The organism is Gluconobacter aidae, assembly GCF_009547075.1.
Classification (GTDB): domain Bacteria; phylum Pseudomonadota; class Alphaproteobacteria; order Acetobacterales; family Acetobacteraceae; genus Gluconobacter; species Gluconobacter aidae.
On the sequence record NZ_WIPH01000009.1, the window covers coordinates 1 to 56739 of the forward strand.

The 56739-nt window shown below is 56.9% G+C and carries 55 protein-coding genes (1 of these 55 only partly in view); 19 read left to right on the top strand and 36 right to left on the bottom strand.

Annotated elements, in window-relative coordinates:
- Positions 1–166: 166 nt before the first annotated feature.
- Together GFJ39_RS05810 and GFJ39_RS14040 are read right to left on the bottom strand one after the other, a co-directional pair.
- A complete protein-coding gene (locus tag GFJ39_RS05810) occupies positions 167–1642 on the bottom strand; it encodes a Fic/DOC family protein (RefSeq protein WP_153430464.1) in 1476 nt (491 codons plus the stop codon).
- A gap of 7 nt (positions 1643–1649) precedes the next feature.
- Entirely contained in the window at positions 1650–1865 is a 216-nt protein-coding gene (locus tag GFJ39_RS14040; protein WP_061489988.1) for an antitoxin VbhA family protein, read from the bottom strand.
- Positions 1866–1991: 126 nt separating this feature from the next.
- Between GFJ39_RS14040 and GFJ39_RS14045 the strand changes: the two genes are divergently transcribed.
- Positions 1992–2270 carry a hypothetical protein gene (locus GFJ39_RS14045; RefSeq protein WP_029495893.1) on the top strand — a complete coding sequence of 93 codons (279 nt, stop codon included), beginning with the start codon at positions 1992–1994 and terminating at the stop codon, positions 2268–2270.
- Between the two features lie 83 nt (positions 2271–2353).
- On the opposite strand, the gene GFJ39_RS05820 is transcribed toward GFJ39_RS14045, so the two are convergent.
- The 5 genes from GFJ39_RS05820 to GFJ39_RS05840 all read right to left on the bottom strand — a co-directional run bounded on the left by GFJ39_RS05820 (position 2354) and on the right by GFJ39_RS05840 (position 5774).
- Positions 2354–2749: a hypothetical protein gene (locus GFJ39_RS05820; protein ID WP_153430465.1), complete on the bottom strand. Its 396-nt coding sequence runs from the start codon at positions 2747–2749 to the stop codon at positions 2354–2356.
- 35 nt (positions 2750–2784) lie between these two features.
- On the bottom strand, positions 2785–3588 hold the full coding sequence (locus tag GFJ39_RS05825; protein WP_153430466.1) for a hypothetical protein: 804 nt from the start codon (positions 3586–3588) through the stop codon (positions 2785–2787).
- A gap of 108 nt (positions 3589–3696) precedes the next feature.
- Positions 3697–4263, bottom strand: a complete 567-nt coding sequence (locus GFJ39_RS05830; RefSeq protein ID WP_153430467.1) for a hypothetical protein — start codon at positions 4261–4263, stop codon at positions 3697–3699.
- The gene (locus tag GFJ39_RS05835; RefSeq protein ID WP_062501821.1) at positions 4263–5105 is read right to left on the bottom strand and encodes a DEAD/DEAH box helicase family protein; all 843 of its coding nucleotides are present in this window, start codon (positions 5103–5105) and stop codon (positions 4263–4265) included. The genes GFJ39_RS05830 and GFJ39_RS05835 overlap by 1 nt, the downstream gene beginning before the upstream one ends.
- A 114-nt stretch (positions 5106–5219) precedes the next feature.
- Entirely contained in the window at positions 5220–5774 is a 555-nt protein-coding gene (locus GFJ39_RS05840) for a hypothetical protein (RefSeq protein WP_061490892.1), read from the bottom strand.
- Between the two features lie 448 nt (positions 5775–6222).
- Between GFJ39_RS05840 and GFJ39_RS05845 the strand changes: the two genes are divergently transcribed.
- Genes GFJ39_RS05845 through mobF form a run of 3 tightly spaced genes read left to right on the top strand, consistent with a single transcriptional unit; the run spans position 6223 to position 10527 of the window.
- A complete protein-coding gene (locus tag GFJ39_RS05845; RefSeq protein WP_153430468.1) occupies positions 6223–6981 on the top strand; it encodes a BRO-N domain-containing protein in 759 nt (252 codons plus the stop codon).
- A gap of 10 nt (positions 6982–6991) precedes the next feature.
- The gene (locus tag GFJ39_RS05850; RefSeq protein WP_153430469.1) at positions 6992–7342 is read left to right on the top strand and encodes a hypothetical protein; all 351 of its coding nucleotides are present in this window, start codon (positions 6992–6994) and stop codon (positions 7340–7342) included.
- Positions 7339–10527, top strand: a complete 3189-nt coding sequence (gene mobF / locus GFJ39_RS05855; protein WP_228391821.1) for a MobF family relaxase — start codon at positions 7339–7341, stop codon at positions 10525–10527. Before GFJ39_RS05850 ends, mobF begins: the two co-directional genes overlap by 4 nt.
- A gap of 10 nt (positions 10528–10537) precedes the next feature.
- Here the strand turns inward: mobF and GFJ39_RS05860 are convergent, their stop codons facing one another.
- Genes GFJ39_RS05860 through GFJ39_RS05905 form a run of 10 tightly spaced genes read right to left on the bottom strand, consistent with a single transcriptional unit; the run spans position 10538 to position 19138 of the window.
- A complete protein-coding gene (locus tag GFJ39_RS05860) occupies positions 10538–11419 on the bottom strand; it encodes a DNA/RNA non-specific endonuclease (RefSeq protein WP_153430470.1) in 882 nt (293 codons plus the stop codon).
- A 37-nt stretch (positions 11420–11456) separates the two neighbouring features.
- Positions 11457–13772 (bottom strand): type IV secretory system conjugative DNA transfer family protein, encoded by a 2316-nt coding sequence (locus GFJ39_RS05865; protein ID WP_153430471.1) that lies wholly within the window; start codon positions 13770–13772, stop codon positions 11457–11459.
- A gap of 4 nt (positions 13773–13776) precedes the next feature.
- Entirely contained in the window at positions 13777–14217 is a 441-nt protein-coding gene (locus GFJ39_RS05870) for a hypothetical protein (protein ID WP_153430472.1), read from the bottom strand.
- Positions 14218–14228: 11 nt separating this feature from the next.
- Positions 14229–15377, bottom strand: a complete 1149-nt coding sequence (locus tag GFJ39_RS05875; protein ID WP_153430473.1) for a secretion/conjugation apparatus DotM-related subunit — start codon at positions 15375–15377, stop codon at positions 14229–14231.
- Positions 15374–15871, bottom strand: coding sequence for a lytic transglycosylase domain-containing protein (locus tag GFJ39_RS05880; protein WP_061500976.1), 498 nt, complete (start codon positions 15869–15871; stop codon positions 15374–15376). The genes GFJ39_RS05875 and GFJ39_RS05880 overlap by 4 nt, the downstream gene beginning before the upstream one ends.
- Entirely contained in the window at positions 15868–16287 is a 420-nt protein-coding gene (locus tag GFJ39_RS05885) for a hypothetical protein (protein WP_153430474.1), read from the bottom strand. The genes GFJ39_RS05880 and GFJ39_RS05885 overlap by 4 nt, the downstream gene beginning before the upstream one ends.
- On the bottom strand, positions 16284–16532 hold the full coding sequence (gene icmT / locus GFJ39_RS05890; RefSeq protein ID WP_153430475.1) for an IcmT/TraK family protein: 249 nt from the start codon (positions 16530–16532) through the stop codon (positions 16284–16286). Before icmT ends, GFJ39_RS05885 begins: the two co-directional genes overlap by 4 nt.
- Positions 16532–17698 (bottom strand): type IV pilus twitching motility protein PilT, encoded by a 1167-nt coding sequence (locus tag GFJ39_RS05895; RefSeq protein ID WP_153430476.1) that lies wholly within the window; start codon positions 17696–17698, stop codon positions 16532–16534. The genes icmT and GFJ39_RS05895 overlap by 1 nt, the downstream gene beginning before the upstream one ends.
- Positions 17695–18693 carry a type IV secretory system conjugative DNA transfer family protein gene (locus GFJ39_RS05900; protein ID WP_153430477.1) on the bottom strand — a complete coding sequence of 333 codons (999 nt, stop codon included), beginning with the start codon at positions 18691–18693 and terminating at the stop codon, positions 17695–17697. Before GFJ39_RS05900 ends, GFJ39_RS05895 begins: the two co-directional genes overlap by 4 nt.
- Positions 18686–19138: a DotD/TraH family lipoprotein gene (locus GFJ39_RS05905; protein ID WP_061500982.1), complete on the bottom strand. Its 453-nt coding sequence runs from the start codon at positions 19136–19138 to the stop codon at positions 18686–18688. The genes GFJ39_RS05900 and GFJ39_RS05905 overlap by 8 nt, the downstream gene beginning before the upstream one ends.
- Here GFJ39_RS05905 and GFJ39_RS14185 point away from each other — a divergent pair.
- Both GFJ39_RS14185 and GFJ39_RS05915 read left to right on the top strand, forming a co-directional pair.
- Positions 19137–19661, top strand: a complete 525-nt coding sequence (locus tag GFJ39_RS14185; RefSeq protein ID WP_228391822.1) for a type II toxin-antitoxin system RelB/DinJ family antitoxin — start codon at positions 19137–19139, stop codon at positions 19659–19661. The two genes, GFJ39_RS05905 and GFJ39_RS14185, sit on opposite strands and share 2 nt — an antisense overlap.
- A complete protein-coding gene (locus tag GFJ39_RS05915) occupies positions 19618–19905 on the top strand; it encodes a type II toxin-antitoxin system RelE family toxin (RefSeq protein WP_015074959.1) in 288 nt (95 codons plus the stop codon). Before GFJ39_RS14185 ends, GFJ39_RS05915 begins: the two co-directional genes overlap by 44 nt.
- A gap of 42 nt (positions 19906–19947) precedes the next feature.
- Here the strand turns inward: GFJ39_RS05915 and GFJ39_RS05920 are convergent, their stop codons facing one another.
- From GFJ39_RS05920 to GFJ39_RS05965, 10 genes are all read right to left on the bottom strand, one after another.
- Positions 19948–23052: an ATP-binding protein gene (locus GFJ39_RS05920; protein WP_153430478.1), complete on the bottom strand. Its 3105-nt coding sequence runs from the start codon at positions 23050–23052 to the stop codon at positions 19948–19950.
- Positions 23053–23065: 13 nt separating this feature from the next.
- Positions 23066–23545, bottom strand: coding sequence for a hypothetical protein (locus GFJ39_RS05925; protein WP_225198646.1), 480 nt, complete (start codon positions 23543–23545; stop codon positions 23066–23068).
- A 174-nt stretch (positions 23546–23719) separates the two neighbouring features.
- Complete coding sequence (locus GFJ39_RS05930) at positions 23720–24151, bottom strand: hypothetical protein (RefSeq protein ID WP_153430480.1); 432 nt, start codon at positions 24149–24151, stop codon at positions 23720–23722.
- A 103-nt stretch (positions 24152–24254) separates the two neighbouring features.
- Positions 24255–24788 carry a hypothetical protein gene (locus GFJ39_RS05935; protein ID WP_062028327.1) on the bottom strand — a complete coding sequence of 178 codons (534 nt, stop codon included), beginning with the start codon at positions 24786–24788 and terminating at the stop codon, positions 24255–24257.
- A gap of 10 nt (positions 24789–24798) precedes the next feature.
- Positions 24799–25992, bottom strand: coding sequence for a hypothetical protein (locus tag GFJ39_RS05940; RefSeq protein ID WP_153430481.1), 1194 nt, complete (start codon positions 25990–25992; stop codon positions 24799–24801).
- Positions 25993–26059: 67 nt separating this feature from the next.
- Positions 26060–27346 (bottom strand): DotG/IcmE/VirB10 family protein, encoded by a 1287-nt coding sequence (locus GFJ39_RS05945; protein WP_153430482.1) that lies wholly within the window; start codon positions 27344–27346, stop codon positions 26060–26062.
- Positions 27343–28320 carry a DotH/IcmK family type IV secretion protein gene (locus GFJ39_RS05950; protein ID WP_061500999.1) on the bottom strand — a complete coding sequence of 326 codons (978 nt, stop codon included), beginning with the start codon at positions 28318–28320 and terminating at the stop codon, positions 27343–27345. Before GFJ39_RS05950 ends, GFJ39_RS05945 begins: the two co-directional genes overlap by 4 nt.
- Before the next feature lie 11 nt (positions 28321–28331).
- The gene (locus tag GFJ39_RS05955) at positions 28332–28961 is read right to left on the bottom strand and encodes a DotI/IcmL/TraM family protein (protein WP_062028298.1); all 630 of its coding nucleotides are present in this window, start codon (positions 28959–28961) and stop codon (positions 28332–28334) included.
- Between the two features lie 127 nt (positions 28962–29088).
- Complete coding sequence (locus GFJ39_RS05960) at positions 29089–30132, bottom strand: hypothetical protein (RefSeq protein ID WP_153430483.1); 1044 nt, start codon at positions 30130–30132, stop codon at positions 29089–29091.
- A 98-nt stretch (positions 30133–30230) separates the two neighbouring features.
- Positions 30231–31007 (bottom strand): helix-turn-helix domain-containing protein, encoded by a 777-nt coding sequence (locus tag GFJ39_RS05965; protein WP_153430484.1) that lies wholly within the window; start codon positions 31005–31007, stop codon positions 30231–30233.
- Between the two features lie 220 nt (positions 31008–31227).
- Between GFJ39_RS05965 and GFJ39_RS14190 the strand changes: the two genes are divergently transcribed.
- From GFJ39_RS14190 to GFJ39_RS06010, 9 genes are read left to right on the top strand one after another with little or no spacing between them, the layout of a single operon-like run.
- Positions 31228–31587 carry a hypothetical protein gene (locus GFJ39_RS14190; RefSeq protein ID WP_228391823.1) on the top strand — a complete coding sequence of 120 codons (360 nt, stop codon included), beginning with the start codon at positions 31228–31230 and terminating at the stop codon, positions 31585–31587.
- Between the two features lie 54 nt (positions 31588–31641).
- On the top strand, positions 31642–32028 hold the full coding sequence (locus GFJ39_RS05975) for a hypothetical protein (RefSeq protein WP_099213446.1): 387 nt from the start codon (positions 31642–31644) through the stop codon (positions 32026–32028).
- Entirely contained in the window at positions 32025–32567 is a 543-nt protein-coding gene (locus tag GFJ39_RS05980) for a hypothetical protein (RefSeq protein ID WP_153430485.1), read from the top strand. The genes GFJ39_RS05975 and GFJ39_RS05980 overlap by 4 nt, the downstream gene beginning before the upstream one ends.
- Positions 32567–33760 (top strand): hypothetical protein, encoded by a 1194-nt coding sequence (locus GFJ39_RS05985; RefSeq protein WP_153430486.1) that lies wholly within the window; start codon positions 32567–32569, stop codon positions 33758–33760. Before GFJ39_RS05980 ends, GFJ39_RS05985 begins: the two co-directional genes overlap by 1 nt.
- A gap of 1 nt (position 33761) precedes the next feature.
- Positions 33762–35306, top strand: a complete 1545-nt coding sequence (locus GFJ39_RS05990; RefSeq protein WP_153430487.1) for a chromosomal replication initiator protein DnaA — start codon at positions 33762–33764, stop codon at positions 35304–35306.
- A gap of 3 nt (positions 35307–35309) precedes the next feature.
- Entirely contained in the window at positions 35310–37646 is a 2337-nt protein-coding gene (locus GFJ39_RS05995) for a DotA/TraY family protein (RefSeq protein ID WP_062028279.1), read from the top strand.
- 8 nt (positions 37647–37654) lie between these two features.
- Positions 37655–38077 carry an HlyD family secretion protein gene (locus GFJ39_RS06000; protein WP_153430488.1) on the top strand — a complete coding sequence of 141 codons (423 nt, stop codon included), beginning with the start codon at positions 37655–37657 and terminating at the stop codon, positions 38075–38077.
- A 48-nt stretch (positions 38078–38125) separates the two neighbouring features.
- Positions 38126–39139, top strand: coding sequence for a thiol:disulfide interchange protein (locus GFJ39_RS06005; RefSeq protein ID WP_153430489.1), 1014 nt, complete (start codon positions 38126–38128; stop codon positions 39137–39139).
- Complete coding sequence (locus GFJ39_RS06010; RefSeq protein WP_211512950.1) at positions 39136–39663, top strand: hypothetical protein; 528 nt, start codon at positions 39136–39138, stop codon at positions 39661–39663. The genes GFJ39_RS06005 and GFJ39_RS06010 overlap by 4 nt, the downstream gene beginning before the upstream one ends.
- A gap of 33 nt (positions 39664–39696) precedes the next feature.
- Here the strand turns inward: GFJ39_RS06010 and GFJ39_RS06015 are convergent, their stop codons facing one another.
- Positions 39697–39996, bottom strand: a complete 300-nt coding sequence (locus GFJ39_RS06015; protein WP_153430490.1) for a hypothetical protein — start codon at positions 39994–39996, stop codon at positions 39697–39699.
- Positions 39997–40985: 989 nt separating this feature from the next.
- Between GFJ39_RS06015 and repC the strand changes: the two genes are divergently transcribed.
- The gene (gene repC, locus GFJ39_RS06020) at positions 40986–42230 is read left to right on the top strand and encodes a plasmid replication protein RepC (protein WP_153430491.1); all 1245 of its coding nucleotides are present in this window, start codon (positions 40986–40988) and stop codon (positions 42228–42230) included.
- A 52-nt stretch (positions 42231–42282) separates the two neighbouring features.
- Positions 42283–42567: a DUF2312 domain-containing protein gene (locus GFJ39_RS06025; RefSeq protein WP_061490889.1), complete on the top strand. Its 285-nt coding sequence runs from the start codon at positions 42283–42285 to the stop codon at positions 42565–42567.
- A 168-nt stretch (positions 42568–42735) separates the two neighbouring features.
- Here the strand turns inward: GFJ39_RS06025 and GFJ39_RS06030 are convergent, their stop codons facing one another.
- The 4 genes from GFJ39_RS06030 to GFJ39_RS06045 all read right to left on the bottom strand — a co-directional run bounded on the left by GFJ39_RS06030 (position 42736) and on the right by GFJ39_RS06045 (position 48064).
- A complete protein-coding gene (locus GFJ39_RS06030; RefSeq protein WP_457851930.1) occupies positions 42736–43434 on the bottom strand; it encodes a recombinase family protein in 699 nt (232 codons plus the stop codon).
- A 276-nt stretch (positions 43435–43710) separates the two neighbouring features.
- Positions 43711–47091: a glycosyltransferase gene (locus GFJ39_RS06035; RefSeq protein ID WP_153430492.1), complete on the bottom strand. Its 3381-nt coding sequence runs from the start codon at positions 47089–47091 to the stop codon at positions 43711–43713.
- Between the two features lie 317 nt (positions 47092–47408).
- Entirely contained in the window at positions 47409–47798 is a 390-nt protein-coding gene (locus GFJ39_RS06040) for a PIN domain-containing protein (protein WP_148620579.1), read from the bottom strand.
- Positions 47798–48064 carry an AbrB/MazE/SpoVT family DNA-binding domain-containing protein gene (locus GFJ39_RS06045; RefSeq protein WP_153430493.1) on the bottom strand — a complete coding sequence of 89 codons (267 nt, stop codon included), beginning with the start codon at positions 48062–48064 and terminating at the stop codon, positions 47798–47800. The genes GFJ39_RS06040 and GFJ39_RS06045 overlap by 1 nt, the downstream gene beginning before the upstream one ends.
- A 207-nt stretch (positions 48065–48271) precedes the next feature.
- Between GFJ39_RS06045 and GFJ39_RS06050 the strand changes: the two genes are divergently transcribed.
- Complete coding sequence (locus GFJ39_RS06050; protein ID WP_153430494.1) at positions 48272–48859, top strand: recombinase family protein; 588 nt, start codon at positions 48272–48274, stop codon at positions 48857–48859.
- A 148-nt stretch (positions 48860–49007) separates the two neighbouring features.
- Here GFJ39_RS06050 and GFJ39_RS06055 read toward each other — a convergent pair whose 3' ends face one another.
- Complete coding sequence (locus GFJ39_RS06055; RefSeq protein WP_153430495.1) at positions 49008–50240, bottom strand: hypothetical protein; 1233 nt, start codon at positions 50238–50240, stop codon at positions 49008–49010.
- A 268-nt stretch (positions 50241–50508) separates the two neighbouring features.
- Between GFJ39_RS06055 and GFJ39_RS06060 the strand changes: the two genes are divergently transcribed.
- A complete protein-coding gene (locus tag GFJ39_RS06060) occupies positions 50509–51414 on the top strand; it encodes a hypothetical protein (protein ID WP_153430496.1) in 906 nt (301 codons plus the stop codon).
- Positions 51415–51795: 381 nt separating this feature from the next.
- On the opposite strand, the gene GFJ39_RS06065 is transcribed toward GFJ39_RS06060, so the two are convergent.
- The 3 genes in view from GFJ39_RS06065 to GFJ39_RS06075 are tightly spaced (at most 3 nt apart) and all read right to left on the bottom strand, a layout consistent with a single transcriptional unit that may run on beyond the window.
- On the bottom strand, positions 51796–53001 hold the full coding sequence (locus tag GFJ39_RS06065) for a GIY-YIG nuclease family protein (RefSeq protein WP_153430497.1): 1206 nt from the start codon (positions 52999–53001) through the stop codon (positions 51796–51798).
- Positions 53001–55094, bottom strand: coding sequence for a DEAD/DEAH box helicase (locus GFJ39_RS06070; protein WP_153430498.1), 2094 nt, complete (start codon positions 55092–55094; stop codon positions 53001–53003). Before GFJ39_RS06070 ends, GFJ39_RS06065 begins: the two co-directional genes overlap by 1 nt.
- 3 nt (positions 55095–55097) lie before the next feature.
- On the bottom strand, positions 55098–56739 hold the 3' portion of the coding sequence (locus GFJ39_RS06075; protein ID WP_153430499.1) for a class I SAM-dependent DNA methyltransferase. Its footprint extends 1067 nt past the window's final position; 1642 of the gene's 2709 nt are visible here — the last part of the coding sequence; its start codon lies off the right edge, out of view; it ends in the stop codon at positions 55098–55100.

A 56739-nucleotide genomic window follows, 5' to 3' on the forward strand; every position in this document is an offset into this window, starting at 1 on the left:
AGCCTGCCCCCCCTTGCTCAGGACGCTCCGGGCTTGACGGCCTGTCCCGTCGCCCGTCTTGGCCGGTGGCAGGATGGGCTCAGGAAAACGCCACCGTCGTTCCACTCTCGTCGCCGTCAGTGTGCTCGCCGCACGGGCAGGATGAGTCTAGGAAAACAGGGGGCGATCAGCCGGGGCCGGGTGTCCGGGCAGACGAAAGAGACGGGCGGTCTGTCGGGTCTGCCGTGGCGGTTAGGGCGGGCTGGCCGGTCAGGGTCTGGATCAGGGCGCGACCCGGTTCAGAGGTGGGAGTCCGGCTGGCATGGCGGGCGATCTCCCGATCCGTCCCGGCCAGGTCTGTCAGGATTTCTGTTTCCCGGCCGTGAGCGGCCCCAAACGCAAAGGCTTTTTCTCGACTGTCGCCATAGGCTGCCATGTCTTTCTGCACCTTGCCCAGCTCGCGGGCGAAGGTGGGATTGTGGCGCAGTTCTTTTTCGATCTCTTTCCCGAGCGCCGCATGACGGCCTCCGGCCTTCATGCCGGTGAAGGCCTGTGCTGCATCGCCGCCCTCCTGGCGGATCGCGGCCTCGATGTCGCGGCAGACGAGGGAAGGCGGGGCCGACCAGAACGCATGAAGAGAGGCAGCGGCCTTGCGGCCTTCCTCTTTTGCCTGTGCCAGGAGCGCGCGTTCGCGCTTCTCTTCCGCAGGCCCGAAGACAGCCGGAATGACCGGACGGGGCACGGGCCGAAGCGTTGGAGCAGCAGAGGCCGTCACAAAATCGGATCGCACGGAAACGGTGTATCCGCCATCCTGTCGGACGGCATTTCGAAGATCCGCGACGGGGACCGCCACGATCCCGTCAGGCGTTTCGAACGCACCGGAAAGGCTGGTCCGGCTTTTGAAGATCCCGGAGACAGTCTCCCCAGGTGCGGCCGTGCGAATGACGAGGTCATCCAGCGGCCTTGCGTCAGGACCGGAGCCCATGTCCTGCATCAGTTCCTTCAGGGCACGCGCGCGGGCGGGATCGGTGGCATCTTTCAGCAAGGCCGCCATAGCAGGGTGATCCGGATCCTGCGTGCCGGCAATGGACGCGGACACCATGCGGGCTCTTGTGATGACGGAAAGGTCCACGTTATGCCCGTAGTGACGGCCGAGTTCTGAAAGAAAGGCCTCCTGCGTTCTGCCGTTTCCTTCGCGGAACGGGTGGACATAATTGAGTTCGTTTAGAACATTTCCGGCGACGGCCGCGAACTGCTCCGGCGTGGAGTTCTTCAGCACATCCGGGTTGCGGATGGGCTTGAAGGCCTCGTTTAGCCCCATGTCGATATGGGAGCCGGGGAGGAAGGTTGTTGACCCTTTCCGCATGGAGCCAATCGGTTCGACCCGTGCTCCGTCCACGACCGGCCTTTCGTGGCGCATGTGACCAGCCCACTCATAGACGTCCTGGAAGATATGCCGATGGATGGCCTTCAGGTGGTCGGCATCGAAATGGCCGGACGGCCCCAGACCCATCCGGATTTCCAGAATCCTGTGGCTGGTGCGGCGGTATTCTTCAGGGTGAAGCTCGGAATGGCGGCGCAGGCCGAGACGGTTTCGCAGAACGTCCGTTTGGTCAGGATCATCCGAGACGTTCGGGTAGGTGTAACCGTGGGCGGGAGGCATCGACGCGTCAGAGGGCGGGATTCAGTCTCCGCCCCAGTTCAGCAAGGTCGATCTGTCCGGCGACGAACGACTGGCACGCAGCCTCGATAAGAGGATCATGCGTGTAGCCCTGCCGTCTCTGGGCCGCGAGGGTCCATTCGACCGCGTCCTGACGGCGCGCGCGCTCTTCATCCGAAAGGGCGGAAAAAGGCGTCGGCGCGAAAAGGGTCTTGGCTGAACTCATAAGAAGAAAGTAGCGGTTTTAGGCCGGAATGGCAAGGTTTTCCGGGCCTTGCGGCCTATCTGAAGGCGGGTTTTTGAGGCGCGATTTTTCGCGTTCAGTCGCAGAACGAGGCGGCAGGATGCTCTTATGACAAAGAGCCTTTCCCCTCTCGATAGCCGCCCGAAGCACCTGACCGGGCCGCGCCTGTCTCTTGCCCTGTTCCGGATCGGATGGTCCGAGCGCCAGGCCGCCGAAAAATGTGACATGCACCGCAACCAGTTCCGGCGCTGCCTGGAGGGCACGTCCTCTCTTCCGGCTGACTTATCCGCATGGTTGCTGGATCTGGAAGCGGCCCATGTGGCCCATCCCTGTCCCCGGCAGAGAAAGGCCGATCCCATTCTCGCCGAGATCCGCAAAGCCGGGTGACATTGCCCGCGACGTGGTGGGTTCCGGTGTCTCCACGTCCAGGCTCAGGGGATACGAAAAAGGCAGCCCGGAGGCTGCCTTTTTTATTTGTTTGCGAAGACGAAGCCAACGCTTCCGTTGGTCATGACGTATGGCGTGCAAGTCCGGCCAGGATGAACATTAGAATAGGGCTGCAACCACTTGGCCGAGATCCACATGGTCTTCCGCGCTAGGTTCACCGTCTGATAGTAACCGTTAACAGGCTCGACGGCTGTGTTCACAGGAACGAGCGTGGTTGCCGGGGCCACTACAGGTGACTGGTCGGACGGGTTTTGGCGGAATGGGATGGAGAAGTTCGGATCCATCATCTGCGCATCTGTCGCGTTGAGAGTCAGGCACTTATAGCCGGATAGGGGGCTGACAGGCTTGTTCGGCGATGCGGAAGCGCTGAAGGAATAAGACGCCGCCAAGACTGCCAGAGCGAAAAGTTTATGTTTCATAGTGATTGGGTATCCAGTTCTCTGTCTTCTGTCACTTAACTCTGGAGTACGGGAGCACTTGCCCCGGTCCCCATCTTGTTCGCCGTGCTCTGCCGCCACTCGCCGACGGTGGTTCCTGACGAGATGTTGTTGTTGCTCATGGCGGTCGAGGAAATGAAATCTGACATCATCGCGCTATCATCGGCTTGTGCGACTTGAGCCCCAGCATGACTTCCAAAATTATACATCGCTCTCGTATCCAGCGCGGTCGGATTGCTAATTCCTTGCGCCTGCAAGGTCATAGCTTCCTCTTTCATATACTGAGCTGCTGCGACCGCCTGTGTGGCTGGGTCCTGCTGCCCTGCCGTTCCTGATGTAATGGTACTCGCGAGGCCCGGGTTCGATGCCAGAGCCTTGCTCATTTCCTCGCTGTAAGTGCCATTTGCCATCTGAAATGCGCCCGTGATGGTGTGGCCTGATCCGGTGGCCGTATAGACATTCTGGCAGCCTGATTCGACCTGACACGTTGCTGCCAAGGCAGCAGGGTTCACGCCAATGGAGGACGCATTGTCAGCGGCCTGATAGCCCCATGCGCGGCTATAGAGCGTTTGCAGTGAGTCCGAGCCGGTAGAAACGGGCTGCGTGGTCTGAATCACTTTCCCGTCCCCGCCGATCTGCTGGACAGTCCCGGCTGGTACCGTGAAGTTCGGCAGGCCGACTTCCGGATAGACGACATGCGGGACTTCCGGCAGGCCGTTCGGCACTTCAATCGACTGCGCCTGGCACGAACCGCTGAGGCCAAGTCCGGCCGAGAAAGCCAGACCTGTAATCAAAAAGGATTGTTTGAAGGGCGGCGGCATTGAGCACTCCTGTGTTGGGGTGGTCAGTATCCGCCCGTAGTCTGCGACTTTGAGTATTGTCTGAACAGCGCTTATTGGCCCGAGGTGGTGTGTCCGTTTTGGACACACCTAAATCAGGTGATCGAGGATAATTCCGAAGACGGTTCCGCCCACGATCATGGTGGCGAACCATCCGGCCCGCTTGCTGATTTCGTCCCGTCGAACACGAGTGCCCGCCATCACGATCTGCGCTTTCATGCTTTCGGCGATTTCGCCTTTGACGGTTCCAAGGACTTCCGCGACCTTTGCCTTGACGGTCCTTTCGTCGATCTTCTGGAGCTGGCGAGAGGCTGCCACGCCTTCATGAAGAGCCCGCCTGACCTCAATAACCTCCTCTGTTGCCGAGCGCGTGCATTGATCCAGCAGGCTCTCGCACTTGGCAACGCACTGCTCCATTCGTGTCTCGGCCTCTTGAAACAGCGCCCTATGCGCGGCCTCCGAGTGTTCACGATCCTTAATAAGGAGGGCCTGATGAAGATTGTTCATCTCCATCAGGATCATGAGACCATCCAGAACCTTGGCCTCAGGTGAACGCGGCCGGAGCGTCCAACGATGCGTCTGCTCGCGCAGCGCATCCAGTGAGCTTTCAAACCTGGCCTGACAGTCAGAAATCCTCTGGGTAAGGCCGTCAGACATCACACGTCACTTTCGGCCGGAACAGGGAGGCCTTTAGGCATGTCTGGCAGGCGAGGCGCGCCTAGCTCTCGCAGGAAGACAGGGAAATCGCGGCGGTACCAGCGGTCAATCGCGAGACGGTCGAAGATCGAGCTGGTTGGGAAGCCTTCCTTTTGCTCGCCCTCGGCATACGCACGGAACGTGAGCGTTCGGTCACAGACGTCCTTCATGGGTTCGGCAGCCGGATAGAGGACGAGCTTAGCGCCGTTGTCCATGGCCTCGACAACTGCGGGGTGAATGGCCACCTCTTCGAAAACATCGTCCACGTCCAGGGAAGGAGGAATGAGGCCTTCGTTGAGAATGACTGCGGCATTCCGGGGAGAGAACTTCTTGTTCGTCTGGAGATCTTCCAGATAATCGAGATCTGCGCGTTCATGGCCGATGAGGAAAGCCACTGAGAGCGTGATACCCATCATATCGAGGGCGCGTGTCAGTGATTCCGTGCTGATCAACTCATGCAGCGCTGTCCATCCGCCGCCGATGTCGAGAATGGCGTCATGGCGACTCTCCATGAGAGACTGGATCTTCTCTTCCAGCCATTTCCGCTGACGTTTCGTGTCGCCGCCTGTGGGGCTTTTCGCATCATGGAAACTGGAAATGGAGTGCGACCGGTTCAGCAGATCGGTGTTCCAGATCTCGGGGGTGCCGCCCTGCTCATGGATCGTCTGGGCCAAAGCATTCAGCAGGGTCGTCTTCCCAACCCGCTGACGGCCAATGATCGTAAAAATAACCGGCTTGCGCTTGGGGGCTGCCTTCTGGTCGGCAGCGCTCGTAGCGGCTTTAGCGGCAATATCCTTGGTCATGGATGGTCGGCTCCTGATGAGGCAGCCCCCTCACTGTGAGGTGGGCTTCTCTTCCTCTTTCGGACGCCATAGTGCGGAGCCATTCTGCGACTTAACCCTGCCGCGCAAAAAAAATCAGTCTGGCGTGAGCCTTCTCTTCTCTTCCCTACGTGCCCGAAGCTTTGCCCTGATGTGCTCCAGAGACTGGCGCCCCTCAGCAGAAATGTTCGTATGCGGGTCGGCGTCGTTGGAGGACATTGACGTTGCAACGGTCGAAGTCGTGGGAACGAGTGGCGGTGAGGCGGGTATTGGCGCAGAGGGTCTCTCCTCGCGTTCCTGGTAATACTCTTCCACAGCGGCAGGCCGCCAGTCTGCCGGGGTTCGGCTCGGCGGTTCTGGCTTCTGATCGGGTGTGTCATTTGCCGGTTTTCCGGCTGTGATTCCCTCTCGCTCGCTCTTGAGGCGGGACCACATTTTTCTGATGGCCCCAAGTCCAACCGGAGAGAGTTCGACGTCCACGCCGTCTTTTCTCGCGGCTTTGGCGATCATCTCCCAGGTGGCGATCTTCGCCTCGCGAAGTTCAGACACGATGTCCTGATTTTTTCTCAGCCACTGATAGACAGCTTTTGAGTGCGGCTGAGCGGGGCGTGTTTTGTGTGCCTCCTGGATCTCTCTCAGTGCCTTGGACATGCTCACTTTCGCTCCCGCTTTGTGTCCATTTCGGACACACCTCTCACGCTGAGCTGTTTTCACGGCCTCTGGTGTGTCGAACCTCTTTCGCAGGCGAGGCATCTTCGTGTCAAGTTCGAGGCATCATAGAGGCAACTACGAGGCATCTACGAAGCGATTCCGAGGCTTGTACGAGGCTACTACGAGGCGAGAGCGAGAAAGAGCGAGGCAAGTATGAGGCAAAGAAAAGAGCTTCTTCATAGACCATTGCACCGTTGGTGCGGACGGCTCCGCCGTGCGGGCTTGGAAGGGCGTCGGAACTAACGACGCCCTTTGCTGTCTCCAAAGCGTGCCAGGCCATTTCTTTCAGGCATCTTAGTCGCAGACTGGCCCGGCACCATGGCAGCCGAAAGAGGAAGAGAAGCCCACCTCACAGTGAGGGGCCTGCCTCATCAGGAGCCGACCATCCATGACTAAGGACACGGATACCGAAGCGGGATTTGTCGCCGCAGAGCCAGTTCATGATGCTGCCCGTACCACCGAGTTTATGTTTCAAAACCACTGTTTGGAGGGCGTGGTTCACGAAGGTAAACTCTGGCTCCGGGCGAGCCAGGTTTGCATGGTGCTGGGGCTCTCGAATTCACGCGATGCAATGCTGCGGCTGGATGATGACGAGCACACTTCAATGAAGATGATGACCCATGGAGGTTTGCAGACAGTCAACGCGGTCAGCAGAAGTGGTGCCCTTCACCTCACCTTTGTTTCTCGCTGTCCTCACGCAAAGGCCTTCCGTCGATGGGTTACCGATGCGGTCTTGCCGGAAGTTTTCGAGACAGGCTCCTACCTCGGCAAAGACCGTGCTCGGGCCGGTGTTGAGGGAGCCGAGATGATGCGGCTTCGAGAGAGGCTCCGACTGCCAGGCCGGTATATGGTTCTGAACCTGCCGGGTCGGCCTCTTCACATCGAAGCGCGAGATCTGGAAGAAATCCTTGTCGAGGTTGATCAGGCCGATGTGCAGGCGTTGGTGAGTTCTGCCCAACTCGTCGGCTCCTTGTGGCGGAACTTCCGAACAGAGGACGTCATCCTGAACAAGGCCGTGACAGAAAATTCCTGCGGCCAACAGCTTGATCAGGCCATCTCTCTGAGCACTCGACTGGCGCAATGGGTCATGCAGGCGGCCAGCACTGCGCAGAAGGAGAGAGAACGGCCTGACGCCCTGACGAAATGATCTCAGTCGCATGAGCGCTTTCTATCCTGCCCTCATGACAGATCAGACCCAGACCCCCGACCGCGCTCCCGAGACCGATGTTTCGGATCGGGAGCTTCTTCAGCACCTTCTCACCCGCTCTGACGAACAGGGCGAGGAGATCCGGTTCATCAGCGAAAAGCTGAGTATCCTGATTGAGCTTCTGACCCCCTCGGAGAAGGGGGACGGCCCGACACTGGACGACATTCTCGCGCGCCTGGTCGAACTGATGAAGGATCAGGAGCCGGTCATCAGGCGTATTGACCACACGACCGCTAGAAACAACGACCTCCTTGAAGGCCGTAAGGTTCGTCCGAAGACAGAGGACGGCCGCACGTCATGATGACCTTCCGCAAGATTTCGGCTGAGTGTAACGGCAAGTTCGTGGCCGCATACTTCACCGAAGGGGCACCGGATCCGGAGCATGATTTCCGGACGGACACCGGCAAGGTGCCGGACGGTGATGGTCAGCGCCTCACGAATTACTATCTCGGCCGCGATGGCCGGGCCTCGTTCAATCCGGGCATGAGCCAGCAGATGGCGGACGTACTCGGCGTGGATCGGCGCGCCATGCCCACGACCGAAACACTTGCGGCCCTGTTCGAGGGCAAGCGCGCTGATAATGGTGAGCAATGGTCTCAGGCGAAGCGAAAGATCAGCGCCTATGATCTGACCATGGCCCCGCACAAATCGGTCACGCTGGCTGCCGAGTTCGCGCCCACGCAGGCCGAAGGGGCCGCCATCTGGAACGCTGTGCAGCGGGCCAATGACGCGACCATGCAGTATGTGGCCCGCGAGCTGGGCTTTGCCCGACGTGGGCATGGCGGGGAAGACGGAGAAGAAGCCGGGGAGGTTGCCTGGACGTCCTACCGTCACCGCACGTCGCGCCCGACCCTGACCCTGCATGATGCCGAGACCGATACCACCTATCTGCGTGAGGCCCCGACCGGGGGCGATCCGCAGATGCACATCCATAACTCGCTCTACAATGTGGTTGTGACCGAGAGCGGTCATGTGGGTTCGCTGGACACCAAGCGCCTGCGCTCCCGCGTGCATGAGTTCGGAGCCTTCTTCCAGGCGGAACTGGCGGATGAGCTGCGCAAACTCGGGATCGAGCAGTCCTACGACGCCAAGGAGCAGGCGACTGTTATCTCCGCCGTTCCGCAGGAGGCCTGTGACGCTTTTTCCAGCCGCACGGCCGAGGTGACGCGATCCGCTCGGGCCTATGCCGAGAAGGAGGGGCACGACTGGAACACCATGACGGCCGAGCTGAAGAACAAGATGCTCAAGGCCGCCAGTCTGGCGCACAGGCAGAAGAAGAATGAATCCGCTGACGACGTTCAGGCCTGGCGCGAACGCGCCGCTGCGATTGGCTGGGAGCATCACAGCGTCATGGGCACGGCTGAGGCCACGGAATTATCTGTCGCGGACCGGCATGAGCAGGCCTATGCGTTTGCGGCCAAGCATCTCGGCAAGGAGTTTGAGACGGCGGCCGTTCTCGATCATGACAAGCTGAGGATGTATGCCGCTCGCGGCCTCATCGGAGCGGGCATCCCCGGGGGCATTGAAGACATCGACCAGGTCGTCAAACTGATAGAGGACAAAGGCCTAGAGGTTCGGGGCGAACAGGTGAGTCTTGTGTCGTGCGTAAAGAATGACCGGGTCCGCGTGACCAACACGGCACAGATCCGTGTCGAGGAGACCCTTGCCAAAGAGGCCGTTCGGGCCTCGGCGGATCGAAGTGCGTCTCTCTCGGACGCCCAACTCACAGAGGCCATCGAGCGATGCGACCTCGATTTCGACAACGAGCACGGTCAGTCCCAGAAGGCGGCAATTTACGCCTTGGGGAAGGCTGGAAAGATTTCGATGCTCACGGGTGTTGCCGGTTCCGGTAAAACAACGCTGCTTCAGCCTCTCGTGGATGCCTGGAAGCGGGATACTCGGTTCTCGGAGAAGGGCCGTGAGGTCATCGGTCTTGCCACGGCCTGGCGTCAGGCCGATGCGCTTGGCGATGCCGGGATCTATCAGCGCTACGCCATGATGCCCTTCCTCAGCCGCCTTGAGAAAGGCGAGCAGACTGTGGACGAGAATACGGTTCTGGTCATTGACGAGGTTGGCCAGGTTGCACCGCGCCAGATGCTTCAGCTTCTGGAGCTGCAACGCGCGAGCGGCTGTACCATCAAGGCCTTGGGTGATCGGGAGCAGGCGCAATCCATTGAGGCCGGTGACACCGTCGAGATCCTGCGCAGGGTTCTGGCCAAGGAAGACATGCCGGAGCTGCTGTCCACGGTCCGGCAGACGACCGCCCGCAATCGTGAGATTGCCGGACTATTCCGTGGCGAGACACCAGATGCGGATGCACTGGACGCGCTTCGACCTAAAGGGAAGGCCGCCTACGCCAACCAGGATCAGGAAAATGCGGACGATCCGCGCAACGCCTTTCACTTTGAGGAAGTCCGCCGCGCTATCGACATGAAGCGCGAGGACGGAACCATCCGTCTGGTCGGTGGCGATCAGGATGAGGTGCTGCAAAAAATCGCGGAACTCTACGTCACGCGCCGCGACGCCTTGGCTGCGTCCGGCTCAAAGCGCGGGATCAGTATGTCAGCCCTGACCAACCAGGACGCGGCCGACCTCAGCCGCGCTGTGCGCAGGATCCTGCAGAACCGTGGCGAGATCTCCCGGGATGAAGTGACGCTGGATGCGGTCGATCAGCGTGGCGAAACTTATGACCTTCAGGTCGCTGCCGGCGACAGGTTGCGTCTGTTTCGGCGCACCTGGGGGGCGGTCGAAGGAAAAGGGACCACCGTTGGCAACAATGGCGATGTCGTGGAGGTTGTCTCGCACGGCAAGGACGGTTTGAAAGTCCGGATGAAGGACGGACGGGAGGCAGATGTTGAATGGCGTCGGCTGAAGGACCACAAGACCGGCCGGATCCTGCTTGGCTTCGGTCATGCCATGACCATTGATGCGGCCCAGGGCCTCACCTCGGACGAACATATCAACGCCCTTCCGCGAGGGGTGGCTACGGCAACTGGGTTTACATCCTACGTGGCAGAGAGCCGGGCCAAGGGCACGACGTGGACCATGATCTCAGACGGCGCGACGTTTGAGGCCGTGCGCAACGGGCGCGCGCTCGGTGATACGACGGAGATCACCAGCGACGATCTGTGGCACCATGTGGCCAAGGGCATGTCGAACAAGCCCTACAAGGCGCTTGGCATGGATCTGCCGTTCACCTCGCAGGAGGAACGGGAGAAGCACGTTCAGGAATTGATCCGTCTTGGTAAGATGCAGGAGGAAATGGCGCAGGATGGCCGGGACTATGGGCGCGAGGTGGCCAACCGCGTGCAGGCGATCACCGTGGCAAAAATGGCTGCCCAGAGGCTGAAAGTCATTGACGAGCAGATTGAAGCCCTTCTGGCGCAGAGCGGGGCGGCTCCCTCTGAGGCCGAACAAACCCTGCGCAAGAACCGGATCGCTCTTGCGCAGGCGGTGACGACGCAGTTCTCAGTGGGGGGCATCTAGGTCGCCCGAATTACTTATTCGTCGTGAGGGAGTGCAGGAGAGCCTTTATGGCCTTTTGTACTACTGCGCTTTTCCAGCTTGCTTGCAGTTTTTCATTTCCTGCACGATGGCTCAGAGCATAAGGGCTCTGGCGGATCGGAGGCATTGAAGCGACCTGCTCTTTAAGACTGGCAGGAAGTGCAGGGAAAGGGTCAATGTTGACCAGCTGTGTAAGCGTCGACACCGATGTGATTTTACAGACAGGGTGTGCGGTATTGAGGCAAATATAGGCCCCTGTTCCTGAACCTGCTGGATCATAGATCGCTTTCCACGTGATCGCGGGAACCGGGATTTTTCCGGGACCAACCGTTTTTTGGATCTGGTCAGGATTATACCCTGGCCCTGTGACGACAAAAATCTCACCTTCTTGATCTGCCCATCCTCGCACGGCGCTTTCGACACCCTCCCATGCCCCTCGGTTCAACGCGGCGGTTTGGGGGACGATGTTGGACAGGAGAAATGACTGATCCTGCGATGTCGCGTCCGGCTCATCGCCACTGGGGGTCATGTGCCCCCGATCGTAACCAGAGCGCCGGTAGTCAGAAAGGGTCGCCTGCATCGACCCTGGGAGGCGACTATCTACGCTAAAGGTGCCTTTGCGCGCTGTTTTGCGTGCTGTTTCGATCTGCTCTTCAGTGATATCTTCAGCCGACCATAAAGGGCCCTTTGTGTCTTCAGAGGCCAGAACCGCATAGTCGTTGTTACATAACAGAACCGTGCCACCGCGTTGGGTTTCAGATAGCACTGCGGGAGGTTTCCCTCCCGCAAAAAGGTGGCTGCATGATGCAGGATCAGCATGGGCTGACGATGCTGCTGCCAAGACTATCAGGCAGGTTACAAAACGAACTCTCATGAAGGCTCTCTGCCACTGTCGCACCGAGAAGAACAGCTTACGCTTGAAGCCTTTCTCCAAGCGTCCTGAATGCCGCCAAGATTTCTCTTTCGCTGGCCCCTTTGGCGCCATCCGTATTGGCCGGGAGTGCATGAAGCTGATCGCGTGTCGCCAGAACGAGCACAGCACGACGACGAGGCGTCCGTCCTGTCCGACTGCCAACAAGACGCTCCAGTCGCTCGATCTGCCCCAGAAACGCCCCATCCATGGGCTGAGCAGGTACGAGGCTTTCATCTTTGTTGTCGTCGCGCTGGAAGCGGCCCCAGGCCAACATCCCCGCAAACGGCGTGTTGCCGTCTCCATGACCGTGAGCCGTGGAGGTCCGCAGGTAAGCCGTCAGATCGGTCAGACTTGTACTGACATCGCCCATGAGGGCCTTGCTGTCCCGCTGGTTCTCGTTTGCAATCTTGCCAATCAGGGCTTCGATCGACGGCGGGAAGCCCGAGCTTGCCGTCTCGATCTGGAAGTCGCCATTTTCCAGCGTTTCGACAATGCCCCAGGTCTCGGCATCCGGATCCACACCATGGCCCGTCTTGGGGGACGGCAGCATGACCGGACGGGCGCGCCGCACCTCGCCTGAGCGTCCGTTGATGTCGGCAAAGAACGTCTTGGAATGAATGACCCGGCCGCCGAACATCGTGACGGCCTCACCCTCGATCAGGCTTTGCAGATCGTTCCAGGGCAGACGGGAGACCTCGCGGACCTCAGCGCCTGAGCCGTTGTAATATCCGTAGCCATCATTCTCCACGCGGGTTGCCTGTGTCACCTCGACCTTGTCGGCCTGCTGTTCCAGCCATTCACGGGTCTTCATGGCATCCTGAAGCCGCAGCGCATGGGTGAGGTTCGCGTTGCCGAGAAGCGAGAAGGCCTTTTCGCCGATCCGGGCCGTCAGGCCGGGTAAGTCCTGAAACGAGATCCAGAACATGCAGTTCAGGCCACGGCCCATGGCGAGCATCCGGTCCATGCCGTCCGTCACATAGGCGCCCAGCTCATCGAAGAAGATCTGGAATGGCGCATCGCCAGCCCCGGCCTTCAGCTTGAACACTTCGCTGGCAGAGCCGTGTAGCTTGGCCCCGAGAAGCTGGGCCATGACGCCGCGCAAAGAGGCCACGACAATCTTGCCCAAACCCGCCAGACTGTCCGACGAGTTTTCCAAAGACGGCAGGATGACGATCAGGATGCGGCGGTTCAGCACCACATCGCGCATGATGATGTCGGCTGTCTCCGCATTGAAGATATGCCCGAGGCTGACGCCAAGCTGGGTGAAGACGCGCGAGAAATACATCTTCGCATAGCCGTGCTGCTCGGACGGTTTGTTTTCCTTCTGCGCGTTCCACTCCAGAGAAGAGTCATAGCCGGGCAGTTCGCCAAGATACGCCTGAAGCGGCCACAGCACATCGTCCGGAATATCCTCGACCCTGCGCTCGATGGCCTGATTGGATCCGGGATTGCGGAGGAGGAAGACCTTGTGCCGCGCAAGAGTGCCAATCCAGCGCAGGTCGGTGGCATAGCGGATCGCGTCGATGTTGATGGGGATGCCGTGTGTGTCGCGCATCCAGACGAGGGCCGGAACCACTGTGCCGATGAGACCGACAGCACGGTCACGAAAGACGCCGTTGGAATCATTGGCCGACTGCTCGCCAAGCTGGCTAACCAGCATTTCGCGGATGGCGTCCGCATTTCCGGTGGCAAACGGATTGAACGTGTTGGAATCCCGCGTCCCGGAGGCGGCGAGGAAGTTCAGCGCCAGCACCTGGTCATCGAGCCCGAACCGCCGTGCGAGGGCCAGCACGTCGCCATAGACCGTGTTGTCGCCCTTGGCGTCCACCAGGATGCAACCGGAGCCATGCGCCAGGGCGTTCGTCATCAGGGAGACAATGGCCGTGGTCTTGCCGGAGCCGGTGGTGCCCGGAATGGCCGCGTGCTGACGGGCCGCGTCCGAAGACATCCAGAGCTGGCGACGGGTGCGCGCCTCGGTGCCGAGATAAAGAATGCCGTTGGCCTGGCGGGGTTTGCGATCCTTGGGATTGAGATCGTTCGCATCCTTCAGCCCGCTGTAGCGCGGCATATGGAGCGGAAGACGCTCGGGCCGTAAGACGACCCAGGCTGCCACGGCCGGAGCCGCGAGGATCAGGGCTCCATCAATCGCAGGCACGAACCAGCCCAGACCGACCGCCACGAACCCAAGCCATCCGGCCAGAGGAGAGCGAAGCTCTTCTTTCGCCTTTGTCCAGAACGGGCGGGTGTCGCGGTATGTCTTTCCCCGCTCGACCTGCTGGTGGCCAAGCGGTGCGCCAATTTTGCGAGCCGTCATGGCTTTAGTTCTCCAACCCAAATGGCGAACCGGCTTGTACCGGCGCGGGTGCTGGGGATGGCATTTCCAGATGGGCGGGCTGATGCAGCGCCTTCAGGATCTGCTGTGGTGCAGTGGGTGCCTGAGCTTGCGGCTGCGTCTCCAGCGGGCCGCTGGAGGGCAACGGCGGAAGAGGCGCAGATTCAGGCATCGCAGGCGCGGAGGCGTGCAGGCCGCCGAAGGTGTACAACAGACCTGCGCAGACGGCGGCTGTCGCGGCAACCGGCAGAAAGCGGCGGATCTTGCTGGCAGGAGCGGCCTGAGGTCCAACCGGGGCGATCTCTGCCTGAGGGGCCGCGACAGGCAGGGCTTGCGAGAAATGAAGATGGATCGGGGCCGTGCTGCCTTCCTCGATGTCGAGCGTGAGGGGTGCGTTCTGGCCATGCTGGAGAATGATGCGGGTCATGAAATTGTCCTTCAGGCGGAGCAGAGCGTGGAAAGGGCGCGATCAAGCACCGGGATGTAGAGGGGGCGACGCAGGCGCTGTTCCTCGGACCAGTGGGCGCGGGCGCCAGCGGCTTCGATCCGGGGATTGGGATGCACGTCTTCGTTGGGGTTTTCACTGGGGTAGCCCAGGGAGTGCAGGGCGTACCAAAGCGGCCGGTCGATCAGCTTGACGATGGCGAACGCCGGAGGCGCCAGCACGCCAGCTTCAAATCGGGCATCGCACAGAAGCGTCATGAGGGCGGTCGTGGTCCATCCGTGACGGTCACAGCTCTGCGCGATCGTGGCCTGCATATCGGGATCTGCAAGAAAGTCCTGCGCGGTCTTCAAAACGTCTGCGGGCACCTTCAGACTGACCTTCGGGCCGGTATCGCCATCAAGTCCTGCGTCTGCCAGACCTTCAGACAGTTGACCGAGCAGGGTCATGGCCTCATCGCGACGCTTGAGTTTGTGCAGCGCAAAGGCCGCAAAGAGCACCTGAGCCGCAGGTGGCGTCGCGACGGGTCCGGCTGTTGTGTAGTGCGGGCCGAGCTGACGCTCGAAAGCCTCCTGCGCGCAGACCTCACTGAAACGGCCATCGGCGGCCGTGGCAAAGCGGCTGCGCCACTCGTCGGCGGTCAGGGCCGGATCGGCCGGAAGAGGTGCCCCGGTGGACGGCGCAACAAGCCGGGTGATGCGGCGCTTGGCAAACCCGCGCAGGGTCGGAAACATTTTTGCCTGCACGGCAATCAGGCCTTCGAGATCGAGGACGGCCCGCACCGCCTTGTTCTCCCCGAAGAAGAGGCACAGGCCCGCGCAGATCCCACCGACCAGGACCGCAACCCACCGAAGTTGCATCCCGACGATGGACAGGCCGTAATAGAGCTGAATCAGACGAATGGATGCCGGATGGTGCAGGACCTGATGAAGCTGGAGATTCAGACGCGCCAGCTCGGGCGTCGGCGACAGGATGCCGATCTGCCAGATCAGGACCTTGCAGTAAAAGCGGCTGATTTCGGTGTGGAATGTTGACCAGACCATATAGGCCAGGACAACCATGCCCAACAGCGCAACACCGGCCAGCATCAGGGTGATTTCCCCGGACGAGCGTGTGCCTGAGGACCGCGAAACTGTGCCACTCATGCCGGGTCTCCTTGATGGCTGGTGCGGATCAGGGTCTGGGAAATCTCGTAGAAGCGCTTCAGATAGGCCGTACCAAATCGGGGCGTATGGGAGTGATAGCCCGCCACGGCCTGCCAGAGGTCGCCCCGGGCCTTGGTCATTTCCTGACCGAGGATCCAGCCGCCCGCTTCAAGATTGGCGCAGGAGTTGTTCCGCAACGCCGCGTAGGCGCGGGACGGGGTGGTGTGCCAGTGGCGCGCAATCTCGGGAACATGGATCGTGTTGACCTGCATGGGGCCGAGGTCGGACGTCCCGTTCGTATTCTGCACGGCCTGACCGGGATGGCCGCCTTCGACATAAAGCAGGACCAGCATGACACCCGTCGGCACATGCGCGTTATGAGCGGACTCCTTCAGGCAGGCCGCGATCTGGCGTCCGCCGTCGTCTTCGGCCGAGGCAGCCGGGGCCGCCATGAGGGCCGCGAGGGCCAACGGAAAGAAAAGGCGGGCTTTCATGCGGCCTGCTCCTTCTGGACGGAGACAGGCTGAAGACGTGCCATACTGGCCTGCCAGAGGCCGTTCAGATCACACAGATTGATCTGGCCGTTCTGAACCGGGAGCGCGTCCAGCACATCGAGCAGGCAGAGCAGGACCGTGACGGCTGACTGCGCGTCATGGTCGATGACGGTCACGCCGAGGGCGGCTTCAGGATCATCGACCAGCTTCAGGCCAAAACCGTGCCGGGTCATTTCAAACCACAACGCCTCGGCGGTGATCAGGAACGCTGGCAGGAAGCCGCTGCTGGACACCGCGACCGTGCTGGCGCAGGGGGTTGAGTTGGTGGTATCGCTCAACAGAACGCCAAGGCCCTTGCGGTCGATGGCACGGACCAGAACGTCTGAGAGCACGCCGATGGCAGGAGAGGCGGTCATCCGTAGCGCCTCCGCTTCCAGGTCGGCCGACCGGACCGAACAGGGCCGGTGATGAGGCGGCGGACGGTTCTGAGGGCCGCCGGCAGCGTCAGGCCAAAGAAGCTGATCATTGCAAACAGGGCGGTCCCGAGAACGCCGATATACAGCGTCGTCCAGCTCCAGTACGTGACCGTCACGAGAAGCGGCAGACACGCCCGGCCATCAAGGATGGCCAGACGGACAGGTTTTGCGGTTGCGCGCCACATCAGGCGTCTCTCCTCCAGGCCTCATTGGCCGTCTGTTCGGTGATCAGGCCGTCTTCCAGGGCCTTGCGGATGGCGACCGCGTAGCTCTGGCCGTCGCTGTCGATGGCCTGAGCCACAAGATCGGGCCAAAGCTCGCTCTCGGTGCGCATGAGCTGACGGCGCAGATCCTGATGAAAGGTCAGGTATTCGCGCACCGCGACACGGCCGCCGCCGACCCGATCCAACAGACGCTGGTTGATGACGAAACGCAGCGACTGCGCCAGAGCGCTGACGAGATTGTCCCGTTCGGCCCGGGGGCACAGCGCAATAGAGCGCTGGATCATGAGGGGGCCGTTGTCGGCATGGATGGTGGTGGAGAGCTTGCCGCCCGTGATGGCGCAGTTGATGGCCGCTTCCATGGTCGGGCCGTCACGACACTCGCCCAGCACCAGATCCGAGTTTTCGCGGCGCATGGAGCCTTCGACAAACAGCGGCGGCGTCATGTTTGGCGGCCGGATCTCCGTCTGGGTGATCCGGTTGCCGTTGGGAGGCTTGAGGCTGTCGAAAAGGAACTCGATCGGCTGCTCGCCCGTGGAGATGTTGCATGAGACGGTCGGATCCATCAGCCGCTCGTGGATCAGCCCGAACTGCAACGTGGTCTTGCCCGATCCGGTCGATCCTCCCGTGAGCACCATGCCGCTTCTGAGCAGGTTCGTATCGCGGATCTCCTGCTCGACGCGCTGCTCGTCCAGGCTCTTCGGCAGGGCCGGGATCGGCCGCAGGACAAGATTCATGCCCGGGCCGCGCATGGTCTGCACGGGGAAGATGTTGATACGAAAGCGCAGGGACTCACGACGGTTGAGCGTCACGCTATAGGCCGTATCGAGCTGGAGGCTGATCAGGACGCGCGCCGAGCCGTCCGCGCCATAGACGTGATCCACGATCTGCTTGAGATCCAACGATGTCGTGGGGTCCATGGTGGCGTAGCGGTTGCGGCCATGAACCGTGAGCGTGGCACGGTGTCCGGTCAGCAGGTCGATGCGCGACGCGCCGAGGCCATGCGCCCATTTCAGGAAGTCATCGAGACCGGGTGCATGTTTCCGGGCTTCAGCAACCCACGGGTACTCGCGCTTCGCCCGTTCGTGTACCCAGGTTTCGGTGTCGCGCAGTTTGAGGGCGGCGCTCATCGGCAGTCCTCCGGATAGGCGACGCGGGTGCGGGCCTGGAGGCCGGGCTGTCCGGTGATGCGGATGACACGGTCGCCAAGATGCAGACTGTCGCCGCCGCCCACGGCCTGACGATTCTCGAAGACCACGCGTGGCTCTTCGACACGACCGGCCCGCAGAAGCACGCGGTAGCGGGCCATGCCCGTGATGTCGCGCTGAAGTCGGGAGAGATCGGACAGGTAGATCTCATCAGCCACCTTTTCCCCGGATGCCCAGCCTTCGGCCACCCAGTCGTTCCAGTGCCGCACTTCCTTGTCCGTGTGAGGCAAAGCGGATGAGGCCGGATGACGCGGCTTGTTCCAGGAGCGGACGAGATAGGTCCGCCAGTTCGGTGCGGCAGACGTGAGTTGCGCCTCTCGGGTAATCTCGAAAACGCAGCGGCTTTCATGAGCGATGGTGCCTGTGTCGTTCAGGGCGAAGGCCATCTGCGCCTGACTGACGATCGGGGGCTGCATCAGCGTTTGACCATCACCGACCGGCAGGACGAAGGGGCGGAAATCGAACGTCGTGTCGAGGATTGGCTCGTTGTGGCGCAACATTTCGTTGATGGCGAAAGACCGTGCGGCCTGTCCGCCCTGTGCCCCGTAGGTCAGCGCGGCCTGACGGATCTGCTCGCGTCGGCCCGGCTTGAGGTCGTCGCCGGCTTCATCGTTTGGTCGCGCGTCCTGCAAGGCTTCGAGAGACGGTGGAGCCTCACCGCCTGTGATGCGGTCGAGCTGAAGCGCGCCCGTGACCGGGGTGTTGGCAGGATTGCCGAGGACCTCATCATTGGCGTTGATCTGATCCGCGCCCGGCTCAGGCGGGTTTGGCATGGAAACGAGCGTTCCGCTCCGGGCTGGCGGAGGAAGGGCGCTTGTGGACGGCATGATGGTGCCGGTGTCGGCCGCACCTGCGAGAGATGGGAATGCGAGGAAGGTAGCCGTTGCGAGGCCGCAGAGCAGGGCGCGATCAGCCATGGTACGTCACCGAGATTGCGTGGGAGAGGGGATCGACAGAGACGGTGGCCTGATCTCCCGCCTGCTCGCCAAGCGTGCGCAGGTGGTCAATTACAGGGGCCACGGCATTGATCTGGACAATGACCTTCCGGTGCGGGCCGAATGCGGTCACGCTGTAGCCGATGTCCTTGCCGAGCTTGCGGACCGCAGGCTCAAGGGGGCCTTGCCAGACAAACCAGACCTGACGCTTGAGGTCAGCGGGAAGGCCGGGGTCCGGGGTCATGGGAGGTGGGGTCGGGCGCAAGGTGCCGAGCTGGGCCAGATCCGCGTCGGTCGTGGCAATGGCGCGTTGCAGCGCAAGTTCGGGATTGGCCATGCCTGTTGTCGCCACAGGCTCTGGCGGTTTGGTGGCGCAGGCCGAGAGGGCCAGCAGAAGAACAGGTGTCAGAAGGTAGTGGTGTCGCATGGATCCCTCCAGATGTTGGAAGGATCATCGCGGGCCTATCTGCGACTTTCAGAAAAAAATTGAAGGCATTTCATCGCCACTCAGGGACAAGTTCTGCTTGCCCTGTTGGTTTTTTGTGTTGCTTTTGTTGAACATATGTTTAACAGTTATTTCCAGTAAGTCGGTCCCAAAGAGAAGATACGCGAGTGCCGGTGAGTGCCGCAGAGTAAAGAGAGATCCCGACACGATGCCCCAGATCACTGCAAACACAGCTCATTTCGGAATGCGGCTTGAAGCCGATTTCAAAGAAGAGTCCTTCAGGAAGGTCAAGGAACTCGGAACGACGCCTGCTGACCTGTTTCGGGACGTTCTTGAATATGTCGTCAGAAACAACCGTCTGCCGATCCGCAAGGAAGTCGTGAGCGACGATGATGCCGTTCTTCTTGATCTGGTCAAGAAACGCCTGAAGAACCCGGGGGAAATTATGAGGAACGTGAACCTTGACGATCTACTCTCTGGACATCCCGGAAGTCGTAAGGGATGAACTGTACGCGCTGGATTACAGCGTTGCAGAGCGGTTCGTAAAAAAGCTCCGCAAAATCCTGCATAACCCGCATGTTCCAAAGAACAAGCTTCGCGGTTTACCGAACTGTTATAAAATCAAACTGCGTGATGATGGCATCCGTGGGGTGTATCAGGTCCACGATCAGGAGATCACGGTTCTTTTGATCGCGGTCGGCAAGCGCGACAAAAGTGCCGTTTACGAAACTGCTAAAGACCGATTGTAAAAAGAGGGGGTTTTATCCCCCTCCTCTCGTTAATCGTGCGTCTTACGCAGCGGCCCGCTGCTGCTCATCCATGGCCTCAAGGCGCTCGTACAAGCCCCCGGCAATGCCCTGACCCGACAGGATTTCATCCACCAGCGCATCCATGACGCCCTGCTGTGCTTGCTCGTCCTGAAGAAACGAACTTTTCATCGCCAGGGTCTTGCGGCGTGCCAGTTCCTTTTCCGCACTCCCGCCCGGAAACACGATGGCAAGGCACCGCAAGGCGCGGCTTGAGGGCATCCGGGCAAAGAGACGCGAGCGCAGAGCAGTGTCGTTTGGCGTGCTGGAGAAAGCCCAGAGTTCAATGGGGCCGAGCACGTTGACCAGAAGCTGCTCATATTTACCCTCAGCCGCGTTCATCACCACGAAGAACGGCGCACCGTTGCGGCCTGGACCGGGCAGGCGATTCCGCACCACATAGGCGCTGGCAGGTGTGAGCTTGAAGTTTTCGATCATCTCGTTGGCCTCGCGCTCGTCTCCGCATTTCAGGATCCAGCGGGCCGTGGACTGACCCACGAGATCGGCGCTGAAATCACCGCTGCGCTGACTGATGAACGAAAGCTGCACATTGTGCTTACGGCCCTCACGAACGTCCCGGATCGCCTGCTTATCGACCTGCGGGGCCTCCTTGGGACGATGCCACTCCTCAAAATCGAGACGCTTGATCGTCTCCTTCATCTCGGTGAAGCGGCTGCGATGATACTCCCGCACATTCTCGGGCATGATCGGCAGATCCGCATATTCCGGGTGCAGGAAGAAGTTCCGGCCGATCAGGTAGCGGCCGAGCATATACATCAGGGCCGTCTGCCGGTTTGCACTCTCTGACCCCTGTGGCGCGACACGGGCCAGATCCAGCACGATGATCCGGGCGTCGCCCAGATCAAGCTGGGTCGGCTCGGAGAGCGTCGGATACTTCTTGATGGCCGCCATGATGTAGCGCTCGAACGCATCAATGAGCGTCTCGTGCGTGGGCAGGACGATTTTGGAATAGCGATTGAAGATTTCCGGCGCGCGGGCCGCTGCAATCAGATCCTGAAGAACCGGAACGGCATGACGTTGGGCAATCCCCGCCAGACGATGCTCGCCCGCAGCGATCAGGGCCGTCACAACGTCACGCCACCAGGTCGGATCCGCGCTGTCGAGATCGCCTTCGGCCGCAGCGTGGTGCGGGAGCTGGAGGCCGAGGCGGTGGATAGCCTCATCCACCAGAGGCTCGATGCCTTCGCGATAGTGCTTCGGATTGCCGCCTGCAACACCCGTGCACTGACGATAGGCCTCCGCAATCACGTCGCCGACGAGCTGGTCCATCCCTTCGAAAGGCTGACCATCAAGGGGTGTGGCCAGCAGGGACACAAAGTTGTCGATGGCGACTTCTTCAAGCGGCAGCGGATATTCCAGGCCCACCTGAAGGTCGAAGATATTGACCTCAAAGCCGGGCGCCATCTGCATTTCCACGAAGATGGCCTCATGGGCACGATCCGGCCCGAGCGCGTTGCGGACCATTTCGATAAAGCCGAGAGACGCATGGCCGATGTCCAGCTTCGCCAGCAGCGGCAGCTTGACGCCATTATTGCCCATGGCCGCAGAGCTCAGGAGCAGGCCAAGGAGAATGGTGTTTCCCAGCACCGTTTTACCGCTGCCTGGAGGGGCGACGATGATATCCGCGATATGCTCACGTACACCGCCGCCAGTCGGATCGAACGGCCAGATCCCGCCATCGGGCTTACGAAAGAGGATGGAACCTTGCGGGAAGGGGGAGGCGCTTCGCATCCACGGCATCATGCCCATGGCATCCCCCAGAGGCGCAAGAGCCGGGGTGGCCGTGGAACCCAGAGAAAGCACCGGCACCGACCCCATGGCGGCCTCAAGCGGGTCGCCCGGAACACGGGTGGTCTTGCAGCCGCCCCAGCTTTCGAGGCCCTGAGATAAATCGGCTGCACGGCGACGCAGCAGCTTGTCTTCGCCGACCGGTGCCCATGTGCTGGCGGTCATCCGCATCCGGACGGAATTATGGTTTTCCGTCTCGCGCATACGTTTGATGGCCTGAAAAGCCCGCGTGATGTCTTTGTTACCCGGAAACATACCAAGCATGGTGGCCCCTGTTTCCTTGATAGCGAACGCGGCTTTGCCACCGCCTTCGAGGATTATGGAACTGCGCCAGGGCAGACGCTTGCGGCCCAGAGTGTTGAGCAGTTCCGAGAACGGGCGCGGATCCTCGGGGCCGAGAAGCATGTCCACGGGGGCATAGGTGTAGTCACCGACCGTCACGAGCTGGCCGCCCTGATTTTCGGCATCCGCGTTGAAAATCTGATCGCGCAGGGACGGCCAGAGCAGGTTTTCGGTCTTTTTGCTCTGTTTTTCGTCATCCGGAAGACGCGGCATGACAGGGTCGCCCACCAGCGTGGGCTTCCAGCCGCTTCCGGCCGTCTCTCGGTAGAGCGTTTCACGCGCCAGCGTGATGGATTCATCGGCCCGTAGCAGTGTTGTGGAGATGCCGAGATTTGACATGCTGTCCTGCACACGCGCCACAAACGCATCATGTCGGCCTGCCATGAGTTCGGAGCGCAGGGTAAAGCGCTGACCGCTCCCCGCTTTTGGCCACGCCTTGACCTGCTCTTTTCTCTCGGCCGCCACCTGCTTCTTTTCTTCGCGGGTCAGAACGGCCGGTCGGGTCCACAGGATGTAGCAGGCATCCTCCCACCGCATCACCTGAGGCCACCGCAGGCGGCGCTCATTGATGATGTCGTGGAAGTCAGCGTTCATCATGCGTGAAATCTGCTCGCATCCATTGAGCGCCAGCAGATCCACCGCGACGCGGGCCTGATCCGGGTCGGAGATATACCAGCCTTCGATCACATGACCGGTGCCCTCGAGCAGGCCCTGAAGTTCGATGCGCTGCTGTTCGGCGACGGCCTCCACGTCTGCACGCGAGCACATGGTGCGCAGACCATTGACGCGCAGAACAGAGACATACTCGCCCCGGAGTGTCACGAGCCGGTCCTGATGGACGGCGTCCGTATGATTGGTCTCGACATCGCAAAAGGATTCGAGGGGCTGACGAAGGAAGAGGCTCGCGCTGGCAAGCAGTTCGGTCAAAAAGCCAGACATTGGAAACTCCGCGTCAGGATGGGGTGAGGGCAAGGGCCTTGTCGAGGAAGGCCGGGTAAACGTCAGCGCCAGCGTCAAGCAGCCTGCCGGTTGGCAGAATGCGCAGGCCTGCGCGGAGGAGAGCGAGATTGCGTTGGACGGCCTCATCGGCGCTGCCACACAGGCGCATGGCCGTTGTGATCTGACGGATGGAGCCGGATTGCAGTCGATGCTCGGCTTCCGCACGTCTGGATTCCAGCAGACGCAGGAGCGTCATGGGCGTCCGGAAAGAGGGGGAAAACTGCGTGCCGAGCAGAGGGTCCGGAATGGCCTTCAGGACGGTGTTCCAGAACTGGCTGTCAGACTGACCCTGTTGTCTGGCCATCAGGCGGAGCGTCTGGTGGGCCGTGCGAACAAGAAACATCAGGCGCGATTGAGACATTTCCGGCCACCAGACCAGCATGGCCTCGGCGTCGATGGCCGCACGCGATGTGTCCTGCAGGAGATTGCACACCTGGCAGACCCTGAGACCGGCCCCCGAGGAGGGACCAGTCCAGGGAAGACCTGCCCCGGGCGACGGCAGACCGCAGCAGGAGCAGGTGAACGAGCCATCCGACCCGTCTTTCCCGGGCCGGATCTCCTGGTCGAGACCAGGCTGGAGGAAGAACGGATTGGAGGTCATGTCAGCTTACTGGAACTGGTAGCTCTTGGCGGTATTGCTGATTTCAGCATTCCCGTTGGAGGCCGTGTTCGCAGAGTTGTTGATCCACTTCGGACCTGTAGCCGCCACACCGGCCAGAACGAAGCAGACGACGCCGGCAATCGCCATGCCCGGGCGCTTGGTCTCTTCCTTCTGCGACTTGTAGAACAGCACGATACCCGTCACGAGCGCGACAATGGCCAGCGCGTAGAGGGCTGCGGCAGAGCCGACACCGATGGTGTCCGTACCTTCCTGCGCCATGTTCTGGATCTGATGGCCAAGGCCGTTGCTGGAGGCCGTACCGCCTGCGGCAGCAAGAGCGGTGCCAGCCATCACCATCGGCAGCATGGTTGCTGTCGCGACGGTCGCGCCGATCTTGGTGAGAGTGCGGGAAGAAGACGGGGCTGTCTGGGATGTCATGAGTTGTTTCTCCGTTGTGAGGGACAATCCCCTCTGCCAACCAATCTGACCGCGTGATCTGCGACTGAGGCGGGCGAGGGGTATTTTTTTTCTTCAGCCCGTTTCAGGGCCAGAAAGAGAGGATCCAGGTGGCGTCTTTGACGGGATTGAGAAGCATGACGCCAAAGACGTACTGGATGCCGCAGCCAAGGCGCTCCCGGTTTGAGCGGCCTCTCTGGATGGCAAACCAGGTCAGGACGGCGAAGAAGCACGTCCAGGCCCCGAACATCTGAAAGAACAGGGCAAAGTCTGTGACGATCGCGAGGATCGCGTCCTTGGGGCCGGTGCCGGTGATCAGGCTGTCCGCCGTGCTGTAACTGGTCGCCGCGTCGCCCAGAGTGACCTGCACATCCGTTCCGGCCGAGGCAGTGCTTTTGGTGAGGATGACGTTGAACGAGGCGAAGACACCGCACAGAACAAGCGACAGATAGGGCAGCCACGGCTTGTCCTGCAGGGCCTGAATGGTCGGGTGGTAATACTGATAGATCCCGACCAGACTGAAGATCAGACAGCTCACGGCCGCCGCGTAGCAGGCCGTGGGCAGAAGCCAGCCCATGCCGACGGCGATCTCGTGGACGAGATTGACAAGGCCTTCCATGCTGGCCTCCTCAGTTCAGGTCGCCATGAGCCGTGTGCAGAACCCAGGTGGCGCCCTGCTGGCTGATGGTCAGGACTGCGCCGTAGCCGGGAATGACCGTGCCAACACCAACCTCGAACTGACGGGCCTGTCCGCTTGGGGCCGCGCTGTCTTCGATCATGGCGAGTTGCGGTGAGGCCGCAACGATCCGGTAGTGATGGATCCAGGCAGGCTTTGGAGCCGGGCCGGCCACGGCGGCCGGAGCGGGTGGAGCGTTCGAAGACGTCGGGGCCGCAGCCGCAGGCCTGTTCATGGCAGCGCTCAGGGCCGCACGCGCCTTTTCGGCAGCTTCATGGGCCTGGGCGGCCTCATCCGCACCGGAATTTTCAGCACCCGTGACGGCGTGATTGGCTTCAATCAGGGAAATCCGCCGTGTCAGATCGTTCAGGCGGTCTTCTTCAGCTTTACTGCGCCCTGCCAGAGATTGCCGCAGGCTCTCGACCTCGCCCCGATCACGTTCGATGACGCGGGCCTCTTCGGTGACGAGCTGAAGCACGTCGATCTGCTGCTGGGTCGCCATGGGCGCGGCCTGGAGGGTCTGCGCTGTTTTGACCGGATCGGCAGGAGGTGTGGGCGGAGCAACGACCGGGGCGTCAGTCCCGGTGGCGTCAGTCTGGGCTGGCGCAGGCTGCGATGCGGCTGACGGCGTGGCAACGGCGGCCGCAGGAGGCGCTTTCGGCGACGTCGCAGTGGCGGACGGGTTCGTCGCAGCTTTCGGGTGGCCAAGGGTCTGCATTTCCGCAAGATCGGCGGTTGCAGGAGGGGCCGCCACCGGAGCCGGTTCGGCGGCCTGAGCCACGGGCGCTGCCGACTGATCCATGCCGACTTCCTGGCCAGGCGCGGAGACAGCGCGATGATGATGCCCGCTGGCTGCCAGAATCCCCACGAGCAGGACGCCGCAGATCCCGAGACCCGAACCGCCGTAGAGCTTCTGGCGGGGTGTCAGTGCCTCGTAGCGCGAGATAAGGGGCGTGAGAAAGGAAGGGGAGCCGGATGATGCCGGTTCGACCGTGTGACTGTCAGCGTGGGCCGTTGGGTCTGCTTCGTGACCGTCCAGATCGTCCGCCACGGTGTCGTGCTGAGAAGGCGGCGGGGGGGCGGCCGATGCCGGCTCCATCCGACGCGGAGTGGTTTCGGTGTTCAGGTGATGAACTGTGGAACTCATAAAAAAGATCCTTCTGGCTGAGACTGCCAGAAGGATCGGGGAACGATCTGCGACTGAGTGCGGAAATTCAGGGCTTATCGACAACGGGATCCATGAACATGACGCCGACATTCACATTGGCGGCCAGAATGATCCGCGAGCGGGTTGGCGTATCCTGTGTCAGGGCGCTGTTGACGGCCGAGGCGGCACTTCCTGCGGCGACGCCGAGCTGCTGGCCCATGTTCAAACGCTGGATATAGTTCATGCCGCCAAGGGCGCTGTAGCTGCCCGTGACATTGGACGTGGTTTCGATGGCCTGACCGAGGCCCTGCACGAATGCAGCCGCTGCTGGCATGACGAACCGCTGGAAAATCAGGGGATCGACGCTGGAGGCGACACCCTGCTTCATGGTGTCGGGCGCCATCACCACGCCGTTGGTTGCGAGATTGCGGCCCTGATGAATGATCTTGTTGACCTGCACGACCAGGAGCTGTTCGTTTCCGGGTGCCCTTGCGACAGTCGCAATCATGCGGTCGCCAGCGATGGGACCGCTATCGGCCTCAAGCACGATCTGACCGGACAGGTCGCTGTCCGTCGCGGTGACGGTATGGGCATAGATCCCGCGACCGGCAGGAATCAGCGCTGGCGGGGCTGCGGTATCGTGTGAGGCCGTGGCCGCTGCGGATGCGCCCGTTGCCCCACGCGTGGCCATTGTCTTCTCGGCCTGAGGCTGGCCGTCCTGCTCTGGCTTAAACACGGCTTCCTGAAGATCCGAGACAGGGGGCCGGGTCTGAAGCCCGCTTTCGATGCGCGCGATTTCGGCGACGTAGCGGGCGCGGCGCTTTTCACGCTCCTGCTGCTCGGCCTGAGAGGTTTCGCCATTGCCAGAAGAGGAATAGGCCGGATCGGTCTGCACAAGCGGTGCTTGCGGAGCGTTATCGATATGCGGCGGCGTTGGCGGCGGTGCAGGAGGGGTAATCGGCGCGCTGTACCCGACTTCCTGCGGCTGACCATGCGCGCCGTCATAGGACAGGACGGCATCTTTCTTTTCGCCCTTGTCGGCACGCGCAACGGCCGGTGCCAGATCCGGCGTGTAAGACTGGCCAGCGCCTTCGGACTTCTGCGCGGTTTCGGTGTTCTGCAGATGACGCAGACGATCCTGTTCCGGATTGGTGTTGGTTCCAGCGGGCAGAGCGTTCATCTCTGCGATCTGACCCGGGTCAGACTTGGGCATCTGCTTGGTCTCATGATGTGAGACGACAAGCACCAGAGCGATCACGGAGACGGCCGAGGCGCCGAGCACGACCAGGCGGCGGTTTCCGCCGCGTGTCGCGCTCGACAGGACGGATTTGAACTTTGGAAGCTTCGGCATCATGGCGTCATGTCCTTGAGAGACGCGGACACGGTCCGACCGGAATCCGACAGGAGAATGTAAGGGGTCTGGCGGAAGGCATAGAGGGTGTAGCCGTCTTCACCGCGCTCAGAACTGTCCCAGGCAGGCGTCATGAGCGCTAGCCGCGTGCGGATGTAGAGTTCATTCCCCATCCGCCACGCCCGCACGTCGTCAGGGGAGAGACCTTCGACGCTCTGGGGAACGGCAGAGGCCGGAGCGATCCCCGACAGCATGGCATTCATGAAGGGCTCTGCCGTGCCAGGGGCGGCTTCCGGTCCCATTTCCTGTTTGGCGTTAGGGCCGTCTTCGTTCACGCGCACTGTCAGGTTGTCGTCATAGGTGCCCCGACCGGCCAGAAGCAGGAACGAGATCGGCTTGATGGCGCCTTTGAGCGTGACGAGCAGGCCACCACGCGGAGACAGCGACAGTGGCTCGATGTTGATGGTGTTGCTGCCAGCATAAGGAACGCAGGTGTAAAAACCCGTGGTCTGCACAGCAGGGGAACCCCCTTTGCCCCCGTCAGACGAGCAGTTCTTCAGACCATCCGGATTGGCGGACGTGCTGGTCGTGTTCCACGCAATCGGCCAGGGTGCTCCGGAGCGATCCACGAAAGAGACGGCCGTGGGATAGCCCTTGGTCGTGAAAATCAGCGATGTCTGCTGGCCGGGTGCGAAAGACACGCGAATGGCCGGGCGGCTTGTCGGAGCCGCGACTTCCGTAGCGACATCCTCACGCGCTTTCTGGTTCTCCTTGAGACGGTTGCCGAGGCGACGGATCATCTCCGGCGTCAGGGGTATGGCCTCATCTTCGGCGGCCTGCTGATCCTGTTGCTCGGCAGAGAGAGGGGGAGACGCTGGTGGGGTCTCCGGACCAGGGGCGGCCGACTGTGCCAGCGCGGTGAAGGGCATGAAGCCCATGAGGCCAAGAAGGGCTAACGAAAAGGAACGGGTTTTCATGGCACGGATCCTCACTGCGGGCTGGCCACAAGCTGGGTGATGGCAATGCCGTCAGGGTGATCAGCGTCATCGACACGCTCGACATGCACGGTTGCAATCAGGGTCTGGGAGCTTTCCACATTGACGTTCTCGCAGGTCTGAACGAACGGGAACTGCACGACGTAATGGTGATGACCGTTGACCATGCTTTGCTGGCGAATGGTGGCGGCACGCGTCGGTTGCGCGTAGCAGAGCAGCTTGGCCTCTTTCATTTTCGCCAGATTGCCGTCCTGGACGAAGGACTGCGCGAACGTATTCCAGCCATTGATGGTGAAATGCGATCCGGCTGCGTTAAGCTGCGACGGATAATCCCGGTAATTGATGTTGTAGGGCTTGAGCGACCACTTGATGACCCACGACAGGAAATCTTCCTGACTGAGGATCGGGCTATTTAGCGCGATAGCCGGGCGAGGGGCGTTGATCCCATCCACGAAGAAATACTTCGGGAGTGGATGATACGACCAGGCGCGGGCCAGAAGAACGGCCAGAACGACCACGACAGCCGCGAGGGCGATGGACGTCTGCAAGGAACGCTCAACGATCTTTCCCTGAAAATCAGGATCGGTCAGGCGTCGGCTCAGGGATCCCGAGGAGCGGCTCATGGCGCGATGTCTCCGTGGAACGACAGCGGGGCTGCGGATGGCATTTCAAACCTCATGATGACTGTGTCATCGTCACCGTGACCCGTTGATCTGCGACTGAAGCTGAAAAAATGGAGAAATTTGCGGATTAATCGCCCGAGCGCATGACGGCGGTCTGCTGGTGCAAGCGGCTGATACGGCGGCCGTTACGGCGGGTGGTCCAGAAATAGAACCCGGCCTTGCCGAGGCATTCGCGGCGCACGTAATCCATCTTCTTCAGATAGACCTCATACAGGTCCGGATCGAACGTGTTGCGCATGTCTTTCTTGGAGCGGCGCGGCAGATGGAGCCATCCGGACTGACTGACTATGGTGCGATCGGTCAGGAGAAAGTCCTCGGCCACTGCGTCAGGAGACTGGTGGGCAAAATGCCGCATGGCCAGCTCGTGCTGCATTTCCGCGGACCAGCGCGTGGTGCAGGCATTCCGGCTGAAGCCGATGACCAGCCCGGTTGGTGAGTTCCGGACCTGCCATCTGCGGCCCCGACGCTCTTCTGGCGTCAGGCGTGACGCCTGTTCCCAGGTCAGGACGACGGATGGGTCGGCCGGAATGGCGCAAGAGTCAGCACCTGGGCGGAGGCTGACGAGCTTTCGTTGCAGGCTGCGGACACTGCGGCCCATCTGTTTGGCAATGCGCTGGAGCCCGATGCGACGCTCACGGTGAGCCAGAAGAGTGGCAACGTCGGCGTCCGTCCAGACCACCTCGGCATAGCGTTCCCGCGCGGGCAGACCGAGAGCAGCGCGTTTCTTGCGAACCGCCATGACTGTGCGGTCGAGGCGCTTTGCTATGGCGGAAAGGTCTTCGCCCTCGGCCCATGCGCGGCTGAGGCGGCTGATGTCGAGAAGAGACCATGCCCGAGGCCCATTTCTGAGCGGGGTGCGCTTGAGAGGAAGTCCTTCCTCTCGCGCAATGGCTTCAATCTCCAGGCGGCTTATGAAAAGTGCGGCCGCGATGTGTGCAGCATTTACGCCCTTGGTGGCCATCGTGATGACGAGCGTTCTGATTTCCTCAGGAGCTTTCCCAAGGGAAATCGGGGAATGCGTATTGCTGCGTTCTACGAGTGACGGTTGGAAAAGCCCACCTGCTACGACGCCGGAAGCCGGAAGTGGGGAGCAGCGGGTGTGTGCAAACATCGTCGGAAGTCCCTATCGCGTTTCAACGTGTAAGGTCTTATCCGACGATAGATCATCCGTTTCAAGTCTTATTACAAGAAACGACAAAAAGTTTTTCGTTAGTTCACCTGTTTCTGAACGGCGGCGCCTAATGCGATGAAGCTATCGTTAAAAAATTCCACCTGCTCGCGGACGCTCTGAATGTTGCTGTAGAGTCCGAGCGTCCGGAGAGAATTGAAAATCTCTTTCTGATTGGGAAGCCCAGGGAATAGATCGAATGTAGCGACCTTCAAGGCCGCTGCGATACGTCGAAGAGACTCGATTGAGGGCTTTCTCAAACCGATTTCTATTAGTTGCAGAGCGGGCGTCTGATGCCCGCTAGCCGCGCCTAACTCAGAGACGTTCATCCCACGGGCAAGTCGAATATCTCTGATTCGTTCACCAAGCTGCCTCACAACAGGTTCTCGTGGGTCAGTTTCTGACGAGGTGACATTCTTGCTCTCGGCAACGTCATGCTCACGGGCTAGCTGGAGCTTATGTATTAGAAGAGATAAAGATGCAGACGTTTTTTGGAAGGCACTGACCAAGTCCAGATACTTCTGTGTGTCTTCATCGCTTATTTTTACTTCGATCGGAAGTATATCATGATCATCAGGGGGGAGTATTTCATTGGGAGGTGTCTTAAGGGCTAGAAGTATCTTATGAAGGGTCACATAAGATACATTTTTCCCCCTCTCGATATTTGAAATCGTCCCAACAGCCAAATCTGTTACGAAACAAATGTTTACCACATTCATTCCCTTGCCTTCCCGAACTTCTTTAATTCTCTGTCCTAGGTCCACAAGATATTCGTCAGTTTGGCCGTCACTTACCTGCGTCTCTGTTTTCTTGTTCATGGCTAGTTCTCTCTCTCGGCAGGCTTACGCACCGGACTTCGGGTCCGGATACTGCAAAATACCCACGAGAGCGCCCCTGACAACTGAGTTCGAATTTAACATTTCTCCTCAGTCGCATGTCGATCTGCGATTTAGAATATTAAGTTATTTCAGGAGAAACCGAGTGTTTGTAATGTTGCCTCCCGCCCATGTGCAGCCAGCTCCAGCGATGCCCAAAGCAATGCTGACTGAAGCGGCCTTCGAGATCAGTCACGCGCCACCGCCCCTTCCTTCGTCAGCCCCTTCGGGACCAGTCTCTCTGGCACCTCCCGCAGAACCGTCCGTGCAGGCCGAGCCGCCGAAGGTGGTTCATCACTTCCGCATGACGACTGGCTATGGCCATCAGGTGCCGTTGTCGTTCGCCGTGAGGCAGATCGTTCCATCAGGTGTCCGTGTCACTTACGGTGCAGGCGTTGATCCAGGCGAGGCCGTGGACTGGCAGGGCGGTCGGGAATGGAACAAGGTTCTGGCCACCACAGTCAGCCCGCTCGGCGAGCGTATCGAGGTTGGACGCGCTCACGTCACTATTTTGAAGAAATAAGCCTTAGTCGCAGATCGAGCTGCTTTTCTCCTGGTACTTACCCAGGAGAGAGGCATGTCACCAGACGATCCAACACCGCACAGGGACACCCCGCAGAGTTCTCTGGCCCCTAACCTTGCTCTTGCACGGCACAATCTGCTTGAGCATTTCCGTGTCCGGAATGGACACACTTCCGGCACGGACGGGGCGATCATCGCCTCTCTGGCCGACCTCCTTGTGTCTTTACCGAACGAGGAGCGACGGACCTTTGTTGCCGAAGTGGTCTCGACCGTCAGAGGCGGAGAGGATCTTGTAGCATCTGCGGTCTCCAGCCGTGCTGAACTGGTCGCATGGACAGACAGTCAGAAAAGGGCAGAGCTGTCCGCGCGCGTCTTCTCTGACGATCGTCTCGCGCTTCTGCGCGACCTTCTCGATCCAGAAGCGGAGAGGGCGGCCGCATGAAACGGACATCCTTTCTTCTCGTGGCCGCTACTCTTTCGGTCCCTCTGAGCGCATCTGCCGCAACACAGGGCAGTCAGGCCTGCGCAACCCTCACGCAGGCCGCAGCGGACGCCGTAAACGGGCGCATCAAGGCTAACAATGCTTATGAGAAGCAGCCTGAAAGTGTCAGTGGCCTCTCCTGCCTGGACAAGTTTTTCAATGGTACGGGCCTCAATCTCCTGACGAACATTGCGAACCCCGCAGCGCTGATCAATGACGTTGTCGGGCAGGTCGAAGGAGAAATCTGCTCGGCCGCCCAGACCGAATGGGACAATACCGTCGGGGCCGCGCAACAATGTGGCCTGAGCCTGAACGGTGTGAATGTCGGCCTTGGTCTGACAGGCAGAGGCGGCATGATGTGCCCCTCCCTGAACTTTGGCGGCAGCGGCCCCCAGCTCGCGGCCGGGAGCCTCGGGAACGGCGATTCAAACGGGTATGTCCGGGGTGAGCCACGTCTGCCGACCGGCTACACCAGCACATCTCTGGATGGGGTATTCTGATGAAGATCCGCCTCAATCCAACAATCGCAACGATGCTTCTCTGCACGACCGTTCTTGTCGCGATGCCTAAGCCTGCAAATGCGTTCATCGGTGAAGCGGCGGTGGTCGCGGCCATCAGCGCCCTGCAGAAATTCACGGGCTCCGCGCTGTCGTCGATGACCAAGACGCTGACGTCTCAGTTGAACAATTCGATGGATAGCCTGACGAACCCCAATTCCGTCAGCTCCATGCTGAACAAGGGGTTCACACAGCTCAGTAACTACGAAAAGGCGGGTGTCGCCGCCGAGCAGCGTATTGCGGATGCGTCCAATACAGCGATGGCGGAGTTTGCTCGCCGCCAGCAGGATACGACGATCCGCGACGAGCATATGATGAACCCGGAGTTCTGCACGGGGATTGACGGGGCGCAGGCCACCCAGGGCGCGTCTCAGTCGGCCAGAACGGCAACCCGCGCGATTGCGACGATTACGGACAGTCGTGGAGAGGCCGACGCCGGAACGCCCTCTTACTATGGCAAGGGCCAGGGCGTGGCATCGAGCATGGCGTTGCACGGGCGGCGGTATTGCTCGCAGGAAGACGTCACAGCCGGTCTCTGCTCGGCTCTTTCCCGTCTGCCCAATGCGGACCAGCGGGCCATTTCCCTGTTCGGGCAGGACACCCTGTCGGCTGACGGCGGTGTGGACGCCGCCAACGATTACAGCACGACACTTATCCAGCCTGTAGCCCCTGCTGCACTGCGCGGCGAGCAGCTTACGTCCACGTCCGGACGTGAGGCCGCGTTGCGTCGTCGCGCCTACAACGCCCGCATGTCGCTCTCGCGCTACGTGATGAATTTCATCACCTCGCTGGAGATCCCGTCGATCAACCTGACCGATGTGCAGAAAACCGAGATGCAGGCTGAGGGCATGACCGTCGCGGATCAGGCCTCGTGGCTGACGTCGATGAGCCTTGAGGTCAATCGCCGTGTCTCTGGCGTGACCTGGAACAAGAACCTTCAGCAGATGCCACCCGCAACGGTCATGCGTGAGCTGGCGATCGAGCAGGCTCAGGCCAACTACCTCGCCTTGCAGACTTACCGTCTCGGGCTTTTCCAGTCTTCGCTCGCCGCAACACAGGTGGCGCAGCACGAGGAGGAAAGCGAGGCCAAGAGACTTGCCCCCATCCCATCACCAAACGTCAATCCCGGAGGCTGACATGGCCCAGAATGATACGCAGATCCCTGCCCTCGCGGACGTCTTCCAGAGCCTGGAGCGTGTGCGGCCCCAACTTGAGAAGGATGCGCCCCAACTGGCCGGGCAGATCACCCTGCTTGCCCAGAAGCATCAGGATCCGGACCTTGCATCCAATGACCGCTTTCGGACCAACGTCGCCTATGTGCTTCAGGACGCCGAGCGTCTGGTCGGACCGGTTCTGCCGCAGGAAAATGGGCTGCGCGAAGAGATGACACAGCGTGCCATGAGCGTGCCCGGCCTGACGTCCGAGACCCTCAAGGGCTTTATGGGGCAGACCGCCGATCTGATGGATCAGCGACTGGTGGACACGGTGCGCTCTGTGTCGGAGCGCGTCGCCTCCATGGGGGCCGATCAGCAGGGTAATCCGGAGATTGACGAGGTTCTTCAATCCCTGTCCGAGCGGGTTGCCACTGCCGCACGGTTCTCGACACACGACCCTGACGCGCAGACCGTTACACAGGACGAACAGGCAGACGTCAGACCTGTGGAACCGGCCTCCGAGTTTGATGGAAGTCCTGAGCCACCACCTTTCGATGATATTCCGGACGCCCCTGAGCCAGAGGATAGTGAGGATCCACGCGTGCAAGAGGGTGACACCCCAACTCATCCCTCGGGAGAAAAGGCTGATCCACGGATGCACGCCTCTCCTGGAGGCGGGGAGCCGGGAGCAGACCAGCCACAGGCCCAACGCCCTGAGCGACCGGTAAACGCTGGCGCAACCGAGAACAAGAAGGCAGCACCAGAGGCATCGAGCAAAGCTGATACCGGAGCTAAAGCGCAGAATAGACCTGGGCCGGCGAAGGAGGAGGCGAAAACCCCTGAACAGGAAGCCGATGAGAAGGTCGTTTATCAGGTGCGCGGCCCGGGTCTCTTTACCCGTCTCGCACAGGCCATTCGTCCTGAGGCCGTGCAGCAGACCGTCACGCCCGGGTCTAACTGGATGGCCAAGGCCCAGACGATGAATGCGGCCCACGGGCAGCAGGCCGACGCCAATCATCTGGATCAGACCGAGGCCCTGGGCCTGAAGGCGCAGAGTGCGCTGGAAGCCGTGCAGAATACGCCTGCATCGTCAGTCATGCGGGAAATCGCCGAGGCCGCAAAATCCGAGCCGAACGGCATGGATGGTGTGTTGAGCGAAATGCGGCCGGGAGGGCGGCATGAAGGCCTGCAATCGCGATTTCAAGCCGAGCGAAGCACCAATCAGGCGTTCGCAGCGCAACTGAAGGAAGCGGGTGAAGCGGTTGCGGCCTACGGCGCTCATCGCGAGAAAGCTGCCGATATTGGGGTGCAGCGAGGATCAGAAGCTCAGGTCGAGCAGCGCTTCAACGGCCTGGACAGCAAGATTGGCGAGCTTGCCAAGGGGGTGCCGGGAAAGGAAGCCGGGACCAGCATGGTCGAAGATCTCTCAGAGAAGGCGCGTGAGCTGGTGAAAAAGGCGGTTGAGGCCGTCGCCTCTGTTTTCCGGCCGTCCCCTTCTGCGTCAGCCAGCGCAAGCCCGGGATTATAAGTGATGACTTCTCTCAGACGCTTCAGAAACACGGGTAGGGCGCTCAGCGTCCTGCCCATCTTCCTCACGACAGGAATAGCTCACGCACAGTCGGTCACAGGCAATTCGACGTCGGGAAACTCCACTTATGGCGTGACGTGGAACATGCTCGATCCTGGTGATGATTGGGCCGCGACCATGATCAAGTCGGTCTTTCCGGTGTTCGGGTCGTCCTCGACAACCACCGGCACCGAGGCCACGGTTATCGGAACCATGCTGGGCGATCTGTCCGGCTTCGTCATGGCGTTGGCCATGGCCTTTGTTTCTTACGTCATGATGATGAACATGCACCGCTCGGCCGAAACGTCGAAGGTGCTTGGATCCAATCAGACGTCCATGAGTATCGTGCGTATGGCCTTTGGCGCCATCATGATGCTTCCGGTTGCAGGCGGCTTCAGTGCGGGTCAGGCCGCGTTCGTTCAGGGTTCGCTCTGGGGTGTCGGCATGGCGAAGACGGTCTATTCCTCCGCCGTGCAGGCGATTGGTCCGGACGGAAAAACCATCGCACAGCCCATGGTGCCGGGTACGAAAACCATTGTGGCTGGCCTGATCGCCAATGAAATGTGCCGGGATCTGGTCAACCTGGCCTCATCCAATTCGAGCCTTGTGCCAGCCCCGACCGGGAGAACCGTGAAGGCCGTATCCGGCTCCGATCTGGGTATGATTACCTATCCCTATCAGATGACCACGGGAGACGGGCAGCCGGTCTGCGGTTCTGTCACGATCCAGGCTCCGCGCGCAGCGACGAAGATCCTGGGGATCACGGTCGATACGGCCGCCATGCAGCAGCAGATTCTGGATAGTGTTCTGGTGGGCGAGATCCGGCCGCAGGTCCAGCAGGTTGCAACCCAGTTCTGGCAGACCAAGAAGTCCTCCAGTCTGGCCCCGCTCGTGACCCTTATGACGCAGGCGACCAATGATTACACCAGCAAGCTGACCGCCAAGGCTGCCAGTATCCGCCAGCAGGTTCAGGCAGCCGTCACACAGCGTAGTACCAGCTTTCAGGCGTGGAACAGCGGGACCAACGGAGACGCGGCCAACACCAAGGGCCGTCTGGATAGTCTCGGCTGGACAGGTGCGGGCGCCTACTACCTTGAGTTTGCCCGTCTCAATGGGGAAACTATGTCCCTGATGGCGTCAACGCCGACTGTCAGTGCCCCGACCTATGTTGGACTGGGCGAGGACGTGCACGGAGATATTGCGCCGATGATGCAGTCGATTGGCGCACTTCTCGCCAATATCTCCAATATGGTCGCCACGCAGGACGGCATGAATGCTCCAGGCGGAAGCAGTGATCTCTATGCCGGTGTCACGCCGAGCGGTGATGGCGCAGGGGTGCTGTCTCAGGTCGCGCGGTCTTTGCATCTGAGTGACTACACGCTTCAGACGGTCATGGCGTTCATCGAGCCATCTGGCGCTGAAGGCTATTGGACGGATCCGTTCGGAAACCTCATGGGCCTCGGGAACTGGATGATCACCACGGCCCTTCTGGTCATGGCATCCGCAGCACTTCTCAGTTCGGACGCAGGATCGGCAGTCACAGCGGCTGGCGCGGCTCTAACCGGGAATTTCGCGGGGGCTGCTGGCATTGGTGTGGGGCATGTCGTCGTGCAGTTCCTCAGCACGCCAATCCTCACAGGCGCAATGGCGCTTCTGCTTCCGGGCCTTACACTCGCGTTCGTGCTGCCGATGATCCCTTGGGTGATGTGGATGGCGGGCGTTGCTGGCTGGCTCATTCTGGTGTGCGAAGGCGTGATCGCTGTCCCGCTCTGGATGCTGGCCCACATGACAATGTCCGGCGAAGGTCTGCATGGGCACGCGAAAGCAGGATATGCCCTGATCTTCAATGTCCTTTTCCGACCGACCCTGATGCTGTTCGGGCTTTTCCTCGGCTACTTCGTGTTTGATGCCATGTCCTGGCTGATCCACCAGACATTCGGTGTGGCAGCAGGGTTCGTGCTCTCGCATGGCTGGATCGTGACCAATCTTATTGGTGTCGTCGTCATGCTCGGCATGTACGTCACGGTCCATATCACGCTTGCTCTCATGTGCTTCAGGCTGATTGCGATCCTCCCTGAGCGGGTTCCTGCCATGATTGGCTTCCATGAAGGGAACCGCGTCGATCTGGATCAGTTTTCTAAGGATGCTGCGGTAATCGGTATGGCCGGTACTTTGAAAGGAATTGAAAGTTCGCTTGCACCTTCTAAAAAAGGTGAGACGGCAGGTAACTCGAAAAACGGTGGCGCATTGACAAAACAAGGCTCTAACTTGGTAGATACAACGTTAAGCCGTACCACATGAGGTCTGAAATGTTTGGCAATGATGGAATGAGTGGATGGGCCGGGTACATGCTTGGCCAAATGTCTGCCGATTCCACGCGTCGCCGACGTGAGGTGGTGGACAATCTACTGCGTCGTCCTTCTGAGAGCTGGCAGGACAAGTACGCAGTTCTGGTAGCCAAAGCGCAGGAGTTCCTCGACCATATCAAGTGGCAAGAAGGGATTATGAAGGAGCGCAAGGACCAGATTGCGGCTCTTGAAGCAGATCTGGTCCTTGCGCGCTCTGATTTGGAGCGTCAGCAGTCTTTAACAAACCAGTGGAAAGATTTTGGCGATAAGTCGGAGGCTAACTACGACGAGTTGAAGGCTTGGGCAGATAAAGCCGAGGCTTCGCTTAAACAATATCGCGCCCTCTACGGTCCTCTTCCAGACGCTCCAAAAAGCAGCTCTTAGTCGCATCTCAGCCCAATAGGGTCTCCTTAATTCTTCAGGAGACCCATTATGCGTTCTCGTACCTCTCTTTATCTCGCCGGATCTTTGTTCCTGGCAGCACCGGCAATGGCGCAGACCCAATGCGCCGTTCCTTCCCCGCCTGCCCAAACATCAGCACCTCAAAAGGCCGCTTCGCTCGGGCCTCAGCCGACTGACGCGATCCAGCGGCTGGTGCAGGCAGGCAGCGAGATCCTGTGGGCAGAGCCACAGCACGGCCTCCAGACTGGCGTTGCTCACGGCGATAACCAGCTTCTTGTGTTCTTCACACCGGAAAATCACAGCTTCATTATTGGCGGGACGCTCATTCCCGTCCCCTATGATCGCCTCCACGAGCTGATGGGCAAGCGGGCGACAGATCTTGAGGTCTGGCGCGGTACCAGAGGCATGTTTGTGCGCAATGGCGACCGTTTCCAGGTTGTCTATGCGACGCCAGACGGTCAGGCCGCGATTGCGGGTACAATATGGGATACCGCGGGTAAAAACGTCACAAGGCAGCAGATCCGCTATATTCCCGGGGCAGTCCCCACGGTTCGGATTGACGTCCCGGGAGGCGGAAAGGCCCCGTCCGGTTCGTTGTCCGAGCAGATCTATGCTGGTGTGATCGGCCAGAAAGGCGCGCCGGAAGTGATCATGTTCATTGATCCGCGCTGCACGTTCTCGATCCGGGCCATGCAGCTCCTTCAGCCCGCCGTTGATAGCGGCAAGCTGCGTCTAAGGGTCGTACCGCTTTCGCTCCTGGATTATGAGGATGGCGGCGCAAGTACGCGTTACGCCAAGGCCATGACTTCGCTGCCTGCGGATGCCAGTATGGTTCAAGCCTGGACGTCTGGCGGCCTCTCGAATGTGCTGGATCAACCGTCTCCTGAAGCGCAGTCCCGACTTGATGCAAACATGGCAGCCGCCAAAGCGGTGTCGCTGACAGGCACACCGACCTTTTTCTGGAAGCATCATGATGGGTCTCTGGGGCGTCTCGACGGCGTGCCTCCAGATCTGAACAAGTTCCTGACGGATGTCAGCCAGTGAGTGGGGCGAACGAAAAGAAGGGAGTCCTGGCCAAAACAGGCCGGGCAGCCCGATTTGTCGTAGGCTCTCCATCCGTTGCGGTTGGGGCCGCGAGTATTCGGGATGGCTACAGTCTGCTTCGGACACTGTGGGGCATTGTCCGAAGAAAGCCTGAAGCGGAAGACGGGTTTCGCGTTGATGATTCGGGCCGCATCGACATTGTTGCGACGGCAGAAGTGTACGATGTCAGTCCGGCAGCGGTAGAGATCTATCTCCAGAACCAGCAGGCCAGGACGTATCAACGCGCCTGGGCCGCAGCCCTCATCGGGGCTTGCCTTCTTGCAGCGTGGATCATTGTCGGCCTCAGCGGGTTATGGCGGAGTCAGACGCTTGTGACTGCGATCGAGATGATGCCGTTCTGGTTCGCCCTGGGGCTCTATATTCTGCAGAATGGGTGGATGAACTGGCAGTTTCGTCAGCGGAGGAAGGCCGGGATGCTGGCCTATATTAGAGAGGCCGACTCCCTTTTTCCTCGACGGTCCTGAAGCAGGTAGCGGCCCCAGAGGGCCGCTTTTCTTTTAGAAGGTTCCGGGCGGGTGTGTGGAGTTGTTGTTGGGGCCACCGACGGCCCAGGCCGCGTGCTCATAGTCTTCACGGCCTCCCGAATTGCGGGGATCTTCCACCTTTACGATATGACCTTGCCGATCAAAGACGGGGGGTGCCCAGACGGCTCTGGATGACCCGTAAGCCGCCCCTGGCTCGTAGCGAGCATGTTTAAGTGGAGGTGGCTTGGGACCATGGCCATGATCGGCCGAGACGTTGCCTGAGCAGGCCGCCAAAGCAAAAAGGGTGATTACAGGGAGGAAATGCAGTTTCATTGACCAGTCTCCGTTTCGATGTCACGAAGACTGGCACGCTCATCTGCGACTAAGACGAGAAACGCAGCTCAAGCTTTGAAATCGAAGATTGATTCTTTATGAGCGACGCAGAGCTCTCCGGCCCTACCAGATTCAAACGCACTGAATTTCTTCAGACATTCGCCTTTGAGTTTGAGAAATACGGTATCGACACAATCCAGATTTTTGAGCTTACTCACATGGCGCTCACACTCTTCGACTTGACTAACGTAGTCGTTTATCAAAGTAGACGAGGTAAAGGTCATTCCAGACATAATGGCGAGAGTGTGAATAACGCTATCAACACAAGATTGTGTTCGAGCGCAAAAGGATAATGCATCGAAGCTATTAATTAGAGAACCTGACTGATTACTCTCTTGCCTTACAACCGAACCCATCCGACACCTTTACAACTACTAGACGAACCCAAGGCCAGATCGTACCAGAGTTCTGGATACAGTCTCTTTATGGACTTTATCTGCTCTCTCTTCCTTTTCGCTCTAGCACGGGCGGACGCAAAGAAAAAAGGTTTCCTTAACGAATTGTGAAAAAAAATTACGGAAGGCCGCTTTTGTTCTCATCACTCCCTTGCGAGCGTGGAATAGACTCATGTTACAGATGAAAGTCGCAGATCCTTGTGGCGATGTTTCAGCGGCCGGGAGACTCTTAAAAGGGCCTTTCTTTCTCGCTACAGGAGAAGCATAAAGGCAAATCGCCTATTTGGGCTTGAAGAAGGAATTGTTTGAGTGAGTTAGCCAGAGCCCAGATACGTTTAAGGCCCCGCTTTCACGAGGCCCTAGAACGTAGTCCCATCGGTCGCCAAACCGATTGAACTGGATTGAAATTTCACGGCTGAATTTTCAATCCTACATTTCAGCTTCGAATGCAAGAGTTTCTTGCAAACGGGAGGGGCTTGTTTGAAGGGTTAGAGAGCAGGGCTTCGGAAATCCCGAAATCCTGAGAAGTTTTCCATGACCTATTCGCTTTCGCATGACCCCCATCAGGCCGGGGTGAGACGCATTACCCCGGCCATGATCCTGGCTGAAATGCAGTGTGAGGCCCTGCCCCGCAGCGGTGCCACCAAGGCCCAGATCCTCAGCGCGTTGCATACGGAGCCCCGGGCGCTTGGCCTTCAGCCGCGCCAGTCCGATCTGCTGGGCTTTCTGATCAGCCGCACCAAGCCGGTGGATTGGGAAGATGACAATCTTACCATCTGCTCTGTGCGCAATCGCGACATCTGCGAGCGGTTCGGGATCGAGAGATCCACGGTCAAGCGCTGGCTTCGCGGCCTCAGCGAATTGGGCTGGATTATCATGCGCGATAGTCCGAATCAGCAGCGCTGGTTAAGGCGCGACGGCCGCAATGGTGCGATCCTGGAGGGATACGGGTTCGATCTGTCGCCGCTGTCTCGGCGCTACGACGAAATGCTCCAACGCGTTGAGGCCTTCAGAGAGCGGGAACGCGAAGGGAAGCGTCTGCATAAGAGAGCCATGGTCTTAGGTCGCCGCATTACGGCCCTTTGTGCCACGGCCCTGGAGACGACGGCTGACAGGCCGACGGTCATGAGCATCCAGCAGAACGGGCATCAGCTCCTGGCGCTGCGTGGCAATGACCACGACCTGGACATCCTGTCGCCGCTGGTTGAGCAGATGGAGGCTTTGGTCGAGCGTCTGGAGGCCATGATTGCAGGGGCAGACCCTGTGGAAATGGACCCCATGGGGCGCACTGATGGGCCCCATAATACTGATACAAACCCAAATACTATAACTAAAGTTACTGTAAGCGGAGCCGGCTGCGCCGGCGTTGGCATAGAGGAAGAAGTAGTTGGGTCTGACAGTGCCTCCCGTTTCAAGGCCTCACCGCTTCGGGGCTTTAAGGCCGGACCGAACTTCCTTCTTCAGCTCGTCCCGGATCTGCGCGATCTCTGCTCCAGCAGTCGCCCACATGAGGCCGAGCTGATCGAGGCCGTCGAGATGCTGACAGGTTCTCTGGGAATTTCCTCTCATGCCTGGCGTCAGGCGTGCAGCGTCATGGGCCGATACGAGGCCGCCGTCGCCGTCTGTGTGATTTCCGCGAAGTCCCGAAAAGGGAAAGTGCGGTCCGCTGGTGGCCTGCTTCGGGCCATGATCGAACGCCACCTGGACGGAACGCTTGCTCTGGACCGGACCCTCTATGGGCTGGCCTCGGATCTTTCGACCGACCGAACCTACCATTGAGGCATCAGTCGCAGATTGAGCCTGCAGAATGGGCGAGTGAAAGGAGAACTGTATGTTGGCACATGAAGAACAGGACACAGCATCTGCTGAAACCACCGTTCAGACCGGAGGAATTGCAGCGGATCGCCTGAGATCCATCATTGAGCGGGTTGAACGCCTGGAAGAAGAACGAAAGGCGTTGGCTGGAGATATCAAGGACATCTTCAGCGAAGCCAAGTCGGCCGGGTTCGACGTCAAGATCATTAAGCAGATCCTGAAGCTTCGGAAAATGGAGCCTGCCCAGGTTGAGGAACAGGAAACCCTTCTGGACATCTATCGTCGTGCTCTGGGAATGTGACTTACTGGTGTGTCCATTGCGGACACACCTTAAAGGAGAAGCCAGATTTCCACGCCAGCAATGACGGCAATGTCCTACCGTGTGGCCATGGTATCCGGGATTGTTGGGATCAGTCTGATCTTGGCCGGATATGCACGGGTGAAATATCTGCGGTCTAGCCCATCTCCATCAGGCCTGTCGTCTGCGGCGGTTGAGAGGCTTCTTCTCATTGTTTTCTGCGGTACGCTCGTCAACATCACCGTCGCTTTCCTCACTCTCTGAGCGTGGTTGCCAGCCAATCCGCTCAAGAGTGTTCAACAGGGTTGTGCGTGGAATTGTGAGACGTCGCGCAACGGAGAGCTTACTCTCACCCTTGTTGAGGTAGTCGAGCGCCATGTCCAAACGCTCCTGACTGATTGACGGAGGCCGTCCGCCTATTCGGCCTCGACGTTTTGCGGCCGCAAGCCCTGCCATGACACGCTCATGAATCAGAGCGCGTTCGTATTGAGCCAAAGCGCCAAACAAGGAAAACATCAGCTCGCCATGAGACGTTGTTGTGTCCATCTGTTCGGTCAGGGAACGGAAGGCTACGGATTTGGCCTTCAGATCTTCTATGATCGTCAGGAGATGTGGAAGAGATCGCCCCAGCCGATCCAGTTTCCAGACAACGAGTGTGTCACCACTCTTTATATAAGAGAGACATTTTTTAAGACCGGGTCTGTCATCGCGTGCCCCAGAGGCCTTGTCCTGGAAGATGTGTCGCTCATCGACGCCCGCCTGCACCAGAGCATCGCGCTGCAAGTCCACTGACTGGCGCTCATCGACGGAAGAAACGCGCATATAGCCGATAAGCATGTCGGAAAACCCTATTTTTACCGTTTCCGTCACTTACACCAATCCGACAGGGTTTGTCGCCACCCGGCATGGAAATTTTGTCTAGGAAACATGCGAGCGCGCCAGACTGGCATTCCCCCCTGTCGGGAATCATCTGCTTCGCGACAGGGGTAATATTCACGCTGAATGGCCGATTTGTGATGATGGTATATGGCCATCTGAGTATAGAAAGGGGGGATCGGACGGTTTCCTTTATATTGGACATCAAGCCAAAGCAGAACATTGATGAAAATTCGCAGAACAGCCGTTAAAAATTTTTTATACCTTAGCTCATTTCAATAATAATATTGCTTCATGACGAAGGAGAAAATAAGAAAAACTATCTTTGTCGAAATCCTCTTGGATCAAAGAACCTGATCTATATATATTTCCCAATATTCGTAAATACTTATTCTCTATTTCAAATTTATCTGCTAGGCGCCAAATAAGCGAACTATGACGAAAAAGACGTATTAGGTTATCGTATTCATCACCTGCTTCGAAAATATCCCAAAGTTTTTTATGATACCGATCAAACAACCCCATCAGTCTCTGACTACTAAGTAAATGATAAGCTTCCATGAGATTGCTTTTTGTAACTAGATCATTACCATCATTTTCAGGAAAATATCGGCTTAAGGCTCGCATGAAATTGTAATAATCACCATTTTTCTGCAGCATTACTTCTTGTAGGATCTCATTTTTTAGACCTTTGTCTTCCTCATCGTACATTTCTATAAGAATGTTATTTGATAAAATGTAGTGGTTTCCCTTCCTCGATTTTTTTAATATTTTCTTGAATGCTTCAACACGTCGCGATTTCTCTTCAATATTTTTAGCAATGATAAATTGCGCATGTAGGGCATTAGCCGAATTCCTTTCGATACGGATTATTTCCCGAGCTTCGATTAATGATCTATCAATGTTACCAAGGTCATGCTGGCACAGCACACGTGTCATCATGACCGACTGCTTTCGCAGATTACTCAGAGTAGATAAGTCTACAAGATTGCACTCTTCTATGGCCTCCTGATCTCGCCCTTTCATGCGTAGAAATTCAGCCAGCTTAATTCTTAGGGACGCTAGTTCTACTCGAAATTCCTCCCTCGGGGTAAATTCCTTTATTGCGTGTTGGCAGAAAATAATTCCATTTTTGAATCTGCAAGAGTCTAATAATAGACCTGCAAAAGAGACGGATAATCTAACAACCTCGCTCAATGTTTGAGAGTCGTCGCGTAATTTGGACGATAGAAATAATCGAAATATCAATTCCGAGCAATTTTCGAGTTCAATATCGTCTGTAGCCGGAGCGGAAATTTTTCTTGCAAAAGATGAGTTGCGTATCTTTCCATGACGCCAATCCTTTCCAAGGCAAATGTTCAAAGCTTTCTCGTCGATAGCATTAAAGTCTATATTTTCATCTTCCTTGATAACATCTCTAATGGGGCGTGGTATATGAATGTAATAAACGAAAGTCTCATCCTTGTTGCTATCTAAAAAAAGTGCTGGTTTAACGTCGATTAGAGATTTGGTACGAAGTATATCCGCATGTCTTCCGTGCAGACCGTGAGGGCCGTAGAATCTCTTTATGTCATCTAATTGTGCTCCAAATGGAAATGCCATTAACGCCAAGAGTAATTGGTATGCCCGCTTTTCATCAGAATCAGAAGAGTTTTTAATTGAAACAATGGTCGATCGAATATCGTCAAAGCAAATACCTTTAGGTTTTAGGTATTCATTATCTTCATTATTATTTATAAGATTTGTTATAGATGTATATTCCAGTTCTTTAAGAGCTGCATCTATATATGCTGGAATCCCATCGGTAAATCTACGGAGTGCCTCAATTTTATCAGGATTTATGAAACGATCTGGATTTTGTGAATTATTTCGCAAGTATAACTTGAAATCAATCTCGTCTAGAGGATTTAGTTTGATAACTTTTACATCATCTCTACTCAAGTATATATTCAATATATTTGATAGTACGCATATATGAGAAGACAAATTATATTCTATTAAAATTTCAGATATTTCTTCGACAACCGATACTGTCGATTTGGTATCAACTCCCTTAAATAACCAAAAGCTACCTTCGTTTGAATTATATTTGACGTATTCTGAAAATTCGCAATCATGTTTCGATCGGAATTTGTGTAGGAAGTCATTTTTATCGATGCACCCGCTAAAATCAACAATATGAGTATCCCTCAAAGTCAAACTCATTCGTTCCATAAGCACAGAACAGAAACCATCTTCTCCCATTCCCGGGGAGCAGGTCACCCAAACGATCCGTTGCGCCTTTAATGCGGTCTCCGCAGTTCTTTGTTCGATCTCCCTTATATGGCGATGAGCTGGCTGTGGCCTTCTAAAGTTTGGAGCCCATACGTTTGGTGCCATATGATCAAGACGACGGCCTCGACTCTCTGGGCGCACAGCATCCATAAATATTTGTGCGGTCCGCTCCCATGTGCAGCCCATATTCGACTGAAGTAGGAGCCTTTTAAGGTTCCTAGCTTTTTCCCTCCACACCGGAAGATTGGAGCCGATCTCCAAAAAAGCATCGGAAATTTGGATTATGTCGTCTTCATGTATATCTTCATTTTCGAGACCACCTTTTATATCTAGTGATTTAACATATTCATTTCCTTGACCTTTCAAACCTTGATCAATTAGCTGATATAATCCGCTATTTTCTGTTAGAATGAGAGGAACCTCTGCGGCGATAGATTCCCAGCCAGTCAAACCGAACCCTTCGTGTAGTGACGGCATCACCGCGAGATTCGCTTCGTTAAGCCGATCGAACAACCTGCTTCTATCCGTTTCAAATGGCACAGCAATGACATTTGTCGAACGGTTGGCCTGCAAGTCTGCGTCGTACTTCGCGAGTGCTCCACTCTGCAGATCGCCCTCGGCTATCCCAACCAAAGTTAGCTGGGGATTTTGTCTCCATATCTCAGGTACACCTGGATTTTCGTTAGCTCGCCGCATTGCTCGACCAAACCCTGCAACAGCTAGTTGCCCTTGCTTGATTTTGCCTGCGCCAGGATCCATCCTGCCAAATGTTATAATCTTGAGGCGATCATTGCTTAATTGATTACTTTCTCTAAATTGCGCAAGACCTGGAACAAGCTCTATGCATTTGCGACCGGTAATTTCCTCACAGGACTTTTTTAGTAACGGACCTATGGCAAAAAGAAATGCATCTGGACAGCGTTTGAAAAGGTCTTTTTGAGCTTGGGATTTTGCGTCTCCCGGCGTGTCGCAACGTAATTTATGCGATTCATAGTATTCATAACGCATATGATGGATTAGTGCGACAAGTCCTCCAAATAACCTTCTAGATTCAATCGCAATATCACCACTAAATACATCATGCCCACACCAAATCATATTGTCGATAAGAAGTCTTCTTTCAGTAAGGGCGGATTTAATATTCGACATCCAATCGAGGTGAAACGAGTCGGTAGCCTTGTCCATTCTTAAGGATATTAAACATATATTATGAGATTGGGCTTCCAACTCGTCTTCGGCACTTGAATAGGGAACTATACATATTACTTTTCCATTACCACCTATATAATTTGATAGAGAGATGGAAAAATCGTAATTGAATGAGTTTATACCACCGTGTTTTGGCCCCCACGCAGTGGAAAATAGAACTATATTCATAAATATTTTACCTAAATCTCAAGATTGGGAAGTGGAAATACTGAGTAAGTTTGATTTTTTCTTACTGGGGCGATACCTGTCAACACTTCCTGATATTTGCTGTGAAAAGCGCTTCATCAAAATCGTCATTACCGCCTATTTTGACGCAAAAACAAGGTTATAACCTAACGACGGATGACAGCTTTTCAGATCCGTTAAGTAAGACGTTCTTGTCTGGAATGAGGGCGTAAGCGGTAGGTCCGCTTTTTCTAGCAGCTCCCCCGGGGTTTGGGTGGCTGCGGAACAGAAAATCTACACAAGATTTACAACCAGTAAGTCTATCGAATGAGAACCACTTCAACGCCGATTGCTTCAGCAATTTCAGCCCATGCCCGATCTGCCGTGACCGCAGGGAGATCCAATTTTTTAGCTAATGCCAGACAGGCGCGGTCTCCGTGGCTGAGACCGACCCGCTTGGTTGCATCGCGCATTAATCCGGCCGTCAGAGCCAGGTTGTGATCAAGAGGCCGTACGTCTAGGCGCAGAGCTGCGATCAGTTCGGATATTCCTTCGGCCGGGACGCCTTTATCAACAGCCTTAGAAACGATTTCCTGAAGGTTAATGGCGGAGATGGCGGCATCGCGCAGCCAGCGCCGAGCTTCTTCAGCGCCAGTTTCTTCGTTCAAGTCCGCAAAAACAGCGGACGTGTCGATGACGCAAATCGGCATCAGCGCTGCACCTTATTGTCATGGTTATCCAGCGTATTTTCTGCGCGTCGTTCAGCAATGACTTCGTCGGCAATCGAAGAGCCGGCTGGCACATATTTTCGGAATAGTGCTCTGGCCCGATCAAGCGAGGCATCGGGCGTCATCAAGCGAACCTCCCCGTCCACGATCTCTGCCATGACCTGGCCGCCCTTTTCGACGCCAAGTGACTTACGCAGGCCAACCGGCAGGACAAGTCGGCCATTCGGCATAACATTGACACGAATCATGTAAATGATCCCTCGCTCATTGAGGTTGCGACCTTAATTAAGGTCATATTCCTAACATAGGTCATTTTATGTGATGGTGCCATAAGTTCTTCCTGTCCGAAAACGATCGTTTACGGACAGGGGTGGAGCGATCTGTCCGTAAATTACCTTTACAGTGTTCCGGACATAGTGCATGTTTCGGACATCCTATTCGGACGAAACGAGCCCATGCCACGCACCTTTGCCTATGTTCGCGTCTCAACAGTCGGGCAGACGACCGAAAACCAGATTCAGGAAATTGAAGCCGCCGGTTTTCGGGTTGAACCGCGTCGCGTCGTTACCGAAACAATTTCCGGTAGTACGTCCATCGCGCAGCGGCGCGGCTTTGCGCGCCTCATGGATCGACTGGAAGCTGGAGATGTTCTGATCGTGACCAAGCTTGATCGCCTTGGTCGCGATGCGATGGATGTCAGCACCACGGTTAAAATTCTGGGAGCCATGGGAGTGAAGGTTTACTGCCTCGCTCTTGGCGGTGCTGATCTGACCAGCTCGTCCGGCACAATGACGATGCAGGTTCTGAATGCTGTTGCACAGTTTGAACGGGATCTGTTGATCGAGCGGACACAGTCCGGTCTCAGGCGAGCAAAGTCCGAAGGGAAAACCCTCGGACGGCCGTCCGTACTATCAGAGAGTGATAGGCAATGCGTCCTCAAGGACCTGGCGGAGGGTATGAGTGTGTCCGCACTCGCCAGAAAATTCTCTACAAGTCGGCAGACTATTATGCGGGTTCGAAGTGAAAGCTTTCCCTCCGCCTAGCGGTAGGTCTGCTTACGCCTACAAATCAGACATTAACATATAATGAGATTTAGTGAGAAAGCTGACGTTCGGAAAATTCAACACGGTAAATTTTCAATCGTAATCAAAGGCCAATAATTAATTCACTTGAAATGAGTGGATCTAAATTTCAGATGAGAGGAAATATTTCCCTAAGAAGTTGTCTGGAAGTATCTTTAGACATATTCGCCCTTAAGCAATGAGATCCTGAAACCTCAACATTTATTATCTTTGGTGACGAATTTATTATTTTCTGTTCGGCTAGATATAATGTTGATTTCTGGTCAAATAGTTTGAATGGAAGATCATCTATTACGCTTTCTAAATGCTCATTATAACTCTCTATCGCAAATTGTGCATTATTAGAGTACATTTCTGAAGAAGAAATTATTCTTGATATGTCGAGATCCTCTCGTATAGGAGCCTCGTATATATCAAGAATATCAAAAATTTCATTTCCGTCTAAAGAGGATAAAATTCCGAAATTAAGAATGGTATTTAACTTCGATATAGCTGAAGTCATTTTCGTATTATCTGGTAGTCCTCTATTTAGCTTTTCTATTTCAGGTGTCTTTCTTCTCGACATCACTTCGTGGTAATATATTCCAGCACCAGCAACTCCATTAAATTCCTTTATGTCCTGTTGAGCCACTTCCATTAGAGACGGACAGACCACACTCCATATCCCACTAATAGCTGGTCCCTGATCCTCTGTAAAAAGGTCATCTATATATATTAGCTTCACCCGGCCATTTCGTTCTAATTCCAATATTTTCTCTTTGAAAGGAGATTGCATTTTCTCTCCTTTTTTATCTACTATAAATATATAATATATATTATTCATTCCCTCCTCTTCAAAAGAGGACAATATTTCATAAACAGCTCTGCCTGATACTACTGTATCTATAAATATGATTTTATCAGACCTTATATATTTTTCAAATATACTATGGCTTCCAATATTAATTACTCTGTCTCTCATGAACCTAAACATTTTGTAATGCGGATCATTTAAATTTCCACGCATTATTGCGCACGCACATTTTACCCAGAATTTTCGGATGATGTTGGTATCTAATCCGGGAATTTCGCTTGCGCCATAGTCTGCAGTAAATGGCATATAATATGCTCGTTGCAACGCCGTTCTATGGTGTGTGTTTTTCAAAAATTCGCGTCGTGACTGAGGCGTCATAGATGTCAAAATATGGTTTCTATGGAAAGATATTGCAGCTTCGATCACGGGGGCCGCCCCTCTACTAGGGACAATCATGGCCTCGTAGCCATTTTTCCACTGGCAAGCACATTCTTTCGCAAGTTCAATGGCGCCTAATGAATAAGATTTTAAGCTGTCAAGCGTTAGCATATCTAGTCATCACCTTAAATCAATATATGGAAACCGGCGTTATAATAGTCGTCTTTTCTTACTTTAGAGTGTGGTTTCCGCAAGCATGCCGTCTTGAGCATGTCTTATACAAATGTCAGATTTTTTCTTGTATCATTCCAATGGAGACCTCCCGCTTCCCCCCAATACGCGGCATGTCTGCTCAAGGAATACGAGGCAGACAAGCGGGATACGCCTTTTTCAGGCGTCAGAACGCGGTATAATTTTTCTCGATAGAGGATGTAGCAACATGCCGCGCGAAGATTGGTCTCCGTCAATATCGGGACGGCTCAGACCGAAGGCGGAAGATAGCCAGTTGAATGATCATGACAGCTTAAAAATATGGGCTCTCGAAAGCGGCTCTGACCACGTAACGCTCCGCAGCAAAATGCGGATGCCCCATTCCTCAAGACACACCGTTATGGACGAGGCTCGCAAGGCGCTTCGGGGAGCGCTGCAAACGATCAGACCTCGTGGCGATCAGATCATCGAGGGCGTCTACTCTTCGAGCGTCGAAGGTTATTTCGATGTTGAGAACGTAGTCATTTACAACATCGAGACGGCCTCCTTCAACAAATGCGCCATCAACGGCATCAGGGCGCGACGCGACAGATCGGATCGAGAGGATACTGCCTTCAGTCATACCTTGCGATACACGCTAATCGATACGCCCAAGGCACCTGCGAACGTGATGGTTCACCTGCGTTTTGCATATCCTGGCTTTCGCAGCGTCTTCGATATCTGGTGGGCAGTAGTCAACGGTGAGCTTTTCTCGACTGGCTTGCTGCCCGGACGCTTTGGTATCCACGTCGATTTGTCCTGCCCGACCCCGCCTAAAAATCCTGCCAAATGTGTGAAAATTCTCTTTGATGGTATCATCGCGGCCTTGCAAAGCAATCTCGTAGCACCGGCAGAAGAGGTTGTGCTGAGGCTCTCGCGCAAGCATGGCGTTGAAGCTGAGCTACTGCGCAAAAGGATTTTTCGACCACTCTCTCCTGCCATAATGGCAACCAGAACGGGGCCTCTGGTTGCTCCATACAGGAAGCACGGAGTGCAGTGGCACCCAGCCGATGACAAGTGCGAAGATTGCACTTTTGTTGTGTCCGAGAGCGATACGGCATTCTGCGATGCGTACCTTTTCCCGATCGCGGATTAACGGAGCAGAAAGCCTACTTAACCCAGTCCCGTGGACTGCCCTCGTTTTTGCGTAAGGTCTGTCTAACCGGAAAGAGGCAATGATGAGATTACATTTCACGCAGGATCAGATCATCGAGATTCTGAAGGAGCATTAGACAGGTGCATGGGCGGCAGATTGAACCGCACCAGGGTTGCCGAAGATGTCCGCCTCAAAGCTTTTGTTCTGTAAAGCGGACCAGCCGCTCCCCCCAGAGCTGCCTGAGAGACACTATGCAGGCGGCCAGATACCGTGATGAGAAACTGGGGCATTTAATGTGAAGATTTATACAACGTACACGAAAGTGCATTTTACGTACGCGTGGGGTGAGCACCGTTAGAATTCGTATCATCGCTCCACGCCTCAGTTCGGTACGATTTTCTGCGTCGCAACATCGTAGTGGAAGAGATGGAGCTGTCCGTCTTCGATCAGTTTAACGGCCTGTCCAACATGCTCGGGCAGCACATAGAACCACTCTTTTGGCGAGATTTTCTTTCCAAGACGATCCACGACGAATAATTCGGCAGGGCGTGCGGATACAAAAAAGCGATGCAGAAGATCCTCGACCCTATGACGAGACAGGTTCTTGAGACTGTAGGTGGCCACGATATCCACCGGGGCCAATAAAAATGTTGGGTCATTACGCGCATCAGCCACACGGCGGGCGACATCCTGACTGGTCACACCAATTTTGTGTAAAATCATCCGCTGCCCCCGGATCGCAGGATCTTCCGAACGCGAACGGGCGACATAGATCGTGCCAGACAGTTCAAGCTGATCACTCTCCCATTCTGGATCAACCGGACCAAGACCCACCTTCTGCACGGTGCGCGCCGTCTTGTCTTCGGATAGCGACTTCCGGAAGGAAGACATTAAGGGGTCGCTCTCTGTCCCGTTCGAAAAAATGATCCGCAACCGATGATCCCGAGAACCGCCGCGTGAGGTCATCTCTGACTTCTCCGCAATCATGGCGAGCAGGCCGTTACGAATGAAAAAATCGCCTTCGATAGGCTCAATAATGGCCCATTTTTTTACAGCCCTTGCTTTTCTCTCTCCCGTCTCGAGAGCACGCTGGACGACCTCAAAACGTTCACGAAATGTCTCAAAATCCCGGCAGGGTATGAACTCAGCGCGATGATCTGGGGTTACCCGTTCACTTGCGGGCGTTGTGTGTTGGAAGGTGACGCGTGAAGAATCAACCTCCAGATCGTCGTCATCAAAGATATCATCAAGGCTTTCCGGGATCGCCTCTTCGGGGACTTCGTCCTTCCACGAACGAGGTGGGGCGCTTGGCTTTTCGTCGAGAAGACCCAGACGATCGGCTGCTCTCATCTTTTCTGTCGGTGAAGCCTTTACCGCTCCCCATGTCATCGCCAGCTTCATCTCGTCATGGGAGAGAGCCTCTGGATCTGGCAAACGTCCGTTTTGCTCGAAAAAACAGGTCACATCGAGCAACACCGCGACACCACGATCTGTGGTGTCTCCACTTCGGGTACCACGTTGCTTGATCTCTAAAAGACCGTACTCGTCATGTTCGCTGTAGATGTCATCCAGAGAGGGGCGCGCCATTATTGTGCAGCCTCGCGCAGACGCTTGGCTTTTCCGACTTTCAGCCAGGCAAGCGCTTCGGCCATGCGTTTCTCCAGTGTGTTAGCGGAGTTCACATTGGGCTCGCGGCCTTCTGTCGCGCGAAATGCTTTAATGCGCGGCCATAAAGTCCGTGCTTCGTCTCCACTCATATTCACCCGCAAGGCGACCATGGCGGATTGCACATGCGCGAGGATCTCTGCATTCAGAGATTTGGAAGCGACTTCGAAACGCTCCTGAAAGACGTTGACGCTATCAATCAGCTCAATGTCAATGTCCCGGACATTGATGAATTTTTTCACCATCGCCAGCAAAGTGTTCGGAGCGCTATCACGTGTCTCCTCACCACTATCGTTCGCTTCGCCTGTTGTGGAGGCAGCTTCGGTCGGTGGAGCACCAAGCACGGATTGCGCGCCCGTAATATCCTGTTCGGCTTGCTTGCGGGCCAATGTCAGGACGTTCATATGCGCGGCCAGATGCTGGCGAACGGACTCAGCCTCTTCCGTGTCCAACGTCTCGTAACGTCTTTCGATGATATCCGTTAGAACCATTTGCGTTGCGACTTCAGGAGCAGTTTCCGGCGACAGCACACGGCGATCCATTTCCTGATAGGCCGTCGCCATCAGGTCGTTCATGTCCTTTTCGCAAATCGCCCGCGCACGGTCTGTGGGTGGCTCCATGAGACCTTTAATCCCGATGGTGACGTTACCTTCATCATCCGTGCCAATCGCTGCACGAACATCTCCATCTTCGCGACGGTAAAATTTCAGGTTCGGGGCGAGAACCTGCTCCATGAGCAGTGAACCCGAGATGGCCTTGAGCATGTCATTCACAGCGTCTGTGACGACGCCTGTTTCAACTCCAGGCTCAGCAACAAGATTGGTGAATAAGGCCCGCGGTTTTCCAGGGGCATCACGCGTCGCACGACCGATGATCTGCACAATTTCTGTCAGCGATGAGCGATAGCCTATGGTGAGAGCGTGTTCACACCACACCCAATCGAAACCTTCCTTAGCCATGCCAAGGGCAATGATAATATCGACTTTGGCTCTGTCAGCGTCGTCATCACGCTTACCATCCGCTCCTCTAATCTCATGGGATAGGGCAGTCTTCACGTTGTTGCGCTCTGGGCCATCGTCCACCAGATCAGCAATCTTCAGAAGCCGTCCTTCTGCTGTGCGGACCAAATCGAAGCCAGTCTCAGGGTCTCGACCTTCATGTTTTCCCAAGAAATCAAGGATCCGACCCACCTCGTTGTATTTGTCATCAAACGCTTCAGACGAGCCACGATGCGGGATATGGATAATCGTCTTTTGATTGGGGTTCAGAACGCCCTCAAGGCCGTTGATGTAGTTTCCTTTGTAAAACTCGTAATTGATGCCGAGGGCTTTGAGGAAGGTGTAGCTCTCTAACTGCTCATAATAGCTGTAGGTAATTTTGGTGAAGCGGTCTTCGTCTTCTTCTCGCAGAACCGGGTCTGAATCGCCACGGAAATAGCTGCCCGTCATTGCCATGATATGACTGGCGTCCCGGGTAATCAGGTTCCGCAGAATAACGCCGAGACGGTTGTTGTCTGATGCCGAGACATGATGGAACTCGTCTATCGCAATGAAACACCGGTCAAACGCTTCAATCCCACTGGCTTCGATGACAGCATCAACGCCGAAGCGGAATGTCGCATGGGTGCAGACCAGAACTTTTGCGTCGCTTTGCAGAAAGGCCTGGAACGCCTTGACCTTTTCTTTGCTCGCGTCGTCGCCCGTCAGGCAGAGGTTCCAGCGCGGCTCAACGTCCCAATTCGCTTCAAAACCGTAGCTCATCAGATCGGTAGAGCGAAAAGAGCCACCGATTGACGTTTCAGGAACGCAAACGATCACTTTCTCCAGCCCCTGATGGCGCAGCTTATCCAGTGCGACAAACATGAGTGCGCGGCTTTTACCTGCGGCTGGGGGCGCTTTGAGGAGAAGGAACTGTGCGGCCCGGGCGTCATAGGTCCGGGCCTGCATGGGACGTTGACCTAATGCGTTCGTTTTGGCTGTTGACGTGCCATAGGTGACGTTGAGCATCTCGACCATGGATCAGGCCTTTTTCTTTTTATTGGCAGTTTCTAGTGTTTTGATCTTGGCCGCATAGAGTTTGAAGAGTGTTTCCAGGCGTTCCGTGTCGTTGCGGAAGGGGCGGCCGATATACATGCTCTCCAGCAAGTCATCGTTTTCCTTATGCACGGCGCGAAGGTCGTCAGGCATTTTGTCCGGATCGTATAAATCCGCGATCGTTTTGGGGTAGTGGGAATAGCGGCATTTCAGGATGCGGCGCGCCGAAGCCGAGAGGGCTTCCAACTGCTCGTCCGTGAACTTCGGGACTGGGAAGGTATTCCAGCCGAGCGTGTTGGAATAACGGAAATCGGACTTCAGTTTGCCGCAGACAGTGGCGATCCAGGCAAGATGCAGACGTGACGCAATGAGCGCGATGCACCATTCCGGGGCGTCGTAGAGGACCTGATTGAGGTTTGACGAAATGACGTCTGCTCCGACCCATTCCACAGGAAGATACGGGCGGCGCTCTGAAGTGACGCTGGGGACTAGGATGGCGCTTGAAAGATTTTTAGGAACACGTCGTTCTACGAAACGGTGTCCTTGTGATGCTAAGGCACGGGTGGGAGCCTTTACGCTTTTGCGTCTGTAATGGAAGACTGCATCAACTCGGTCACGAATGGGCGCGATACTATTCGCTTCCATAACATCTTCATCAGCAATCCAAAGGCAATAACGTTCAATTCCTCTTACAACTTCCATGGAGCCCATAAACTTACGAATGAATTTTTCGGATCTGGGGTCCGAAATAATAAATTCGGCGCGCTCTTCTGGAGAGAGAATTAGCGCTCCGCCTTCTACCGGCTTGTTTCCATAATCCATGATAGGCAAACCAAACATAGGCTTCCTGATGCTATCAACGAAGACATGCGGACTATCAACAAGGTAGGCATTTATATTCTCTGCAATACTTTCCAAGGATTCAGAAAATATACGTTTTTTTTCTTTTGAAAATCTCCTAATACCAATAATGGAACAAATTACAGCGGCCTTGGATGAGGCGTTATTATTCCATTTGAAATCCTTGTGAGCAAAAGAAATTTCCAGATCATCACCAAGAATATGCGGCCACAAAGCCGCAACAGATTGCCCCTGGCATATGGAGTTTGTTGATACGAATGCCGCTCGCACAGCATATTCACGCACATAGCGGCTAGCTTTAAAAAACCATGCTGCCACAAAATCAAATGCGGCGAATGTCTTCACGTCTTTAGAAAAAACATAGGCCAAGTCTGATTTCTGTTCGCCACTTTGAAAAGTGGATCCTAAAAACGGCGGATTACCAGCAATAAAGACTTCCTCTTCTTTGGCGGGCGGAGGGCAAATTTTTTCCCAATCAAGTCGAAGCGAGTTTCCAGTGTGAATACGGGCAGCATCCCTCAATGGTAAAGCGGCAGGGCACCGGCCAAAAACGGCCTTAAAAGTCGCATTGGCCTGATATTCGGCGATGAACAGTGCAAGCTTTGCCGTTTCAGCGGCAAAATCCGAGATTTCAATCCCGTAGAAATTGTCGATCTTGATGCGCGAGAACATCTCGCTTGTGCCCATGGCATTACGGCCATCAAGCTCCTCCAGACGCTGCATAATGCGCGTCTCGCGTGCCCGGAGTTCTCGATAGGATACAACA

Coding starts and splice junctions, on each gene's coding strand:
- GFJ39_RS05810 (WP_153430464.1), bottom strand. CDS start 1,642: ATGCCTCCCGCCCACGGTTACACCTACCCGAACGTCTCGGATGATCCT.
- GFJ39_RS14040 (WP_061489988.1), bottom strand. CDS start 1,865: ATGAGTTCAGCCAAGACCCTTTTCGCGCCGACGCCTTTTTCCGCCCTT.
- GFJ39_RS14045 (WP_029495893.1), top strand. CDS start 1,992: ATGACAAAGAGCCTTTCCCCTCTCGATAGCCGCCCGAAGCACCTGACC.
- GFJ39_RS05820 (WP_153430465.1), bottom strand. CDS start 2,749: ATGAAACATAAACTTTTCGCTCTGGCAGTCTTGGCGGCGTCTTATTCC.
- GFJ39_RS05825 (WP_153430466.1), bottom strand. CDS start 3,588: ATGCCGCCGCCCTTCAAACAATCCTTTTTGATTACAGGTCTGGCTTTC.
- GFJ39_RS05830 (WP_153430467.1), bottom strand. CDS start 4,263: ATGTCTGACGGCCTTACCCAGAGGATTTCTGACTGTCAGGCCAGGTTT.
- GFJ39_RS05835 (WP_062501821.1), bottom strand. CDS start 5,105: ATGACCAAGGATATTGCCGCTAAAGCCGCTACGAGCGCTGCCGACCAG.
- GFJ39_RS05840 (WP_061490892.1), bottom strand. CDS start 5,774: ATGTCCAAGGCACTGAGAGAGATCCAGGAGGCACACAAAACACGCCCC.
- GFJ39_RS05845 (WP_153430468.1), top strand. CDS start 6,223: ATGACTAAGGACACGGATACCGAAGCGGGATTTGTCGCCGCAGAGCCA.
- GFJ39_RS05850 (WP_153430469.1), top strand. CDS start 6,992: ATGAGCGCTTTCTATCCTGCCCTCATGACAGATCAGACCCAGACCCCC.
- mobF (WP_228391821.1), top strand. CDS start 7,339: ATGATGACCTTCCGCAAGATTTCGGCTGAGTGTAACGGCAAGTTCGTG.
- GFJ39_RS05860 (WP_153430470.1), bottom strand. CDS start 11,419: ATGAGAGTTCGTTTTGTAACCTGCCTGATAGTCTTGGCAGCAGCATCG.
- GFJ39_RS05865 (WP_153430471.1), bottom strand. CDS start 13,772: ATGACGGCTCGCAAAATTGGCGCACCGCTTGGCCACCAGCAGGTCGAG.
- GFJ39_RS05870 (WP_153430472.1), bottom strand. CDS start 14,217: ATGACCCGCATCATTCTCCAGCATGGCCAGAACGCACCCCTCACGCTC.
- GFJ39_RS05875 (WP_153430473.1), bottom strand. CDS start 15,377: ATGAGTGGCACAGTTTCGCGGTCCTCAGGCACACGCTCGTCCGGGGAA.
- GFJ39_RS05880 (WP_061500976.1), bottom strand. CDS start 15,871: ATGAAAGCCCGCCTTTTCTTTCCGTTGGCCCTCGCGGCCCTCATGGCG.
- GFJ39_RS05885 (WP_153430474.1), bottom strand. CDS start 16,287: ATGACCGCCTCTCCTGCCATCGGCGTGCTCTCAGACGTTCTGGTCCGT.
- icmT (WP_153430475.1), bottom strand. CDS start 16,532: ATGTGGCGCGCAACCGCAAAACCTGTCCGTCTGGCCATCCTTGATGGC.
- GFJ39_RS05895 (WP_153430476.1), bottom strand. CDS start 17,698: ATGAGCGCCGCCCTCAAACTGCGCGACACCGAAACCTGGGTACACGAA.
- GFJ39_RS05900 (WP_153430477.1), bottom strand. CDS start 18,693: ATGGCTGATCGCGCCCTGCTCTGCGGCCTCGCAACGGCTACCTTCCTC.
- GFJ39_RS14185 (WP_228391822.1), top strand. CDS start 19,137: ATGGATCCCTCCAGATGTTGGAAGGATCATCGCGGGCCTATCTGCGAC.
- GFJ39_RS05905 (WP_061500982.1), bottom strand. CDS start 19,138: ATGCGACACCACTACCTTCTGACACCTGTTCTTCTGCTGGCCCTCTCG.
- GFJ39_RS05920 (WP_153430478.1), bottom strand. CDS start 23,052: ATGTCTGGCTTTTTGACCGAACTGCTTGCCAGCGCGAGCCTCTTCCTT.
- GFJ39_RS05930 (WP_153430480.1), bottom strand. CDS start 24,151: ATGACATCCCAGACAGCCCCGTCTTCTTCCCGCACTCTCACCAAGATC.
- GFJ39_RS05935 (WP_062028327.1), bottom strand. CDS start 24,788: ATGGAAGGCCTTGTCAATCTCGTCCACGAGATCGCCGTCGGCATGGGC.
- GFJ39_RS05940 (WP_153430481.1), bottom strand. CDS start 25,992: ATGAGTTCCACAGTTCATCACCTGAACACCGAAACCACTCCGCGTCGG.
- GFJ39_RS05945 (WP_153430482.1), bottom strand. CDS start 27,346: ATGATGCCGAAGCTTCCAAAGTTCAAATCCGTCCTGTCGAGCGCGACA.
- GFJ39_RS05950 (WP_061500999.1), bottom strand. CDS start 28,320: ATGAAAACCCGTTCCTTTTCGTTAGCCCTTCTTGGCCTCATGGGCTTC.
- GFJ39_RS05955 (WP_062028298.1), bottom strand. CDS start 28,961: ATGAGCCGCTCCTCGGGATCCCTGAGCCGACGCCTGACCGATCCTGAT.
- GFJ39_RS05960 (WP_153430483.1), bottom strand. CDS start 30,132: ATGTTTGCACACACCCGCTGCTCCCCACTTCCGGCTTCCGGCGTCGTA.
- GFJ39_RS05965 (WP_153430484.1), bottom strand. CDS start 31,007: ATGAACAAGAAAACAGAGACGCAGGTAAGTGACGGCCAAACTGACGAA.
- GFJ39_RS14190 (WP_228391823.1), top strand. CDS start 31,228: ATGCTGACTGAAGCGGCCTTCGAGATCAGTCACGCGCCACCGCCCCTT.
- GFJ39_RS05975 (WP_099213446.1), top strand. CDS start 31,642: ATGTCACCAGACGATCCAACACCGCACAGGGACACCCCGCAGAGTTCT.
- GFJ39_RS05980 (WP_153430485.1), top strand. CDS start 32,025: ATGAAACGGACATCCTTTCTTCTCGTGGCCGCTACTCTTTCGGTCCCT.
- GFJ39_RS05985 (WP_153430486.1), top strand. CDS start 32,567: ATGAAGATCCGCCTCAATCCAACAATCGCAACGATGCTTCTCTGCACG.
- GFJ39_RS05990 (WP_153430487.1), top strand. CDS start 33,762: ATGGCCCAGAATGATACGCAGATCCCTGCCCTCGCGGACGTCTTCCAG.
- GFJ39_RS05995 (WP_062028279.1), top strand. CDS start 35,310: ATGACTTCTCTCAGACGCTTCAGAAACACGGGTAGGGCGCTCAGCGTC.
- GFJ39_RS06000 (WP_153430488.1), top strand. CDS start 37,655: ATGTTTGGCAATGATGGAATGAGTGGATGGGCCGGGTACATGCTTGGC.
- GFJ39_RS06005 (WP_153430489.1), top strand. CDS start 38,126: ATGCGTTCTCGTACCTCTCTTTATCTCGCCGGATCTTTGTTCCTGGCA.
- GFJ39_RS06015 (WP_153430490.1), bottom strand. CDS start 39,996: ATGAAACTGCATTTCCTCCCTGTAATCACCCTTTTTGCTTTGGCGGCC.
- repC (WP_153430491.1), top strand. CDS start 40,986: ATGACCTATTCGCTTTCGCATGACCCCCATCAGGCCGGGGTGAGACGC.
- GFJ39_RS06025 (WP_061490889.1), top strand. CDS start 42,283: ATGTTGGCACATGAAGAACAGGACACAGCATCTGCTGAAACCACCGTT.
- GFJ39_RS06035 (WP_153430492.1), bottom strand. CDS start 47,091: ATGAATATAGTTCTATTTTCCACTGCGTGGGGGCCAAAACACGGTGGT.
- GFJ39_RS06040 (WP_148620579.1), bottom strand. CDS start 47,798: ATGCCGATTTGCGTCATCGACACGTCCGCTGTTTTTGCGGACTTGAAC.
- GFJ39_RS06045 (WP_153430493.1), bottom strand. CDS start 48,064: ATGATTCGTGTCAATGTTATGCCGAATGGCCGACTTGTCCTGCCGGTT.
- GFJ39_RS06050 (WP_153430494.1), top strand. CDS start 48,272: ATGCCACGCACCTTTGCCTATGTTCGCGTCTCAACAGTCGGGCAGACG.
- GFJ39_RS06055 (WP_153430495.1), bottom strand. CDS start 50,240: ATGCTAACGCTTGACAGCTTAAAATCTTATTCATTAGGCGCCATTGAA.
- GFJ39_RS06060 (WP_153430496.1), top strand. CDS start 50,509: ATGCCGCGCGAAGATTGGTCTCCGTCAATATCGGGACGGCTCAGACCG.
- GFJ39_RS06065 (WP_153430497.1), bottom strand. CDS start 53,001: ATGGCGCGCCCCTCTCTGGATGACATCTACAGCGAACATGACGAGTAC.
- GFJ39_RS06070 (WP_153430498.1), bottom strand. CDS start 55,094: ATGGTCGAGATGCTCAACGTCACCTATGGCACGTCAACAGCCAAAACG.